At 67.3% G+C, this 43797-nt stretch carries 34 protein-coding genes and 1 riboswitch; of the genes, 11 read left to right on the top strand and 23 right to left on the bottom strand.

Going from position 1 to position 43797, the window contains the following annotated elements:
• Positions 1-179: 179 nt before the first annotated feature.
• Positions 180-527 carry a zinc ribbon domain-containing protein YjdM gene (locus J5837_RS07260; RefSeq protein WP_210536002.1) on the bottom strand — a complete coding sequence of 116 codons (348 nt, stop codon included), beginning with the start codon at positions 525-527 and terminating at the stop codon, positions 180-182.
• Between the two features lie 178 nt (positions 528-705).
• Here J5837_RS07260 and J5837_RS07255 point away from each other — a divergent pair, with 178 nt between their 5' ends.
• Both J5837_RS07255 and J5837_RS07250 read left to right on the top strand, forming a co-directional pair.
• A complete protein-coding gene (locus J5837_RS07255; RefSeq protein ID WP_210536001.1) occupies positions 706-1203 on the top strand; it encodes a cupin domain-containing protein in 498 nt (165 codons plus the stop codon).
• Positions 1204-1344: 141 nt separating this feature from the next.
• Positions 1345-1794 carry a hypothetical protein gene (locus J5837_RS07250; protein ID WP_210536000.1) on the top strand — a complete coding sequence of 150 codons (450 nt, stop codon included), beginning with the start codon at positions 1345-1347 and terminating at the stop codon, positions 1792-1794.
• 151 nt (positions 1795-1945) lie between these two features.
• Here J5837_RS07250 and hslU read toward each other — a convergent pair whose 3' ends face one another.
• From hslU to J5837_RS07170, 16 genes are all read right to left on the bottom strand, one after another.
• Positions 1946-3310, bottom strand: a complete 1365-nt coding sequence (hslU, locus tag J5837_RS07245; RefSeq protein ID WP_484573293.1) for an ATP-dependent protease ATPase subunit HslU — start codon at positions 3308-3310, stop codon at positions 1946-1948.
• A gap of 157 nt (positions 3311-3467) precedes the next feature.
• Positions 3468-4019 (bottom strand): ATP-dependent protease subunit HslV, encoded by a 552-nt coding sequence (gene hslV, locus J5837_RS07240; protein WP_210535998.1) that lies wholly within the window; start codon positions 4017-4019, stop codon positions 3468-3470.
• 148 nt (positions 4020-4167) lie between these two features.
• Positions 4168-5085 (bottom strand): tyrosine recombinase XerC, encoded by a 918-nt coding sequence (gene xerC / locus J5837_RS07235; protein WP_210535997.1) that lies wholly within the window; start codon positions 5083-5085, stop codon positions 4168-4170.
• A gap of 93 nt (positions 5086-5178) precedes the next feature.
• Positions 5179-5850, bottom strand: a complete 672-nt coding sequence (locus tag J5837_RS07230) for a DUF484 family protein (RefSeq protein ID WP_210535996.1) — start codon at positions 5848-5850, stop codon at positions 5179-5181.
• A 12-nt stretch (positions 5851-5862) separates the two neighbouring features.
• A complete protein-coding gene (gene dapF / locus J5837_RS07225) occupies positions 5863-6714 on the bottom strand; it encodes a diaminopimelate epimerase (RefSeq protein WP_244755696.1) in 852 nt (283 codons plus the stop codon).
• Positions 6701-6949 (bottom strand): LPS translocon maturation chaperone LptM, encoded by a 249-nt coding sequence (lptM, locus tag J5837_RS07220; RefSeq protein WP_210535995.1) that lies wholly within the window; start codon positions 6947-6949, stop codon positions 6701-6703. The genes dapF and lptM overlap by 14 nt, the downstream gene beginning before the upstream one ends.
• A 37-nt stretch (positions 6950-6986) precedes the next feature.
• The gene (locus J5837_RS07215; RefSeq protein ID WP_210535994.1) at positions 6987-7349 is read right to left on the bottom strand and encodes a YbaN family protein; all 363 of its coding nucleotides are present in this window, start codon (positions 7347-7349) and stop codon (positions 6987-6989) included.
• A gap of 31 nt (positions 7350-7380) precedes the next feature.
• Positions 7381-9552: a S9 family peptidase gene (locus J5837_RS07210; RefSeq protein ID WP_210535993.1), complete on the bottom strand. Its 2172-nt coding sequence runs from the start codon at positions 9550-9552 to the stop codon at positions 7381-7383.
• Between the two features lie 90 nt (positions 9553-9642).
• Positions 9643-11748, bottom strand: a complete 2106-nt coding sequence (locus J5837_RS07205; RefSeq protein ID WP_210535992.1) for a prolyl oligopeptidase family serine peptidase — start codon at positions 11746-11748, stop codon at positions 9643-9645.
• A 67-nt stretch (positions 11749-11815) separates the two neighbouring features.
• A complete protein-coding gene (locus J5837_RS07200; protein WP_210535991.1) occupies positions 11816-12115 on the bottom strand; it encodes a hypothetical protein in 300 nt (99 codons plus the stop codon).
• Between the two features lie 632 nt (positions 12116-12747).
• Positions 12748-13716 (bottom strand): helix-turn-helix transcriptional regulator, encoded by a 969-nt coding sequence (locus tag J5837_RS07195; protein WP_210535990.1) that lies wholly within the window; start codon positions 13714-13716, stop codon positions 12748-12750.
• Positions 13717-13812: 96 nt separating this feature from the next.
• A complete protein-coding gene (gene hemC / locus J5837_RS07190; protein ID WP_210535989.1) occupies positions 13813-14727 on the bottom strand; it encodes a hydroxymethylbilane synthase in 915 nt (304 codons plus the stop codon).
• Positions 14728-14808: 81 nt separating this feature from the next.
• Positions 14809-15141, bottom strand: coding sequence for a putative signal transducing protein (locus tag J5837_RS07185; protein ID WP_210535988.1), 333 nt, complete (start codon positions 15139-15141; stop codon positions 14809-14811).
• Between the two features lie 28 nt (positions 15142-15169).
• A complete protein-coding gene (locus J5837_RS07180; RefSeq protein ID WP_210535987.1) occupies positions 15170-15895 on the bottom strand; it encodes a LytR/AlgR family response regulator transcription factor in 726 nt (241 codons plus the stop codon).
• Between the two features lie 11 nt (positions 15896-15906).
• Positions 15907-16956 (bottom strand): sensor histidine kinase, encoded by a 1050-nt coding sequence (locus J5837_RS07175; RefSeq protein ID WP_425504822.1) that lies wholly within the window; start codon positions 16954-16956, stop codon positions 15907-15909.
• Positions 16956-17642 carry an alpha/beta hydrolase gene (locus J5837_RS07170; RefSeq protein WP_342345513.1) on the bottom strand — a complete coding sequence of 229 codons (687 nt, stop codon included), beginning with the start codon at positions 17640-17642 and terminating at the stop codon, positions 16956-16958. The genes J5837_RS07175 and J5837_RS07170 overlap by 1 nt, the downstream gene beginning before the upstream one ends.
• 361 nt (positions 17643-18003) lie before the next feature.
• Here J5837_RS07170 and J5837_RS07165 point away from each other — a divergent pair, with 361 nt between their 5' ends.
• Entirely contained in the window at positions 18004-19347 is a 1344-nt protein-coding gene (locus J5837_RS07165; RefSeq protein WP_210535984.1) for a DEAD/DEAH box helicase, read from the top strand.
• Between the two features lie 40 nt (positions 19348-19387).
• The gene (queD, locus tag J5837_RS07160) at positions 19388-19744 is read left to right on the top strand and encodes a 6-carboxytetrahydropterin synthase QueD (protein ID WP_210536184.1); all 357 of its coding nucleotides are present in this window, start codon (positions 19388-19390) and stop codon (positions 19742-19744) included.
• 16 nt (positions 19745-19760) lie between these two features.
• Here queD and J5837_RS07155 read toward each other — a convergent pair whose 3' ends face one another.
• Positions 19761-20669, bottom strand: a complete 909-nt coding sequence (locus J5837_RS07155; RefSeq protein ID WP_210535983.1) for a LysR family transcriptional regulator — start codon at positions 20667-20669, stop codon at positions 19761-19763.
• A 137-nt stretch (positions 20670-20806) separates the two neighbouring features.
• Between J5837_RS07155 and J5837_RS07150 the strand changes: the two genes are divergently transcribed.
• From J5837_RS07150 to J5837_RS07140, 3 genes are all read left to right on the top strand, one after another.
• Positions 20807-21742, top strand: a complete 936-nt coding sequence (locus J5837_RS07150) for an MBL fold metallo-hydrolase (protein WP_210535982.1) — start codon at positions 20807-20809, stop codon at positions 21740-21742.
• Complete coding sequence (locus J5837_RS07145) at positions 21739-22464, top strand: DsbA family protein (RefSeq protein ID WP_210535981.1); 726 nt, start codon at positions 21739-21741, stop codon at positions 22462-22464. The genes J5837_RS07150 and J5837_RS07145 overlap by 4 nt, the downstream gene beginning before the upstream one ends.
• A gap of 169 nt (positions 22465-22633) precedes the next feature.
• Entirely contained in the window at positions 22634-23023 is a 390-nt protein-coding gene (locus J5837_RS07140) for a phasin family protein (protein WP_210535980.1), read from the top strand.
• 92 nt (positions 23024-23115) lie between these two features.
• On the opposite strand, the gene bioD is transcribed toward J5837_RS07140, so the two are convergent.
• Positions 23116-23778 (bottom strand): dethiobiotin synthase, encoded by a 663-nt coding sequence (gene bioD, locus J5837_RS07135; RefSeq protein WP_210535979.1) that lies wholly within the window; start codon positions 23776-23778, stop codon positions 23116-23118.
• A gap of 87 nt (positions 23779-23865) precedes the next feature.
• Here bioD and J5837_RS07130 point away from each other — a divergent pair, with 87 nt between their 5' ends.
• From J5837_RS07130 to btuB, 3 genes are all read left to right on the top strand, one after another.
• Positions 23866-24351: a GAF domain-containing protein gene (locus J5837_RS07130; protein ID WP_210535978.1), complete on the top strand. Its 486-nt coding sequence runs from the start codon at positions 23866-23868 to the stop codon at positions 24349-24351.
• A complete protein-coding gene (locus J5837_RS07125) occupies positions 24348-24719 on the top strand; it encodes a TfoX/Sxy family protein (protein ID WP_210535977.1) in 372 nt (123 codons plus the stop codon). Before J5837_RS07130 ends, J5837_RS07125 begins: the two co-directional genes overlap by 4 nt.
• Before the next feature lie 14 nt (positions 24720-24733).
• A riboswitch (cobalamin riboswitch) is annotated at positions 24734-24954 on the top strand.
• 145 nt (positions 24955-25099) lie between these two features.
• Positions 25100-26977 (top strand): TonB-dependent vitamin B12 receptor, encoded by a 1878-nt coding sequence (gene btuB / locus J5837_RS07120; RefSeq protein WP_210535976.1) that lies wholly within the window; start codon positions 25100-25102, stop codon positions 26975-26977.
• 143 nt (positions 26978-27120) lie between these two features.
• Here the strand turns inward: btuB and dinB are convergent, their stop codons facing one another.
• The 4 genes from dinB to J5837_RS07100 all read right to left on the bottom strand — a co-directional run bounded on the left by dinB (position 27121) and on the right by J5837_RS07100 (position 42953).
• Positions 27121-28188 carry a DNA polymerase IV gene (gene dinB, locus J5837_RS07115; protein WP_210535975.1) on the bottom strand — a complete coding sequence of 356 codons (1068 nt, stop codon included), beginning with the start codon at positions 28186-28188 and terminating at the stop codon, positions 27121-27123.
• A gap of 62 nt (positions 28189-28250) precedes the next feature.
• Positions 28251-31955, bottom strand: coding sequence for an OmpA family protein (locus tag J5837_RS07110; RefSeq protein ID WP_210535974.1), 3705 nt, complete (start codon positions 31953-31955; stop codon positions 28251-28253).
• Between the two features lie 12 nt (positions 31956-31967).
• Entirely contained in the window at positions 31968-40931 is an 8964-nt protein-coding gene (locus tag J5837_RS07105) for a Calx-beta domain-containing protein (protein WP_210535973.1), read from the bottom strand.
• Positions 40932-41117: 186 nt separating this feature from the next.
• Positions 41118-42953, bottom strand: a complete 1836-nt coding sequence (locus J5837_RS07100; protein WP_210535972.1) for a DUF11 domain-containing protein — start codon at positions 42951-42953, stop codon at positions 41118-41120.
• Positions 42954-43303: 350 nt separating this feature from the next.
• Between J5837_RS07100 and J5837_RS07095 the strand changes: the two genes are divergently transcribed.
• The gene (locus tag J5837_RS07095; protein WP_210535971.1) at positions 43304-43660 is read left to right on the top strand and encodes a helix-turn-helix domain-containing protein; all 357 of its coding nucleotides are present in this window, start codon (positions 43304-43306) and stop codon (positions 43658-43660) included.
• The last annotated feature ends 137 nt before the right edge of the window (positions 43661-43797 follow it).

Genomic DNA, 43797 nt, shown 5'->3' with positions numbered 1-43797 from the left:
GAACGTCCGCTCCTGGCCGAAAGCCGACGGTCAGAGTGAAAATCCATAGAGGAATTGGCGCGCTCAACGCCTTTCGCCGACATTCACAGTTGGGTCTAGCGCGTCATGGGGCAGCCCGCCTCTGGATAGATTGTCCACGATGGGTTGTTGCGGCCAGACGCACTGAGTCCAACTCGCACTCACGCCTTCCGCACAAACTCCGACTTCAACCCCATCGCCCCGATGCCATCGATCTTGCAATCGATGTCATGGTCACCATCGACCAGGCGGATATTGCGAACCTTGGTGCCGACCTTGACCACCAGCGACGAGCCCTTGATCTTCAGGTCCTTGATCACGGTGACGCTGTCGCCGTCCTGCAGCACGTTGCCGTTGGCGTCCTTGATGATGCGTACGCCATCATCGGCGGCCGCGGCGGCCGGCGCTTCGGCCGACCATTCGTGGCCGCACTCCGGGCAGACCAGCTGCGCGCCGTCCTCGTAGGTGTACTCGGAATTGCATTGCGGGCAAGGCGGCAGCGTGGTCATCGGCGTGGAATGGGATGCAGGAGGGCCGACAATTATAGTCGGCGCACAGATGCGGCCTGGATGCGTCGGTAACGATGGCGAATGGCCGTCGATCGGCGCGTGCCGCGTTGCCATCGTTGCGGCACCCGTGCCGCCGGCCCGCCGCCCCGGGCGGGCACCTTCAACGGAGATTCCGCCGATGAAATCGTACCTGGTGCTCCTGCTCGCGCTGTCCGGCAGCGCGTTCGCCACCGATCCCGGCAAGCCCGATGCCGGCATGGCCATGTCGCACAACGTGACCCATGCCGCCGCGACCACCTGGGGGCCTGCGCCACCCGCGTTGCCGCCCGGCGCGCAGGCCGCGGTGCTGGTCGGCAATCCCGGCCAGCCGGGCGTATTCACACTGCGCCTGAAAATGCCGGCCGGCTACCGCGTGCCGCGCCACTGGCACCCGACCGACGAAGCCGTGACCCTGGTCGAAGGCGACCTGACCTTGTCGATGGGCGCCGCCGACATGGCGCACGACGAAGCCCTGTCGCCGGGCGACTTCGTCAACCTGCCCGCGAAGATGCACCACATGGCCAGCTCGAAAGGCGGCGCCATCGTGCAGATACAGAGCACCGGTCCGTTCGAGATCAACTACATCGACCCGAAGGACGATCCGCGTAATGTCGCCAAGGCCGCCGGATCGAATTGAGGCGCAATAAGGACGGCCGGGCGATCACCCGGCCATCGGCCTGGCTGGACGCAGCGCGGCGCCCTTCGTAATCCCCGCCGCGTTTCCCCGTATCAGGTGGCGGGCGCGGCATGCCGCCGCGCCGCCACGCCAGGAGGCGCCATGCACATCCGTATTCCTGCCGCACTTGCGGCCTTGCTTTTCATCGCCACCACCGCCCACGCCGGTTCCTGGGCTCTCTCAGGAAGGGTGTCGGGAACGAACACGGCCAACGAAGGAAGAATGTTCCTCAGCGTCATGGACGAGAACGGGCTGCCAGTGACAGGACTTACCGCTGCCAGCTTCAAGCTGAGCAACATCCTCTGCGATGGCAATGGCCGCAACTGCGGCACCTACGAGGGCACGATCGATGCCGTTTCGGAGCAAAGCGGCGCCGGAGGTGCTGGCGTATACATCGTCAGCTACAAGGGCGGGCAGCGGCCCGGCGTGGTGACGTCAGGCATGGGAATGTCCGTGGTTCGCGTGGGGTCGATGCAGGTGGCATCTGCGACGCCAACGGGCGTTCGCCGAAAATTCGTCCAACGCGTGCAACAACTCTTCGTCAGCCCATGACGAAGTGAGCCCCCGAAGCGGGTCGCGCATCGGGCGCGGCAGGGGAGCGCATTTTTTCCGATTTCCAGGGTCGGGGCCGAGTCGACCCAATCGACTCGGCACCGCGATCCGAACGCCCGCAGGATATCCAGGCGATCGTCCGGCCATCGAGTTACAGGATGTAACGACTCAGATCGGGATCCTGCACCAGCTCGCCCAGGTGCGCGTCGACGTAGGCGCGATCGATGGCCAGCGACTGGCCGTCGCGATCCGGCGCTTCGAAGCTCAAGGTGTCGAGCAGGCGTTCCAGCACCGTATGCAGGCGGCGCGCGCCGATGTTTTCCTGGCGCTCGTTGACCTGCGCGGCGATCTCGGCGAGGCGGTCCACCGCGTCGGCGCTGAAATCCAGGCCCACGCCTTCGGTCTTCAGCAGCTCGACGTACTGCTTGGTCAGCGCCGCCTTCGGTTCGGTCAGGATGCGCACGAAGTCCTGCTTCGACAGCGCCGACAATTCCACGCGGATCGGGAAACGGCCCTGCAGCTCCGGAATCAGGTCGCTGGGCTTGGCCAGGTGGAACGCGCCGCTGGCGATGAACAGGATGTGGTCGGTCTTGACCGTGCCGTACTTGGTGCTGACGTTGCTGCCTTCGACCAGCGGCAGCAGGTCGCGCTGCACGCCTTCGCGGGAAACATCGCCGCCGCCGACGTTGTCGCCACGCTTGGCGACCTTGTCGATCTCGTCGATGAACACGATGCCGTGCTGCTCGCAGGCCTCGATCGCCGCGGCGCGCACGTCGTCCTCGTTGACCAGCTTCGCCGCCTCTTCGTCCAGCAGCAGCGGGCGCGCGGCCTTGATCGCCAGCTTGCGCGTCTGCGACTTGGCGTTGCCCAGGTTGGAGAACATCTGCCGCAGCTGTTGGCCCATTTCCTCCATGCCCGGCGGAGTCATGATGTCGACGCCGACGTTGACCGCGAACTCCATTTCGATCTCGCGCTCTTCCAGCTCGCCGGCGCGCAGCATCTTGCGGAACTTGGCCCGGGTATCGTCGTCGACGGCCACGCTCTGCGCGACCGGATCGCCGCCGAAGCCGAAACCGCCCGGATTGCGCTTGGGCAGCAGCGCATCGAGGATGCGGTCTTCGGTGCGTTCCTCGGCCTGCGTGCGCACGCGCACCTTGGCCTGTTCGCGGTACATCTTCACCGCGGTGTCGGCCAGATCGCGGACGATCTGCTCGACGTCCTTGCCGACGTAACCGACCTCGGTGAAGCGCGTGGCCTCGACCTTGACGAACGGCGCGTTGGCCAGCGTGGCCAGGCGACGGGCGATTTCGGTCTTGCCGACGCCGGTCGGGCCGATCATCAGGATGTTCTTCGGCATCACCTCGTTGCGCAGCTCCTGAGGCAGCTGCATGCGCCGCCAGCGGTTGCGCAGCGCGATGGCGACCGCGCGCTTGGCCGCGTGCTGGCCGACGATGTGGCGGTCGAGCTCCTGCACGATTTCGCGCGGGGTCATGGTGGAGGATTCGTGATTGGTCATTTGTGCTTGGCGATTCGTTGGTGCGGCGGGATTCGAAAGGTTCTTCCGTTCTTGCTTCGCCCCTTTTCCAAGGGGGCTACGGGGGATTTGCTCTTGGCAGCCTTGGCGCGAAAAGCAGATTCCCCTCGATCCCCCTTCTGCGAAGGGGGAAGGCGGATCAGAGCTCTTCGACCACCACGTTGCGATTGGTGTAGATGCAGATGTCGCCGGCGATGTTCAGCGCCTCGACCGCGATGGACTTCGCGTCCAGCTGCGTGTGCGCGAGCAGCGCGCGCGCCGCCGACAGCGCGTAGCTGCCGCCGGAGCCGATGGCGATGATGCCGTCCTCCGGCTCGATCACGTCGCCGGTGCCGCTGATGATCAGGGAGGTGTCCTTGTCGGCCACCGCCAGCAGCGCCTCCAGCTTGCCGAGGCGGCGCTCGGTGCGCCAATCCTTGGCCAGCTCGACCGCGGCGCGTTGCAACTGGCCGTGCTTTTCCAGCTTGGCTTCGAACAGTTCGAACAGGGTGAAGGCATCGGCCGCGGCGCCGGCGAAACCGGCCAGCACCTGGCCGTCGCGGCCGAGCCGGCGCACCTTGCGCGCGTTGCCCTTCATCACCGTGTGGCCGAGGGTGACCTGGCCGTCGCCGGCGACGGCGACATGGCCGTCGCGGCGCACCGCGATGATGGTGGTGGCGTGGAACACGTTGGGATTCTGGCTGGGATCCATTGGGGTCTCCGGGGTACCCACTTGTAGGTGGGGGCAGGCCGGAGGGGTTCAAGCCTTTCTGTAGGAGCGCACCTGGGCGCGACCATGGAAATTGCGCCACGCGGAGAATTCCGCTCCGGATAATTTCCGGTCGCGCCCAGGTGCGCTCCTACGGTTTGCGCTTGGCCCTGGGATGTGCCGCGTCGTAGACCTTGGCCAGGTGCTGGAAATCCAGGTGCGTGTAGATCTGAGTGGTCGAGATGTCGGCGTGGCCCAGCAGTTCCTGCACGCCGCGCAGGTCGCCCGACGACTCGAGGATGTGGCTGGCGAAGCTGTGCCGCAGCATGTGCGGGTGCACGTGCTTGAACAGGCCCTGCCGATGGGCCAGCTGCTTGATCCGGATCTGCACCGCGCGTTGCGAGATCGGCGCACCGCCGCGGCCGGGGAACACGCAGGCGTCGACCGGCGCCTTCTGCTCGTCGCCCCAGGCCTGCAGCGCGGCGCGGGCATGCGAGCCGACCGGCACGATCCGTTGCTTGTTGCCCTTGCCGGTGACCTGGACGAAACCGCCGGTCAGGTCCAGCGCGTTCCAGCGCAACGCGCACAGTTCGCTCAGGCGCAGGCCGGAGGAATAGAACAGTTCCAGCAACGCGCGGTCGCGCAGGCCCAATGGCGCATCGGTCGGCACTTCGACCAGTTGCACGGCTTCATCGGCATCGAGCACCTGCGGCAACTTGCGCGGCGCCTTCGGCGCGCGGATGCCGGCGGCGGGATTGGCGGCGACGCGGCCGTGCTTCAGCAACCACGCGAATAGGCTGCGGCAGGCCGACAGGCGGCGCTGCAGGCTCTTCGGCGACAGGCCGCGACGGTGTTCGGCGGCGATGAAGGCGCGCAGTTGTGCGGTGTCGAGCTGCGTGGGATCGGCCGTGCCCTGCTCCGTCGCCCAGGCCTGCAACGCGTCGAGATCGCGACGATAGGCGTCGAGCGTGTTCGCCGACATGCGGCGCTCGACTTGCAAGTGGGAAAGAAAATCGACGATCGACGAACCAGCATTTCGTTCGTCATCCCGGCGCACGCCGGGATCCATTTTGACTTTGAGGTTGCCTTTTCCGCTCACGATCGGGAGCAGACGCAAAATGGATTCCAGCTTTCGCTGGAATGACGGCAAGAAGCGTTTCGGTTACCCATCGAATCGCCTGAGCGCCGTCGCCAGCGCCTCGCCCATCATGCGCAGGAACAAGGTGCCCATGCCGGGATAGAAACGGTTGCCGTCGCGGCTGCCGACCGCGACCAGGCCGATGCCGGGCAGCGGCAACAGCGCGGACGAGGCGACTTCGCCGGCGCGCGCGCCGTACAGCAGCGCGTTCTTTTCCGGTTGCAGGCGGCCGCACAGCGGCTCGCCGTCGGCGAGGCAGTCGCGGAACGGCGCCAGCGATGCGCTGCCGGGTTCGACGACCTGCAGCCACGCGGCCTCCTCCAGCCCCGGGACCGGTTTGAACGACACGATCCGCACCAGGTCGCCGTTGAAATCCTCTTCCAGCGACGCGGCGGTCGCGCGCAAGGTGTCGGCGGCGCTGTTCTGCTTCAGCAGCGCCAGGGTCAGCTGGTGCGTGCGCACGACCAGGCGTTCGTTTTCCTGCGCGTTGGCGAACAGCTCGTTCAGGCGCTTGGACAGTTCGCGGTTCTTGTCGCGCAGCACGTCCAGCTGGTAGCTGGCCAGCGACGCGGTCGGGCCTTCGTCGCGCGGCACCACCAGGCTCAAGGCCAGATCGGGGAACTGGCGCAGGAAGGTCGGATGCCGGCGCAGCCAAGCCGCGACTTCGTGCGCACCCAGTTTCTCGATATCGCTCACGGTGTCCTGCTCCTAGACAAGCCATTCCCCTTCGAATACGAATGCCGCCGGTCCCGACATGATGACCTGCGCGCTGCCGTCCGGCCAGCGGATGCGCAAGTCGCCGCCGGGCAGCGCCACGGTCACGTCGCGGTCGACGCGGCCGCGCCGCATCAGCACCGCCGCCGCCGCACAGGCGCCGCTGCCGCAGGCGAGGGTTTCGCCGACGCCGCGCTCGTACACGCGCAGGCGGATGCGGTCGCGCGAGACGATTTCGGCGAAGCCGATGTTGGCCGATTGCGGGAAGGCGGCGCTGCGCTGCAACTGCGGGCCTAGCGCGGCGACCGGCGCCGCATCGACATCGGTCACTTCGATCAGCGCGTGCGGATTGCCCATCGACACCGCGCCGAAGCGCACCGCGTGGCCCTCCAGATCGGTCTCGTAGATGTCCTGCGCCGTGGCGAAGCCGGCCAGCGGAATTCGCGCCGGCTCGAAATCCGGCACGCCCAGTGCGACCGCGTAATCGCCGTTCGGCAGGGCCTCGACCACGTGGGTCGCCACCGGGCTGTCGATGCTGAACTCCCGGCCCTGCGCCGCGCCATCGCGTACCAGCCACGCGGCGACGCAACGCGCGCCGTTGCCGCATTGCTGCGAGTTGGAGCCGTCGGCGTTCCAAATGCGATAGGACGCGACCGAACCCGGCGCGCGCGGCGCCTCGATGGTCAGGATCTGGTCGCAACCGACGCCGAAGTGGCGGTCCGCGAGCTTCGCGGCGAGCGCGGCATCGGGCGGCGGCGTGCCATCGCGCAGGTCGAGCACGACGAAGTCGTTGCCCGCGCCGTGCATCTTGCTGAAGCGCAGCACGGGCGTGTCAGCGGCGCGCATCCGGCGTGGACGGTGGGGTCACGGGCGCGGATTCGGGGGTCGTCGGTTCGGTCGCCGGCTGCTCGGCCGGCGCGGCTTCCGTCGGGGTCGTTTCCGTCGCCGGGGTTTCGGCGGGGGCTGCCGGCGTTTCGGCCGGGGCGTCCTTGGTCGGCAGGAACAGCGGGCCCTTGGCGCCGCAGGCGGCGAGCAGGGCCAGCGCGACGGCGGCAAAGGCGAGGCGAAGCGAGGTCTTCATCGGCCGAGTATAGCCACTCGGCCATGAACCGGTCGGGTCAGCGGCGTGGCTCGGGCCGCCGCCACAACCACACGGCGACGCAAGCCATGGTCGCGCTGCCGATCGCGGCCATCCACCATTTCGGTGCAGTGAGGAACATGACCGCCGCGCTCAGCGCCATCATCCCGGTGGCCAGCACTTTGGCGCGCCGCGATACCGCGCCTTCGCGTTCCCAATCGCGGATCGCCGGGCCGAACCGCTCGTGCGCCAGCAACCAGTCATGCAGGCGCCGCGAGCCGCGCGCGGCGGCGAATGCGGCCAGCAACACGAACGGCACCGTCGGCAGGCCCGGCACCACGATGCCGACGATGCCCAGGCCGAGGCTGGCGTAGGCCAGCAGCGCCCACGCCCAACGACTCATGCCGCCACCCCGCACCGCGGGCGCGCCCGGCTCATCGGCCGGATTCGACGCCCAGCTGGTCGAGCATGAACGAATACATCTCCGCCTGCTCGCGGTACTTGCGGAAACGCCCCGACTTGCCGCCATGGCCGGCTTCCATGTTGATGCGGAACACCACCGGCGCCCGCGACGTATCCAGGTCGCGCAGGCGGGCGACGTACTTGGCCGGCTCCCAGTACTGCACCTGCGAATCCCACAGGCCGGTGCCGACGAACATCGCCGGATAAGCCTTCTTCTCCAGGTTGTCGTACGGCGAGTAGGTGACCATGTAGTCGTAGTACGTCTTCTTCTCCGGGTTGCCCCACTCGTCGTACTCGTTGGTGGTCAGCGGAATGCTCGGGTCGAGCATCGTGGTGACCACGTCGACGAACGGCACCTGGGACAGGATCACCCGGTAGCGGTCCGGCGCCATGTTCGAGATCGCACCCATCAGCAGGCCGCCGGCGCTGCCGCCGTACGCGGCGACGCGGTCGGGCGCGGCGTAACCCTGCTTCACCAGGTAATCGGTGACGTCGATGAAGTCGGTGAAGGTGTTCTTCTTGTGCAGCAGCTTGCCGTCCTCGTACCACTTGCGGCCCATCTCCTGGCCGCCGCGGATGTGGGCGATGGCGTAGACCATGCCGCGGTCGAGCAGGCTGACCGTGGTGACGGAAAAGCCCGGGTCGGTCGAATGGCCGTAGCTGCCGTAGGCGTACTGCAGCATCGCCGCCTTGCCGTTCTTCTCGAAACCCTTCTTGTAGACCAGCGACACGGGGATCTTCACGCCATCCCGCGCCGGCGCCCAGACGCGCTCGGTGACGTATTGCGACGGATCGTAGCCGGGTACCGGCTGCTGCTTCAGCAGGCGGCGTTCGCCGGTCTTCACGTTCAATTCGTAGGTCGTGGCCGGCGTGGTCATCGAGGTGTAACCGTAACGCAACCAGTCGCTGCCGGCTTCGGCATTGGTCGACAGGCCCATCGAATACACCGGCTCGTCGGCCTTGACGTATTCCTCGCCGCCGTCGTTGCGCAGGATGCGTACGCGCTCTAGCGCATCGGAGCGTTCCTCGATCGCGGCGAAGCCGTCGAACAGCTCGAAGCCTTCGATGAACACGTCGTCGCGGTGCGCGATCCAGTCCTTCCAGTCCTTGCGCGAAGTCGAGCCGTCCGCCGCGGTGACGATCTTGAAGTTGGTCGCCTTGTCGGCGTTGGTGTGGATCACCCAGCGCCCGCCGTGGTGGTCGGCGTCGTATTCGACATCGCGTTCGCGCGGCGCCAGCACCTTGAATTCGCGCGGGTCGGCGGCAGGCGCGTAACGCACCTCGCCGAACACGGTACTGCCGGAATGGATCATGATGTAGCGATCGTCGCGGCTGCGCATCACGCTGAGGTAGCAGCTGTCGTCCGGCTCTTCGTACAGCACGCGGTCGGAAGCCACCGGCGTGCCCAGCACGTGGGCCTTGACCCGCACGCCGAGCAGGGTCACCGGATCGTTCTCCAGGTACAGCAGGGTGCGGTTGTCGTCGGCCCAGACCAGGTCGCCGGAAACGCCCTTGATCTCTTCGGAATAAGTGGCGTTGCCGGCAAGGTCGCGGAAGCGGACCGTGTACTGGCGGCGGCCGTTGGTGTCGTCGGCATAGGCCAGGATCGCGTTGTCCTGGCTCACCTCGTAATTGGCCACGCTGTAGTAGTCGTGGCCGGTGGCCAGCGCATTGATGTCGAGCAGCACCTGCTCGCCGGCGAAATCGTTCGCTTCGTTGGCCTTCTGGATCGCCAGCGCGTCGACGCCGGGACCGTCCTTGCGCCGCGCGTGCACCGGGTAGTCCTTGCCCTTCTCGAAGCGCGAGTAGTACCACCAGCCCCGCTCGCGGTACGGCACCGAGCTGTCGTCCTGCTTGATCCGGGCGACGACCTCGTCGTACAGCTTGTCCTGCACCGGCTTCAGCGGCGCCAGCAGCGCGTCGGCATAGGCGTTCTCGGCCTTCAGGTAGGCCAGCATGTCCGGGTTTTCGCGCTTGTCGTCGCGCAGCCAGTAGTACTCGTCGTTGCGTTCCGCGCCGAACGGGGCCTTCACCACATGGGGTTTCTTCGCCACGTCGGGCGGGGTGGCATCGGCGGCGAGGGCGGAAATCGGGTGCGTGGTCATCAGCAGGGCGGTGGCGATCAGGAGGGTGGTCGGCTTCATTCTATGTGGCCCCTATTGCATCCAATACAAGGCGACGGCAGTGGCTGCCGTCGCGGGGTGACTGGCAAGAGTCCTGGACGAACGAACGGTTCATTTGCCTAACTGCTGCCACAGGAAGGTGTAGGCCAGCGCGTTCATGCGCGCCTGCTGCGCATTGTTGGCCGCGCCGCCGTGGCCGCCTTCGATGTTCTCGTAATAGCGCACGTCCTTGCCGGCGTCGATCATCTGTGCGGCCATCTTGCGCGCATGGCCCGGATGCACGCGGTCGTCGCGGGTCGAGGTCATGAAGATGGTCGGCGGGTAGGTTTTCGATGCGTCGAACAGCTGGTACGGCGAGAAGGTCTTGATGAATTCCCAGTCGGCGGTGTCCGGGTCGCCGTACTCGGCCATCCACGACGCGCCGGCCAGCAGGTGGCTGTAGCGTTTCATGTCCAGCAGCGGTACCTGGCACACCACCGCGCCGAACAGCTGCGGGTACTGGGTCAGCATGTTGCCCATCAGCAGGCCGCCGTTGCTGCCGCCCTGGATGCCCAGGCGCTTGGGCGAGGTGATCTTCTTCGCGACCAGGTCTTCGGCGACCGCGGCGAAGTCCTCGTAGGCCTTGTGGCGGTTGGCCTTCAGCGCGGCCTGGTGCCAGCGCGGGCCGTATTCGCCGCCGCCGCGGATGTTGGCCAGCACGTACACGCCGCCCTTCTCCAGCCAACCCTTGCCGATACCGCCGGAATAGCTGGGCGTCAGCGAAACCTCGAAGCCGCCGTAGCCGTACAACAGGGTCGGATTGTCGCCGTCGAACTTCAGGTTCTTCGGACGGACCAGGAAATACGGGACCTTGGTGCCGTCCTTCGAAGTGGCGAAGTGCTGTTCGATCTCGTCCTTCGAGGCGTCGAAGAACACCGGGTTCGATTTCAGCTTTTCCGGCTGCTTGCCGATCTCGGCCAGCGACAGCGTGGTCGGGGTCAGGAAATCGGTGGAAGTCAGCCACACCGCATCGGATTCGTCATCGTCGACCGCGCTGACGCCGAGGGTGCCGAAACTCGGCGCGCCGACGAAGTCGCTCTTTTTCCATTCGCCGTGGGCGGGCGTCAGCACGCTGAGCCGGCTTTTCACGTCGTCCAGCACATTGAGCACCAAGTGGTTCTTCGTCCAGCTGAAGCTTGACAGTGAAGTCTTGTCGGTAGGCTCGAACAGCACAGTGAACTCGCGCTTGCCGGCGACGAAGTCGTCGAATTTCGCGGCCAGCAGCGAGCCCGCCTTGTATTCCTTGCCGCCGACCGACCATGGCTCGCGCAGCTCCAGGGTCAGCCATTCGCGATGCGCGCCCTTGTTGGCCGAATTCGGCGCGTCGATCTTGATGAGCTTGTCGTCCTTCCCGCGCAGGTACAGCTCGTCGTTGTAGAAGGCCAGCGTGCGGCTGACGAAATCGCGCTCGAAACCCGGCGTGTCGTCGTGCATCGCCGCGATGTACATGTCGTCCGGCTTGCCTTCGTAGACCACGCTCGCCGCCGACAGCGGCGTGCCGCGCTTCCATTCCTTGGCGATGCGCGGATAGCCGGAGCTGGTCATGCTGCCCGGGCCGAAGTCGGTGTAGACGTAGACGGTGTCGGCGTCCTTCCAGCCCAGCCCGCCCTTGGCTTCCGGACGGAAGAAGCCGTCCTTCACCCAGTCCTTGGTGGTCAGGTCGAACTCGCGGGTCACGTCGGCGTCGGAACCGCCGCGCGACAGGGCGATCAGGCAGCGCTTGTAATCGGGGCGCAGGCAGTCCGCGCCATGCCAGACCCAGTTGGTGCCTTCGGCCTTGTTCAGGGCATCGAGGTCCAGCACGGTTTCCCATTGCGGTTGCGGCTTGCGGTATTCGTCCAGCGTGGTGCGCCGCCACAGGCCGCGCTCGTGCTGCTTGTCCTTCCAGAAGTTGTAGTAGTAGTCGCCGATCTTCTCGACGCCGGGGATCTTCGCATCGGAATCGAGGATCGCGAGGATGTCCGCCTCGAGCTGCTTGAACGCCGGCGTGGCGGCGATTTCGGCCTCGGTCCTGGCGTTCTGGGCCTTGACCCAGTCCAGCGGCTTCTGGCCTTCGACGTCTTCCAGCCAGGCGTAGGGATCGTTGGCCACGGGCTTCTCCTGTGCATGGGCTTGCTGCATGGAGACCGCGCCAGCGGCAAGACCTGCGGCCAGGCAGGCCAGGACGAATCGGGACATCGGCGACTCCTGATTGAACGAGCCGCCGACGCTAGCACAGGTCCCCGTGCCGCTCCCCTGCCGGAGGTCAGGCGGCGCGGAGGAAGCGCTTTGCGCTCAATGGGTTGCGCCGCCGGGCCTGGCCACCGGTACGCCGGCGACGGCGCGCGGCAACAGCGACCGGCATCGGCAGGCGGAAGCGATGCAGCGCCCACCACGCGCTCAGCGGCATGCCCAGCAGCCACAGCGACGTCAGCCCGAACCATTCGCTGCGCAGCGGCAGCAACAGGCTCAGGACCAAACCGGCAGCCACCGCCATGCGCAACCCGCGCTCCAGACGCGGATCGACGAGGGGACGGGAGTGGCGGGAAGCGACGAATTGCGGCATGACGGCGGCTCCGGATTGGGTGGAGCCAGCTTGGGGAAGCGCCATCTCAGGGGTTGCGACGTGAGGTGGATGTTTGCCTTGCAGTTGCTTTTGCCCTTCCGGGTCCCGTCCGCAGCGGCGGAGCCGGTGGGTAAACCCCGCAGGGGCGGCGCACAGGGATGTGCGCCGTTTTCGGAAGGGGCAGAGCCTGCCCCGTACTTGATACGGGGATGCCCCGTCCGAAAATTCCCACCGGCTCCGCGGACCCTTCGCGCAGCGAAGGGCGCGAGGAGGGGTGTGCTTTCTTTTGGTTACTTTTCTTTGCACAAGCAAAGAAAAGTAAGTCGCCGAAAGGCGAAATGCTTTTTGTAGAAACTCACGCAGTGGGCGACGGATTGCTCCTGCGTTGAGGGATTGTCCAGGCGATCGCGGTCCTACGGTCGCGCCCAGGTGCGCTCCTACAGGAGCAAAGCAAAATGGATCCCAGCGTTCGCTGGGATGACGGGCAACAGCAAGAGCAGCCGAGCATGCTCGGCTCTACAAAGCCACAAGCCGCATTCGAGGCGAAAATCGCGACGGAAGCTTCGTCAGGACCGGATGCCGCCATCCGCCTTCGGCACCTTTTCCCGCACGCGGGGAAAGGGTCGCTCGACTCAGCGCTCGTAATTCGCCAACGCCAACGCCAGCAGCGACTTCGCCTGCTCGCGCAACACCGTCGGCTCCACGATCTCCGCATCCGCCCCGTAATGCAGCACGTCCATCAGCAGTTCGCGCGACGCGCTGTACGGCACCTTCAATTCGTAGCGCCCGTCGGACAGGAAACGGCCCTGCTGCTTCGAATGCCACTGCTCGTCGGCGACCCAACGCGCCGCCTTGGCGCTGAACACGATCGTCGCCCAGCCCTTCGGCTCGCCGGAGAAGATCCCGTAGCTCGACGCCAGGTGCTGGTTCAGCTCTTCGCTGCCGATATCCCGCGCCGCCTCGTCCAGCAGGCGCGCAGCCGAGATGCGATCGACCGAAAAACTGCGCAGTCCGCCCTTGTCCTCGTCCCACGCGTCGAGATACCAGTTGTCGCGATAGTGGGTGAGGCGTTGCGGCGATACGGTACGCCGGGTCTTTTCGTCGGTGGAACGCGCGCGGTATTCGAAACCGAGCTGGCGCCGTTCCAGTACTGCCGCGGCGACCGTGCGGAAACCGGTTTCGTCCAGCTTGCGGCCGCGGTGCGGGATCACCCGCACGCGGTCCATCGGCCACTGGTCGATGCCGGCATGGTCGGCCAGCAGCCCTTCGATGCGCTTCTGCAGCGGCGCCAGCGCGGTCGACAGCACGCCGCCACCGGTGCGCGCGAGCAACTGCTGCGACGCCAGCAACGCGTACAGTTCTTCCGAACTCAGCCACAGGCCGGGCAGTTCGAAGCGCTCGCCTTCGGCCGCGTTGTAGCGGAAGCCGGCCTCGCCATCGCCCTCGATCGGCGCCATCAGCGCGTCGCGCAGGTAGGCCAGGTCGCGATAGGCGGTGGCGCGCGAGCAACCCAGTTCCTCCTGCAGCCGCTTCACCGTGACCGGATAACGGGACGCCTTGAGGATGCGATGCAGTGCGGTGATGCGCTCGATCTTGTCCATGGCCGAGGGTGCCGACAGGGGGAACGGATTATGGCCGAGTCCGCGCATCGCTGCCGCGAACCCGTTGGCAGCGGGAGCGACGATCCGGTCGCCGATTCAGCCGCCGGTTTCGGCGAGGATCCGGTCCGCGCCCAGGGCCAGCAATTGCGCCGCGACTTCGCGGCCCAGGGCTTCCGCATCGTCGCCTTCGTCTTGCGCACGCACGCAACGACCGTCGCCGGCGGAACCGACCAGGCCGTGCAGCAGCAGGCGTTCGCCCTGCAATTGCGCGAACGCCGCCACCGGTACGTGGCAGCTGCCGTGCAGGGCACGATTCATCGCCCGCTCGGCTTCGACGCGGCGCCGGGTCGGCGCATCGTCCAGCGCGGCGAGCAGCGCGTGCAGCTCCGGCGCGTCGTCGCGGCACTCGACCGCGATGGCGCCCTGCGCGGGCGCGGGCAACCATGCCGGCGCATCGAGCCGTGCGCGGATGCGCGAGTCGAAGCCGAGCCGCTGCAGGCCGGCGCAGGCCAGCACGATGGCGTCGTACTCGCCCGCGTCCAGTTTCGCCAGGCGCGTGTTGACGTTGCCGCGCAGGTCGAGCAATTGCAGGTCCGGGCGCAGCGCGCGCAATTGCGCCTGCCGGCGCAGCGACGACGTGCCGACGCGCGCGCCTTGCGACAGGTCGGCCACCGCAGCGAACCGGTTGCTGACGAAGGCGTCGGCCGGATCGGCGCGCGACAGGATCGCCGGCAGGGCGAACCCGGGCTCCAGCTCCATCGGCACGTCCTTCAGCGAATGCACCGCGCAGTCGGCCTCGCCGCGCTGCATCGCCAGCTCCAGTTCCTTCAGGAACAGGCCCTTGCCGCCGATCGCGGCCAGCGAACGGTCCAGCACCTCGTCGCCGCGCGTGCTCATCGGCACCAGTTCCACGCGCACCTCCGGATGCGCCGCACGCAGGCGTTCGGCGACATGCTCGCTCTGCCACAGGGCGAGCGGGCTCTTGCGGGTGGCGATGCGGATTAGGGTCACGTGTCTATTATGAAGGCGACCGCAAGTGGCGGATAGCCGAAGAGCTATTCACGCAGGCATCAAGACCGCGCGAACGCGGCGTCAGTGCTGGCCGCCCAGCAAGCCTGCGACTACGATCGCCACGACCAGGCCGAGGCCAATCCAGACCCATTGCGGCCAGGCACCGCGCGCCTGCCCCGTCGTCGCTTCCGCGCGGCCGATCGAAGGATCCAGGTGCTTCATCACCGCGACCGCACGATCCCAGTCTTCCTCGTCGAGCACGTAGATCCGCGCGGCCGTCCCGGTCATCGGGCCGGCGATGCTGGACAGGTTGCTGTCGGCATCGGAACAGAAGGTATCTATCCCCTCGCCATCCAGGGCGATGCGCAGCGAATGGACGAAGGTCAGGCTGGACGACGAGCAGAGCAGCCTCATGCAACCTCCTTGCGGTCGGCCGCCGGCCTCAGAAATGCCGCACGCTGTCGCGCAGCGCCGGCACGCAGCGCCGGCTGACTTCCAGCGGTTCCTTGCCGTGGCGCAGGTGCGCGTGGACCCGCCCGTCGCCGCCGCGGCGCAGCTCGACCAGTTCGTGGCGCGCGACCAGGCAGTTGCGGTGGATGCGCACGAAGCGCTCGCCGAATTCGTCTTCCAGCGACTTCAGCGATTCCTCGATCAGGTCCTCGCCGTGCGCGTGGTGGACCACGACGTATTTTTCCTCGGCCTGCAGGTAGTGCACTTCCTCGATCGGAATCAGGCGCAGGCTGCCGCGCAGGCGCGCACACAGATGGGCGCGCGGCGCGGCGCGACCCTCCGGCGCCGGTCCGCGCGCGGCGGAGAACAGGCGCACGCGCTCCAGCGCCGCGGCGAGGCGCTCGGGGCGGATCGGCTTCATCAGGTAGTCGAGCGCCGCGACCTCGAACGCCGACAGGGCATGCACGTCGTAGGCGGTGCAGAACACCACCGCCGGGCGCGGCTCGAACGCGGCCAGGTGGCGCGCGGTCTCGAGGCCGTCGACGCCCGGCATGGCGATGTCCAGCAGCACCACATCGGGGTGGTGCTGCGAACAGGCTTGCAGGGCTTCGAGGCCGTTCTCCGCCTCGGCCACCACTTCGGCATCGGCATGTTCGGCCAGCAGCGAACGCAGGCGCTCGCGGGCCAGCGGTTCGTCGTCGGCGATGACAAGCTTCACACGCCACCCCCTCACGGCAACGGCAGATCGACCTCGCAGACATAGTAGCCCTCGCGCCACGCGGACGTCATCCGCGTGGACGGGCCGAATTCGTAGCCCAGCCGATGCAGGGTGCTGCGCTGGGCGTGGCCGGCGCCATGCTTGACCGGTATGGCCGCGGCATCGGGCGAAGGCGCGGGATTGCGAATGCGGATGTGCAGGCGTCGGCCGTCCACCAGCAGTTCGATCTCGACCTCGCCGCCCTGCGGCATGCGCGACACGCCGTGCAGCACCGCATTCTCGACCAGCGGCTGCAACACCAGCCGCGGCATCGGCAGGTCCCACGGCAGCGGTTCGTGCTTGCGCCAGACCACCTGCATGCGCTCGCCCAGGCGCAGCGATTCGATGGCGAGGTAGCGTTCGGCCAGTTCCACTTCGTCGCGCAGGGTGGAAGGGCTTTCGCCGGCGACCAGCGAGGCGCGGAACAGATCGGACAGGTCCAGCACCGCCTGTTCGGCCACCCGCGGGTCGCGGCGCAGCAGGCTGGCGATCAGGTTCATGCTGTTGAACAGGAAGTGCGGGCGGATCCGCGCCTGCAGCGCGTCGGCCTGCGCGCGCGCGTTGGCCTGCAGCTGCGCCTGCCAGCGGTCGCTGACGTGGAAGTAGCGCAGCGCCAGGCCGGTGATCAGGGTAAGGATCGCCGAACTGCCCAGGCTGAAGTGCCAGAAGCCGATGCGGCCGCTCCAGTTGACCGGATCGAGGCTGTCGTACAGCACGTACACCACGGCCGAACCCAGCCACGCGGCCAGCGCCGCCAGCAACATCGCGCCGACCGCGCCCACCGCCATCGGCCCGCGCGACAGCAGCGGCCGCGACACGCACAGCAGCACCGACACCGCCAGCGCGAGCCACAGGGCGAAGCCGCTGGCGAGCACGAAATCCATCAATCGCCAGCCGCGCACCGCATCCGGCGCCACCGCGACGACGACCACCACCAGTTCGGCGATGCCGAGCATCGTCGCCAGGCGCGGCAGCCGGCACAGGTCCGGCAACCAGGGTTCGGGGCGCTTGGCGGCCGGCATCATTCCGCCGCGGCGAAGCGCTGGCCCATCCATGTGCGCAGGTCGGCGATTTCCTCGGCGCAGACCTGGTGCGCCATCGGGTAGCGATGCCATTGCACGTCGTAACCGGCGTCGCGCAACGCGCGGGCGCTGTTTTCGGAATGCACGATGGGAATCACCGGGTCGCCGCTGCCGTGGGCCATGAACACCGGCTGCCGCTTCGATGCCTCGGTGGCGAAGCCGGCCAGGCGTTCCGCACCCGGCAGGTAGGTCGACAGGCCGATCAGTCCGGCCAGCGGCCGTTCGCGGCGCAGGCCTGCGGCCAGGGTGATCGCGCCGCCCTGCGAGAAGCCGGCCAGCAGCACGCGTTCGGCAGGAATGCCGCGTTCGGCTTCGCGCGCGATCAAGGCTTCGACCTGGGCGATGGACTCGACGATGCCCGCACTGTCGGCGCGGGTGGCGAAATCCATGCCGGCGATGTCGTACCACGCGCGCATGCGCATGCCGTTGTTGATCGTCACCGGCCGCACCGGCGCGTGCGGGAACACGAAGCGGATCGCCGGCCATTCGCGCGCCACGAGTTCAGGCACGATCGGGGCGAAGTCGTGGCCGTCCGCGCCCAGCCCGTGCAGCCACAGAACGCACCATTGCGGCGAGGCGCCGGTTTCGTGTTCGACCGTTTCCAGGTACTGCAGGGTTCGTTCCACCGTTCCGCCTGGTGTTTCCAAGGAATGTGGCGATTCTAGCCGTGGCCGCAGGCGCCCACTCGCGCCACCCGCCCCTCCCCCGGCGCGCAAGGGCGGCCCCGATCGGGTATGATGCGCGCCGCTTGCAGGCGGCCGTCCGTTTCCCTCCGGGCCCGCGGCGGGTCGAATCCCGACCTCCGCGCCCATCCGACGCCATCCTGTCCTGCAGCCCGGCCCGTCGTCCGACATGGCCGCCCCTTCCTCGCAGCGCGGTTCACGGGAACGCTTCGGGCCACCATGTGATCGTCCCCGATCGAGAGCCCGCACATCCCGTGCGGACTTCCCGATGCTCGTGGGTCGAACACGCAACCGGAGTTCCACCATGAGTTTTGAAACCCTTGGGCTTTCGCCCGCCCTGCTGCGCGCGCTGTCCGAACAGGGCTACGACACGCCCACCCCGATCCAGGCCCAGGCCATCCCGCTGGCGCTGGCCGGCCACGACTTGCTCGCCGGCGCCCAGACCGGCACCGGCAAGACCGCCGCGTTCGGCCTGCCGCTGCTGCAGAAGCTGTCGGGCGAGCCCAACCGCACGCGCAAGCCGCGCGCGCTGGTCCTGACCCCCACCCGGGAGCTGGCCGTGCAGGTGCATGAAAGCCTGCGCGATTACGGCAAGTACCTGCGCGTGCCGTCGACCACCATCTACGGCGGCGTCGGCATGGGCAACCAGTTGCAGGCGCTGCAGCGCGGCGTCGACCTGGTGATCGCCTGCCCGGGCCGTTTGCTCGACCACATCGACCGCCGCAGCGTCGACCTGAGCGGCATCGAAGTGCTGATCCTGGACGAAGCCGACCGCATGCTCGACATGGGCTTCCTGCCCTCGATCAAGCGCATCCTGGCCAAGCTGCCGCGGCAGAACCGCCAGACCCTGCTGTTCTCGGCGACCTTCGCCGAGCCGATCAAGCAGCTGGCGCTGGAATTCATGCGCAATCCGCAGGAAGTGATGGTCACGCCGCAGAACACCGTCGCCGAAACCATCGCCCACCGCGTGCATCCGGTCGACGGCGGGCGCAAGCGCGAACTGCTGTTGCACCTGCTCAGCGCAGACGCGCGCGCGCAGACCCTGGTGTTCGCCCGCACCAAGCACGGCAGCGACAAGCTGGCCGTGTTCCTGGAGAAGTCCGGGATCAAGGCCGCGGCGATCCATGGCAACAAGAGCCAGGGCCAGCGCCAGCGCGCGCTCAACGACTTCAAGGCCGGCAGGGTGCCGGTGCTGGTCGCCACCGACATCGCCGCGCGCGGCATCGACATCGACCAGCTGCCGAAGGTGATCAACTTCGACCTGCCGATGGTCGCCGAGGACTACGTGCATCGCATCGGCCGCACCGGCCGCAACGGTTCGCAGGGCGAAGCGATCTCGCTGGTCGCGCAGGACGAGGCCAAGTACCTGCGCGCGATCGTGCGCCTGCTTAAGCAGGACATGGATATCCGCGACGTGCCGGGTTTCGAGCCGCAGACGCCGATCCGCTGGGGCAACAGCGCACCGGGCAAGGCCGAGCAACCGGGCGGCCACCGCGCGCCGCGCAAGCCGCACGGCAAGCCCGCGCACGCGCGCCGTCCGCACGGCGATGCGCCGCGCCACGCCCACGCCGGCCCGAAGAAGCATGGCGAGCGCAAGCCGCAGGCGCCGCAGCGCGGCCCGCGCCGCGACGCGAACCGCAACGGCTGACGTTGCGATCTGATCCACCCAGGTCGAGAATCCACCCGTGATGGACATCTTCAAGGTCTTCCACATCGAAGCCGCGCACCGACTGCCGAACGTGCCGCCGGGGCACAAGTGCGCGCGCCTGCACGGGCACTCGTTCCGCATCGAGGTGCACGTGTCCGGCGAGATCGGCGCGCGGACCGGCTGGGTGATCGACTACGCCGAGATCAAGGCGGCATTCGCGCCCCTGTTCGAGCAGTTGGACCATCACTACCTCAACGAGGTCGAAGGCCTCGACAACCCGACCAGCGAACGGCTGGCCGTATGGGTGTGGGAACGATTGAAGCCGGCCCTGCCCGGCCTGAGTGAAGTCGCGGTGCACGAAACCTGCACCGCCGGATGCCGCTACCGCGGGCCCTGACGCCGCGTAGCCACGCTCAGCGCAACGGCCGGTCCCATTCCGGCTCCTCGCCGAAACGCGCGGCGAGGAAATCGAGGAAGCTGCGCACGATCAGCGGCATCTGCCGCCGCGACGTGTACACGCCGTGGATGCCCATCGCCGCGGGCTCGTGGCCCGGCAGCACGACGGCGAGTTCGCCGCCGATGATCAGCGGCGCCACCAGGTAGGTCGGCAGCATGGCGATGCCGGCGTCAGCGCGCACCGCCTGCAGCAGCACGGTGGCTTCGTTCGCGCTGATGTTGCCGCTGACCGCGACCGAATCCGTGCCGCCCTCGCGCACCAAGTGCCACAGGCTCCGTCCGACGTGGTGGTGGGTCAGGCAATTGTGCGTGGCGAGGTCCGCCGGGCGTTGCGGCACGCCGTGGGCCTTCAGGTACGCGGGCGTCGCGCACAGCACCGAGCGGCATACCGACAGCCTGCGCGCGATCAGTCCTGGATCGAGCGCGCCGGTGATGCGGATCGCCAGGTCGATGCGTTCTTCGACGAGATTCACCGCGCGATCGATCAGCAGCATGTCCACCGCCGTGCCGGGATAACGCGCGACGTAGTCGGCGACCGCCGCCGCCATCTGGCTGAGGCCGAACGAGGTGCTGCAGGTGATGCGGATCTGGCCATGCGGCGCATCGCCGGGATCGGCCAGTGCGGCGCGCATATCCTCGCCCAGCTCGAGGATACCGCGGCAGCGCGCCAATGCGGCTTCGCCCGCCGGGGTCAGGCTGATGCGGCGGGTGGTACGGTGGAACACGCGTGCGCCCAGCCACTGTTCCAGTTCGGCCAGGTAGCGCGAGGCCATCGCCCGCGACATCGACAGGGCCTCCGCGGCTGCGGTCAGGCTGCCGCGATCGGCGACTTCGACGAAGACTTGGATGGCGGTGATCCGGTCCATTTGGCCGATCCATGCAACAGTTATTCACCTTATACGCGGTTTTTCGCACCGTTTCACTCGACTATCGTGCCCTCCGTCGGCAGGCCCCTATGCCGCCGAATCCCTCCCGCGCCATCAGCGCACGCCAGGACACGACCATGAAAACCTCCCCGCTGCATGCCGCCGTCACCGCCGTCCTCGCCATCGGCGTGACCGCCTGCTCGCCGAACGCCCCCACCGCACCTACCGGCAATCCGGCCGCTACGGCCGCCCCGGTCCCGACCGCCGCGCCGCTGAAGACCGAGGTCTACAACCCCGGCGAACAAGGCATCTTCCAGGTGTCGTCGACGCTGGTCACCGGCACGCGCGACGCAGTGCTGGTCGATGCGCAGTTCTCCACCGTCGATGGCGCCAGGCTGGTCGACAGGATCAAGGCCTCGGGCAAGCGCCTGACCACGATCTACATCAGCCACGGCGATCCGGATTTCTATTTCGGGCTGGAGCCGCTCGTCGCCGCGTTCCCGGACGCGAAGGTACTGGCGACGCCGCAGACCGTCGCGCATATCCAGGAAACCTCGGCCGGCAAGCTGCAGTTCTGGGGTCCGAAGCTGGGTGCGGGCGCACCGACGCGCATCATCGTGCCCGAGCCGCTGCAGGGCGACCGCGTCGAGCTGGAAGGCGACGCGCTGGAAATCGTCGGCCTCGACGGCCCGACGCCCGACCGCAGCTTCGTCTGGATCCCGTCGGCCAAGGCCGTGGCCGGCGGCATCCCGGTGTTCGCCGGCGAACACGTGTGGATGGCCGACACGCAGACCCCGCAGTCGCATGCCAACTGGATCGCCACGCTGGACCGCATCGCCGCGCTGAAGCCGGAAACCGTCGTGCCGGGCCATTTCGCCCCGGGCGCGCCGCAGGACCTGCGCGCGGTGCGCTTCACCGCCGACTACATCCGCGCCTTCGACGAGGAAACCGCGAAGGCGAAGGATTCCGCCGCGCTGGTCGCGGCGATGCAGAAGCGCTATCCCGGGCTCGGCGGCACGGCATCGCTGGAACTGAGCGCGAAAGTCGCCAAGGGGGAAATGAAATGGCCATGAGCAACGCCGCCGCGCCGACCCTGCATTACATCTACGACCCGCTGTGCGGCTGGTGCTACGCCGCCGCGTCGCTGGTCGAGGCGGCGCGCTCGGTGCCCGGCCTGGTGATCGCGATGCACGCGGGCGGCATGCTGAGCGGCGCCAACGCGCGCCGCATCGACGCGCGCTGGCGCGATTACGTGATGCCGCACGACCGCCGCATCGCCCAGGTCAGCGGACAACCCTTCGGCGACGCCTATTTCGACGGCCTGTTGCGCGACACCACCGCAGTGATGGATTCGACGCCGCCGATCGCCGCGGTGCTGGCGGCGCAGCAGTCGTCGGGTCGCGGACTCGACCTGCTGCATCGCCTGCAGCGCGCGCATTACGTCGAAGGCCGGCGCATCGCCGACGCGGACACGCTGCAGGCATTGGCGGCCGAAATCGGATTGGACGGCGATGCCTTCGCCGCGACGATGCGGCAGCTCGAAGGCGAACCCGTTGCGCGCCACATCGAGGAAAGCCGCAGGCTGCTGTCCGCGGTCGGCGGTCACGGCTTCCCGACCTTCGCCCTGGAACGGCCGGGACAGGGATGGACCGTGCTCGACATCGGGCCCTACCTGGGCCGGCCCGCCGCATGGCGCGACCACCTGGCCAGCCTGCTGGCCTCCGCGCCGGCACCATCGACAGGTTCCGCGACCTCCGCGGCGTGCGGGCCGGACGGCTGCGCAGTCGACCCGTGATTTGCGAGGGTTTTGCCCGGGATCGGTCCATCAGACCAATTCAAGCAAGCGATTGATTTTAAACGGGCGATAACCGTTCGTCGGAAACCATACGGCTGTTATTGCACTGCAACAAAGACCTGCGTATGCTGCAACGCATCAATCGGCACAACCCTTTCAGGAGCACGCCATGTCCGCCCAGTTCAACAACCAGTTCAGCGCCTATACGCAGCAGTTCGCCGCCGTCGCCTCGCGCGCCAACCGCCTGGCCCTGGAAAACGCCGAGACCGTGTTCGGCGTGCAGCTCAAGGCTTTCGAGAAGAACATCGACGCCACCACCGCCTTCTTCGGCGAGCTGGCCGAAGTGCGCGACCTCGACGCCTACAAGACCCTGCTGCCGAAGGGCCTGCAGGTCGCCAAGGACAACGCCGAGCGTTTCGTGGCCGCTGGCCAGGAAGTCTTCGGCCTGAACCTCAAGACCGGCGAAGCGCTGGGCCAGCTGGCCAAGGCGCAGTTCGAAAGCGCCACCGAGAGCGTGCAGGCGACCGTGGCCAAGGCCACCAAGACCGCCCGCCGCTGAGCGAACGGTTCCATAGCGTTACACGCAGTTCCTCTCTCTCCTGCGTAACCCGGCCCGGCAACCCCACGTTGCCGGGCTTTTTTATTGCCTTCCTACGACGGCACGGACAGGTATCGCGCCAGCTCGTCCATCTTGGGCGCATGCGGGAGACGACCCCAGCATGGGGCCGGAATGCGCGCCTTCAGCAATTCGAAGTTCTCGTCGCGGCGCTCCATGCCAGGGTCGATGTCGTTGGCGATCCAGCCGGCCAGTTCGCAGCCATCGGCCGCGATCGCGCGCGCGGTCAGGCGTGCGTGGTTCTGGCAACCCAGGCGCATGCCCACCACCATCACCACCGGCAGGCGCAGCGCGCGCACCAGGTCGGCCTGGTCCAGGCGACCGGACAACGGCGCGGCCCAGCCGCCGACGCCTTCCACCACGACCGCGTCGGCCGGTTCCCTCAGGCGCGCGAACGCGGCCCCGATGACGTCCAGGTCGATCTGCACGCCGGCCTCGCGCGCGGCGATTTCCGGCGCCAGCGGCAGCGGCAGCGCATACGGGTTGACGTCGGCGTAGGCCGGGGCCGGCTCGCTGGCCGCGAGCAGCGCCAGCGCATCCTCGTTGCGCCACCCGTCGGCCGTGCGCTCGCAACCGCTGGCGACCGGCTTCATCCCGACCGCGCGCAGGCCGTGCGCTCGGAACGCGTGCAGCAGCGCGCACGACACCAGCGTCTTGCCGATGCCGGTGTCGGTGCCGGTCACGAACAGTGGGGTCATGGGCCTGCGTCCGCTTTCGCCGTCTTTCCGCGTCATAGTAACGGTCCGTGTCACGGACGCGGGGAGCCTGGGGAGTAGAATCGCAACATGTCGTTCACGTCGCAGGCTCTTGCCGGCAGCAAGCCGGAGCAATACGCACAACTGGCCGGGCAGGCGCGCGCGCTGCTGCACGGCGAGCGCGACCGCGTCGCCAACGCGGCCAATCTTTCCGCGCTGGTCTACCACGCGCTGCCGCAGCTCAACTGGGTCGGCTTCTATTTCTTCGACGGCACCGAGCTGGTGGTCGGCCCGTTCCAGGGCCAACCCGCCTGCGTGCGCATCGCGCTGGACAAGGGCGTGTGCGGCGCGGCGGCGAGCACGCGGCAGACCCAGCGCATCGCCGACGTCGACGCCTTCCCGGGACACATCGCCTGCGACTCGGCCTCGCGTTCGGAACTGGTGGTGCCGCTGCAGCGCGGCGGCGAGCTGATCGGCGTGTTCGACCTGGACAGTCCGGTACTCGACCGATTCGACGCCGACGACCAGGCCGGCCTGGAAACCATCGCGCGCATCTTCGAGGAGTCGCTGGCATGAATGCACCGAAGATGCGCAACATCGGGCCGAAATCCGCCGCGTGGCTGCGCCAGGTCGGCCTGCGCAGTTTCGAGGACCTGCAACGGGTCGGCTCGGTCGAAGCCTTCGCCAAGATCAAGCGCGCCGGCTTCAAGCCCAGCCTGAACCTGCTGTACGCGCTGGAAGGCGCCCTGCTCGACTGCCACTGGCAGCAACTGCCCGAGGAACGCCGCGGAGAACTGCTGCTGGCCTGGGACGTCGCCGCGGCCGCGTTGCCGCCGCCGCGCGGGCGCCCGGTCGCCGCGCCGGTGACCACCACGCAGATGCAGGAAGAGGCCGCGCCGGTGTTCAACCTGTTCGACGAACCGGGCGGCCACGACGCCGAATAACCGGGCGATCGGTTAAACTGCGCACACTTCGAGGTGATCCATCGACCATCCGGTCGATGGATTGAAACGGGAAGCCGGTGAGTCCGCAGACGATTCCGGCGCTGCCCCCGCAACGGTAAGCGAGCCGAACTTCCGCATCCGCCACTGTGCATTCGCATGGGAAGGCGCGGAATCCGAGATGCCCCAGGCATTTCAGCTTGCAAGCCCGGAGACCGGCCGCGAAGCAGGGTTTGCTGACCCACTCACTGGTTGCGATGCGGCGGGCATTGCGGCGGCGACCGCGTCCTCGCACACCGCGACTTCGCGCGTTCCTCGTCGGATCCCTTCGCTCGCGACTCCTTCCAACCGGCGTACGGGTCGTGCGCCACGGAGAGTCCGACATGTTCTTGCGTTCCCCCCTGTTTCCCACCGCGCTGGCCGCGGCGATCGTCCTTGCCCTGCCCGTCCATGCCTTCGCGCAAAGCGCCGGCGATGCCACCGATCTCGACGATGTCGTCGTGACCGGCACGCGCACCGCCGTATCGGTCGAGGACAGCCTGGTCCCGGCGCAGGTCATCGACCGCGCCGAGATCGAGCGCAGCCAGGCCACTTCGCTGGTGCAACTGTTGAACGGCCGCGCCGGCATCACCCTGTCCAACCAGGGCGGCCTGGGCAAGATCAGCGGGCTCAACCTGCGCGGCGCCGAAGCCGACCACGTGCTGGTGCTGATCGATGGCGTACGCATCGGTTCGGCCACCGCCGGCCTGCCCGCGTTGCAGGACCTGCCGGTGGAACAGATCGAGCGCATCGAAATCGTGCGCGGCCCGCGTTCCAGCCTGTACGGCTCGGAAGCGATCGGCGGCGTGGTGCAGATCTTCACCCGCCGCGGCGGCAAGGGCCTGAGCCGCCACTTCAAGCTCGGCGGCGGCAGCCACGACCTGCGCGAAGTCGCCGGCGGTTTCGCCTGGCACGGCGAGCGCGGCTGGCTCGGCGCGGATGGCGCGTACCAGAGCACCGACGGCATCAATGCCTGCCGCGGTCGCGGTCCCGATCCGTCGATTCCGTTCGACTTCGGCGCGGGCTGCTTCACCGACGAACCCGATCGCGACGGCTACCGCAACGTATCCCTCAACGTCCGCGGCGGCTACCGCTTCACCGACGCGCTGAGCGCGGAAGCGAACTTCCTCGACGCGCAGGGCGACAACGAATTCGACGGCAGCTGGACCAACCGCTCGAAGGTGCGCCAGCAGGTGTTCGGCGGCAAGCTCGCGTTCGCGCCTTCGGACAAGTTCAACCTGGCCCTGACCGTCGGCCGCAACCGCGATGACTCCGACGATTACCACGACCAGGCCCACGCGAGCTTCTTCGGCACGCGCCGCGACCAGGCCGCGTTGCAGGGGGACTACGCATTCGCTGAAGGCCAACTGCTCAGCGTCGGCGCCGACTGGCAGCGCGACGAGATCGACAGCGACACCGACTTCGACCAGACCCGCCGCGACAACAAGGCCGCCTTCGTCGAATACCAGGGCAGCTTCGGCGCGCATCGCGTGCAGGCCAGCCTGCGCCGCGACGACAACGACCAGTTCGGCGAACACACCACCGGCAGCGCAGGCTACGGTTATTCATTCGCGAACGGCCTGAAGCTGACCGCCAGCTACGCCACCGGCTTCAAGGCGCCGAGCTTCAACGACCTGTACTACCCGTTCTTCGGCAACCCCGACCTGAAGCCGGAAGCCTCGAAGAGCCTGAACCTGGGCGTCGCCCAATACCGCGACGGCTGGAACTGGACCTTCAACGTCTACGAAACCCGCGTCGAAGACCTGATCGCCTACGACTCGCTGATCTTCCTGCCCAACAACATCGACAAGGCGCGCATCCGCGGTGCGGAACTGACCGTGGCGACGACGCTGTGGGGCTGGGACGTGTCGACCCAGCTGAGCCGCACCGATCCGCGCAACGACGGCGACGGCTTCAACCACGACAACCTGCTGCCGCGCCGTCCGCAGAACAGCGCGCGCATCGACCTGGACCGCGCTTTCGGCAAGTTCCGCATCGGCGCCACCGGCTTCGGCGCCAGCCACCGCTACGACGAAGTGGCGAACCTGACCCGCCTGGCCGGTTACGGCACGCTGGACCTGCGCGCGGAATTCGCGATCAACGACGAGTGGTCCGTGCAGGCACAGGCGCGCAACGTGTTCGACCGCGAATACGAAACCGTCGCCTGGTACAACCAGCCGGGTCGTGAGTACGGACTGACGTTGCGGTACAGCGCGAAGTGAGCTTGTGCGCCCCCCTGCGACGGCAGGGGAGCTCGAAGCCGCGCCCTGGCGGCCGAGGGGAAGCGGTTGCGTGATTTCGCGAAAATTTTTCGCACCTGCTTCACCCCTCCCGACCCCCCCCTGCCTCGCAGGGGAGAGGCGGGTCACCCGCTGTTGAACAGCCCGCCCTGCTCCACCACTTCATCGCGCTCGCTGAAGTTGCCCAAGCCCACGCCGACCAAGCGATAGCGCGTGTGTTCCGGCAGATCGACGCGGCCGCGCAACGCCAATGCGATCTCGACGAATTCCTGCAATGATGCCGGCGGCGTGTCCGGCGTGTGGCTGCGGGTGATGATGCGGAACTGCGCGGTCTTCAGCTTCAGCACCACGGTGCGGCCGACGCGCTCGGTCTTCTTGGTGGACGACCAGGTTTTCTCGGCGAGGCTGCGGATCGCATCGTCGAATTCGCCCAGCAACAGGTCGCGCTCGAAGGTGTCCTCCGCGGAAATTTGCTGCACCGGCTGGTCCGGCTGCACCGGGCGTTCATCGATGCCGCGCGCGCGGCGATAGAGCGACGCGCCGAAACTGCCGAAGCGCGATTGCAGTTCCTCCAGCGCGAAGCCGCGCAGGTCGGCGACGGTGGCGACGCCGAGCTGCTCCAGCTTGCCCTGCATCACCTTGCCGACGCCGGGGATCTTGCCGACCGGCAATGGCGCGAGGAACGCATCGACCTGTGCCGGCTTGACCACGAACAGGCCATCGGGCTTGTTCCAGTCCGAGGCGATCTTGGCGATGAACTTGTTCGGCGCCACGCCTGCCGACGCGGTCAGCCGGGTCTCGTCGCGGATCTGCGCGCGGATGGTCTCGGCGATCGCCGTCGCACTGGGCAGGCCGCTCTTCGGTTCGGTGACGTCGAGGTAGGCCTCGTCCAGCGATAGCGGCTCGACCAGGTCGGTGTGGCGCAGGAAGATCTCGCGGACCTGCCGCGATACCGCCTTGTAGCGGACGAAATCCGGCGGCACGAACACCGCGTCCGGACACAGCCGTTCCGCGCGCACCGCCGGCATCGCCGAGCGTACGCCGAACTTGCGCGCCTCGTAGCTGGCCGCGCACACCACCGATCGCGCGCCACGCCACGCCACCACGACCGGCCGGCCGCGCAGCGTCGGATCGTCGCGCTGTTCGACCGACGCATAGAACGCGTCCATGTCGACGTGGATGATCTTGCGCATGCGCGCATTATCGCCGCAGCGCGCGGTCCCGCGCCGGGGTTCCCTCGTACTGCCGACGCGCCTCAGTAATACCCGGTCATGTTGAGGAACCAGCCCCTGTAGCGATAGTCGAGCTGGGTCAGGTCGGCGCTGAAGTCGGTGAAGTTGTAGCCCACGCCGATCTTGAAGTTCTCGCGGATCTGCCGGTCCAGCCCGACCAGCCAGCCATTGCGGCGGCCGCCGTCGCGGACCTTGAGCCAGCGGTATTCGGCCAGTCCATCCCAGCGCCCGATCAGGTGGTAGCGCACCTGCAGCGAAGCGAAGTCGGCACGGCTGTCCAGCCACGGGCCGTCGCCGCGACCCATCCGGTATTCGCCCCAGCGGCTGGCCAGCTTGCCGGCCAGTTGCCAGTTGTCGTCGAGCTGGGCGATGCCTTCGAACGACAGCACCTGCGAACGCTGGTCGTGCTGGTCGGCATCCGCCTGCCCCGGCGAAGCGCGGTCGTACAGGTAGGTGTACTTGCCGAACGCAGCCCAGCGGGTGTTGTCGTGCGGGCGCCAGGCGAAGCCGAGGTTGGTTTCGGCCAGGCGCGCGCCGGCGGCGGGATTCAGGTCGTCCTGGGTGTCGGCGTAGTTGGCCCGCAGCGCGACCCGCCAGTCTTCGTTGACGCGATAGAACAGGCGATTGGCGGTGACCCATTGCTCGCGCTGCTCGGCGCCGCGATCGCGACGGTATTCCAGCTTGCTCGACCAGTCCATGCGCGCGTCGGTGCGGCCGCCGCTGACGCTGTAGGCGCGACGATCGACGCGGCCATCGCTGGCGTCGAGCTCGCCGTCCATCACGGTGAAGCCGAGGTTCCAGCCCGGTGCCGGGCGGAAATCCAGGCCGAAGGTGTGGACGATGCCGGCGCTGTCGCGCTGGTCGTCCTTCAGGTACTGGCTTTCGTTGTACACGTTGACCTGGTTGTTCAGGCGCCAGCGCTGCCCCAGCGTCCAGCCCGATTGCAGCGCGCTGTCGAACAGGCCGTCGCGCTCGGTGCGATCGGTGCTGTAGTTGTAGGCGCCGTACAGCGTGTGGTCCGGGCTGAGCCGGTATTCGCCATCGATCTTGCCGCCATGCCCGCGGCTGCCGCTGCTGATTTCCGCGCCGACGCTGGAGCGGTCGCCGAACAGGTACTTGCCGCCGAAGGTCAGCAGGTTGTTGCGTGCATAGCGGCCGCCGTCGTCGTCCAATGTGTACTGGCCCACGCCGTACAGCTCGAGCGATGCGTTCAGTCGCTGGCGATAGCTGAGCGCCAGCAGGGTCGCGTCGGCGTCGTAACCGGTGTCGTGCTCGTTGACGCGCCGGACCTCGCCGCCCAACCGGCCGTCCTTGGAAATCTGCCAGTCTGCGGTGAGCTGCTGCTGCTCCAGTTCCGCCGTGCCGCGTTCGGCATGGCTGTAGCGCCCGTACAGGCTGAAGTCGTCGCTCAGATAGCCGAGGAATTCGGCGCCGTATTCCTCGATCGGCTGGCCCGTGTCCTGGCGGCCGATCGAGAATCCGGCGTCGACATCGCGCCACCACGCGCCGAACGACCATTCGCGCTGGGTCCAGCCCAGTTCATGCAGGTTGGCGCGGGCTTCGACCATATGCGCTTCGCCGGAACGCGCGCCCACGGTGGGATTGCGCTGGATGAAACTCAGGCCGCCGTTGTCGGAATAGAAGATCGGCGCGACGGTCGACTCGCTGCGCGTGCCTTCCATCTTGAGATAGGTGCCGCGCCCGGCCTGCAGGGTCAGGTCGGCGCCTTTCAGCGAATAGTCGTCGCCGCTGCGGTTCTCGTCGACATAGGTGCCGCCGACGGCGACGTGGTCGCCCAGCCATTGCTTGCCGCGCAGGCCGACCGTCGCATCGTCGGCATCGAAGCCGGAAGGCACGTACTCGTAATCGACCAGCAGGATCTGCCGGTAACCGTCCAATGGCGTGTCGCGGGTCAGCGTGCGTACCGCTTCGCGGGTGATCTGCGCCAACGGCCGGGTCAGGATCAGGCGGCCCTGCAGGTCGTCCATTTCGTAGTCGACGCCCGACTGCAGGTCGACGCGCGATTCCACGCGTCCGGTCGTGGGATCGCGCACTTCCAGCACCACCTGTTCCGAACCGGGCAGCACATCGGTGTGGCGCAGGTAGTAGAGGCTGCCGCCGGTGCCGAGGAATTCGCTGTGCCCCGCCGCCGTCTGCGCTTCGGAACCGAACACCTTCAGCAGGCTGCGCGCATCGCCCAGTCCGGTGGACGCGCGCGAGCGCCAGCTCAGCGCCGCGCCGTACAGCGCGCGCTGGTACTGCGCGTACTCGGTGCCGGTGAAGCCGGTGCCGAAATTGCCCCATAAAGCCTGGTTCTGGTCCCAGTCGACGCGCAGGTACAACTTGCCCTGGCTGTCGACGTCGCGCCAGGTGCGCGAGTCGTCGCCATAAACGGGGTAATACAGGTCCGGATCGAGCCGGCGGAAGATGTCGTAGGGCTGCGCGTCGAGGAAGCCATCGAACAGGTTGCCCAGTTCGTTCTCCCAGGTGTCGGCCTGCGCGGTGACCAAGTATTTGCCGCGCCACTTGCCCTTGGCGTAGAAGGCCAGGCGGCCTTCGCGCAGGAAGCCGTCGTCCTCGCGCGCATCGCTGCCCAGCGCATCCAGGCTGCCGCTGGCGCTGTTGTGCGACAGGGTCAGGTCGGCAAGCGCCGCAACGAAGGCGTAGCGACCGGTGACTTCCATGTCCAGCGGCGTGTCCGCCACCATGCCCTCGGCCGACTTCACCTGTACCTGGTAGCGATGCGAACCGACCGGCTGCAGGAATTCGGCGACGAACTTGCGCTCCTGGTCGATGGGGAAGCTCTGGCCGTCGATCGCGATCTGCATGCCTTCGGCGATGTCGCGACCGAGGATGCGCACGCGCGAAGCGTATACCGGGATGTTGCGCAGGCGCAGATCGCTCTTGCCGTAGATGGACTCGACGATCTGCAGCGATTCCGCGCTCGCCGCGTCCAGGGTCTGCGCATGGCTGCGCTGGACCGTGTCGCGCAGCACCTGGACGCCGCGCGCATAGTCGCCCGGCGTGACCAGCTGGATGCGGTGCGGTTCGGTCTCGTCGAAACTGCCGTCGGACGCATATGCGCGCGCGACGTACTGCAGCTCGTCGCCGGCCTGCAGGCGCAGGCCCTCGGGCAGGGCGCCATCCCATTGCGCATCGGTGACCGCGCCCACCGGCACGGCGATCCTGGCCAACGGTTGTACGCGGTCCTGGTCGCTGCCTTTGTAGATCGTCACTTCGAGCCGCTGGTAGAACGCGGCGTAGTTGCTGTACGCGTGGAAGCGCAACGGCTCGGTGATGCGGCCGTCCTGGAACGGCGCCATCGATCCTGATTGCACGTTGAGGATCGGCTGTCCCAGGGTGGGATCTTCGGTCGCCCACAAGGTGCCGCCCTGCGGCAGGTCCACGGCGAAGCGCCCGGCGATGGTCGCCTGTCCGTCGGCCAGCACCTTGCTGTCGCCTTCATGGAACTGGGCGACCACGGTTTCCACGCGCCGGTTCTGCTGCAGCGAATCCGCGTCTTCGCCGGTCGCCTTCGGCTTGTCTTCGCCGAAGGCCCTGACTTGGAACAGCGGGCCGTTCTCGTTGCTGCAGCCTTGCCGGTCGCATTGCATCGGGGGTGCGGGCTTCGATGCGTCCGCTTCCGATTGCGCCAGGACGTCTGCCGCAGCGCCCAGTCCGCCGGACAGGGCCAGGGCAACGCCGATGGAGAGTTTCCGGATATCCATGTTCGTCTCCCCTCAGCGTCCGGCCGGGCAGGTGGCGGCCTGCTCGGGTGTTCGTGGTTCCATCCGCACGCAGGTTCGCGTCGCAGCCGGAAGCCGTGCGGAAATCTCCCTGGCCACCGCGTCGGCCCGCTGCTGGCTCAGGCGCAGGTTGTGCTCCGCGGTGCCACGCACGTCGGCGTATCCGGAGATGGCCACGACCGTGTTCGGCATCGCCTGCACGCGCTGGGCGATGGCGGCCAGCAACGGTTGGTACTGCGGCTTGATCGCGGCCTTGTCCGTGTCGAACAGCAGCTCGCCCAACTGGATGTCCTTGTCCAGCGTGACCAGGGCATCGAGGCCGTCGACCTGCGCACGCAGTTCGATGCGGGTGGCTTGGCGCAACTCCGGCGACAGGCGCTGGTCGAGCGCATCGCGCACCGCCTCGGCGCGATGGAACGCCAGCACCATGTCGTCGGCATTGGCGGTGATCGCCACGCTGCCGCCCTTCGCTTCGCGCAAGCGGTCGGCGATTCGGTCGATCACCGGCAGGTGCTCCGCCGGCACGGTCGCGCTGCGGCTTTCGAACAACACCTGGCCCAGGTCGATGTTCACCTCGGTCTTGCCGCCGCCCAGCGGCATGCCCGGCACCTGCACACCGAAGTCGAAGCGCACCGGCACGCCGGGGGTGATGCGCAGCACGCGCGGGTTCTCGGTGGTGAAGCGGCTTCCCGGCGGCAGCGTGCTGGCGTCCACCTTGATCAGGAAGTTGCGCCCGCGTGCCCAGCGACCGCCATCGATGCCGACGAGATGGAAGCGGCCGTACTGGTCGGTTTCGATCAGCAGCCCTTCGACGGTGCCCAGGCGCACGCCCGGCAATCCGCGTTCGCCCGCATCCTGCCGGCCGTTGCCGTTGGCGTCGTTGAACACGCTGCCGATGATCAGGCTGTCGTCGAGCATGGGATCGCCGGCGACCTCCACGTCCGCGGTCGCCTCATTGCTGATCGCGGCGCCGAGGCCATCGCGAACGACCGCGCGGTTGGTATGGATGCCAGCGCCAACGCCCGCACCGACGCGCAGCACGTAGATCACGGTGGCGCTGCGCCCGACGGGGATGTCCAGGCCGCCGATCCGCAACGGACTGGCGTTGAGCAGCGTGCCATCCGTGTCGTCGTCGGCCACCTGCAGCGAGTTCGCCACCAGCGTGAAGCCTTCCGGCAGGCGGCCGGCCAGCTCGACCTGCACCGCGTCCGTTTCGCCGATGTTGTCGATGCGCAGGGTGTAGCGCACCAGGTCGCCGACCCGCACCGTGCGTTGCGCGGCGGTCATGGTCAGGCGCAGCGCGACCGGGTCGCCCTGCACGCTCACCGTGATGCTGGCGCTGGCGCAGTTGGTCGGGTTCAGGCGTTCGCAGATCTGGTAGGTCGCGGTGTAGTTGCCGGTCGGCGTGTCCGGCGCGACATCCACGCTGCCATCAGGGTTGATCGTCAGCGGGCCGCTGCTGCCCGGCGTGAACACCACCATGACGAGGTCGACCGGCGTGCCGCCAAGCGTGTCGTTGGCCAGCACATTGGCCACGTTGGTGCCGCCGCTCGAACCGGTGATCGGACCTGCGGCGTCGTTGTTCGCCGCGATCACGGCCGCCGAGACGGCGATGGTCGCGACTGCCGTGTCGCAGTTGGCGGGGTTGAGCTGCTCGCAGATGCGATACGTCAGCGTGTACGTGCCCGCCGGCGTACCCGCGGCGACCCGTACCGCCCCCGTGGCCGCATCGAGCGTGACGTTGGCGTGGGTCGAGGAGACGAAGTCCAGCGTCACGTTGCCCACGGTCGCTGCCGCGCCACCCAGCCTGTCGTTCGCCAGCACCGAAGCGAGCGCGGTTCCGCCCACGCTGCCGTTCACCGGCGTTGCGGTGGCGTTGTCGTCGACCGCATCGATGACCGCGGCGGCGACCGTAATGGTCACGGTGGCGCTGTCGCAGTTGGACGGGTTCAGGCGTTCGCAGATCTGGTAGCTGGCGCTATAGGTGCCCGCCGGCGTATTCGGCGCCACGTCCACGCTGCCGTCGGGATTGATCGTCAGCGGCCCGTTGCCGGTCGGCGTGACCACCACGTCGGCCGGGTTGATCGAAGCGCCGCCGAGCGTGTCGTTGGCCAGCACGTTGGCGACGTTGCTGCCGCCGCTGGAACCCGGTATCGGTCCGATGTTGTCGTCGTTGGCGACGATCGCCGCGGCCGCCACGGTGATGGATACCGTCGCGGTATCGCAATTGGAGGGGTTCAGCGCTTCGCAGATCTGGTACGTCACCGTGTAGGTGCCGGCCGGCGTTCCGGGCGCGACGAGGATCGCGCCAGTGGCGGTGTCCAGCGTCACGTTCGCATGGCTGCTGGACTGCTGGCTCAGCAGCACCTGCGACGTCGTTGCCGTGGCGCCGCCGACGGTATCGTTGCCGAGCACGTTGGCCACCGCGGTGCCGCCGGCGGCGCCGGAGGCGAGGCTCCCGGTGTCGTCGTTGGCGACGACCGCGGCTGCAACCACGGTGATGGATACAGTCGCGGAATCGCAGTTGGCCGGATTCGCGGCTTCGCAGATCTGGTAGGTCGCCGTGTAGGTGCCGGCCGGCGTGTTCGGCGCGACATCGACGCTGCCATCGGCGTTGATCGTCAGCGGCCCGTTGCCGGTCGGCGTGACCACCACATCGGCCGGATTGATCGGCGCGCCGTCGAGCGTGTCGTTGGCCAGCACGTTGATGACATTCGTGCCGCCCGTACCCGGCACGGAGCTCGCGGCGTCCGCTACCGCATCGATTACGCGGATGTCGTCATCGACGATCGTACCGAGGCCGCTGTTGTCCGCGATAGTGGCTGCAACCGCGTTGGAGAGACCCAAGGTGTAGGTTTCGTCCGGCTCGTCCGTGGCGTCGTCGTTGATCACGACGCTGATCGTCTGGGTCGTGACACCGGGTGCGAAGGTCAGCGTGCCGCTGCCCGCGGCGTAATCGCTGCCCGCGGCCGCCGTGCCATTCGCGGTGACATAATCCACCGTGACCGGCGTGGCGCTGGCTCCGCTCAGGGTCACCGTGAACGTCGCCGTGCCCGCCGACTCGCTTGCGCTGACGTCATTGATCGACAGTGTCGGCGCGACATCGTCTTCGGCGATCGTCGCGGTGCCCGTGGCGGTGCCAAGCGTGGCGCCCACCGGACTGCTTAGCGTCGCGGTGAAGTTCTCGTTGCCTTCGAAGATCGCGTCTTCGATGGTCGGCACGTTGACCGTCGCACTCGTGGTTCCGGCCAGGATCGTTACCGTCAGACCGCTTTGCGCGGTGTAGTCGCCCGGGGCAACCGCCGTGCCATTGGCCGTGTTCAGCGTGACCGTCACGTCCGTGGCGCTCGGGTTCGACAGGCTGACCGTGAATACCATCGGCTCGCCTTCGGCTGCGCTCGGGCTATCGATGGACACCACCGGTTGCGCGTCATCATCAGTGATCGTCACCACCGCATCGGCATCGCCCAGCGTGGCGCTGGTCGGGCTGCTCAAGGTCACCGAGAACGTTTCGTTGCCTTCGAACAACGTATCGGCCGTGGTCGGAATCGGGACCGTCGCGCTGGTCTGGCCGGCCGGGATCGTGACCACCACGCCTGTTTGTGCGGTGTAATCGCCGGGTGCGACCGCCGTGCCGTTGGTGGTGTTCAACACCACGGTCACGTCCGCCGCGCTGGGTGCCGACAAGCTGACCACCACCTGCGCCGGGCTGCCTTCGGTTGCCGATACATCGGCCACACTGAGCACTGGCGGGACCTCGTCATCGGTGATCGTTGCCGTACCGCTGGCGGCGCCCAGGGTGGCGCCCACCGGATTGCTGAGCGTCGCGGTAAAGGCCTCGCTACCCTCGAACAGCGCGTCCTCGATGGTCGGCACGCTGACGGTCGTGCTCGTGATGCCCGCCGGGATGGTGACCGCAAGGCCGACCTGTGCGGTGTAGTCGCCCGGAGCAACCGCCGTGCCGTTGGCCGTGTTCAGCGTGACCGATACCGGGTTGGCGCTCGGCGCCGACAGGCTGACCGTGAACACCATCGGATCGCCTTCGGCGGCGCTCGGACTGTCGATGGAGATGGTCGGCTGGCTTTCGTCGTCGGTGATCGTGCCCAGGCCACTGGCGTCGGCAATCGTCGCCCCGCTCGAGCCGGACAAGCCAACGGTGAAGTTCTCGCTGCCTTCGAAGACCGCGTCATTGATGACGGGCACTGCGAGGGTTTGCGTCGTCGTGCCCGGCGCGAAGGTCAGCGTGCCGCTGCTTGCGGCGTAGTCGTTGCCTGCGGTCGCCGTGCCGTCCGCGGTTGCATAGTTCACCGTGACCGGCGTGGCGCTTGCCCCGCTGAGGCTCACCGTGAAGGTCGCGCTCCCGGCGGCTTCGCCGACGCTGACGTCGTTGATCGACAATGTCGGCGCGGCTTCGTCGTCGGTGATCGTCACCGTCGCATCGGCATCGCCCAACGTGGCGCCCGTCGGACCGCTCAACGTCACCGTGAAATTCTCGTCGCCTTCGAACAGCGCATCGGCCACGGTCGGGATCGGCACGGTAACGCTGGTCTGGCCAGCCGGGATCGTGACCACCAGGTTGGTCTGGCCGGTGTAGTCGGCCGGCGATGTCGCCGTGCCGTCGCCGGTGTTCAACACCACCGTCACGTCCGTCGCACTCGGCGCCGACAGGCTGACCTGCACCTGCGCCGGACTGCCCTCGGTCGTCGATACATCGGCCACGCTGAGCACCGGCGTGGTTTCATCATCCGTGATCGTTGCCGTTCCGGCGGCGGTTCCCAAAGCGGCTCCGACCGGATTGCTGAGCGTTGCGGTGAAGGTCTCGTTGCCTTCGAAGATCGCATCTTCGATGGTCGGCACGCTGACCGTCGTACTCGTGCTGCCGGCGGGGATCGTCAGCGTCAGGCCCGTTTGCGCGGTGTAGTCGCCCGGGGCGACTGCAGTGGCGTCGGTGGTATTCAATGTCACCGTGACCGGTGTGGCGCTCGGCGCCGACAGGCTGATGGTGAACACCATCGGGTCGCCTTCGGCGGTGCTTGGACTGTCGATGGATATCGTCGGCGTGCCCTCGTCGTCGACGATGGTGCCCAGCCCGCTGGCGTCGACGATCGCCGATCCGCTTGCATTGCTCAACGCGACGGTGAAGGTCTCGTCCGGCTCATCGACGTTGTCGTTGGTGATCGCGACCGCGATGGTCTGGCTGGTGATGCCGGGTGCGAAGGTCAGCGTGCCGCTGGTCGCGGTGTAGTCGCTGCCGGCGGTCGCCGTGCCGTTCGCGGTGGCGTAGTCCACGGTGACCGGCGTGGCGCTCGCCCCGCTCAGGCTCACGGTGAAAGTCGCCGTGCCCGCCGATTCGCCGACATTGACATCGTTGATCGACAGCGTCGGGGCGGCTTCGTCGTCGGTGATCGTGCCGGTGCCGGTGGCAGTACCCAGCGCGGCACCCACCGGATTGCTGATCGTCGCGGTGAAGTTCTCGTTGCCTTCGAAAAGCGCATCCTCGACAGTCGGCACGTTAACCGTGGCGCTGGTGCTGCCGGCCGCGATCGTGACCGTCAGGCCGGTTTGCGCGATGTAATCTGCCGGCGCATTGGCCGTGCCGTTGGTCGTGTTCAACGTGACCGTGACGTCCGTGGCGCTCGGGTTCGACAAGCTGACCGTGAAGCCCACCGGATCGCCTTCGGCCGCGCTCGGGCTGTCGATGGAAACCGTGGGTTGTGCGTCGTCATCCGTGATCGTTGCCGTCCCGGTAGCGGTGCCCAAGGCAGCACCGACCGGGTTGCTGATCGTCGCGGCGAAGTTCTCGTTGCCTTCGAAGATCGTGTCTTCGATGGTCGGCACGTTGACTGTCGTGCTGGTATTGCCTGCCAGGATGGTCACGACCACCCCGGTTTGCGCCGTGTAATCGCCGGGGGCCACCGCCGTGCCATTGGCCGTGTTCAGCGTGACCGTGACATCGGTGGCGCTCGGGCTCGACAGGCTGACGGTGAACACCATCGGATCGCCTTCGGCAGCGCTCGGGCTGTCGATGGAAACCGTGGGCTGTGCCTCGTCATCCGTGATCGTTGCCGTGCCGGTCGCAGTGCCCAAGGTGGCGCCCACCGGACTGCTGATCGTCGCGGTGAAGTTCTCGTTGCCTTCGAAGATTGCGTCTTCGATGGTCGGCACGTTGACCGTCGCACTCGTGGTTCCGGCCAGGATCGTGACCGTCAGTCCGCTTTGCGCGGTGTAGTCGCCGGGCGCCGCCGCCGTGCCATTGGCCGTGTTCAACGTGACCGTGACGTCCGTGGTACTCGGATTCGACAGACTGACCGTGAACACCATCGGGTCGCCTTCCGTGGTGCTCGGGCTGTCGATGGAAACCGTGGGCTGCGCATCATCATCCGTGATCGTCGCGGTGCCCGTGGCGGTGCCAAGCGTGGCGCCCACCGGACTGCTGAGCGTCGCGGTGAAGTTCTCGTTGCCTTCGAAGATTGCGTCTTCGATGGTCGGCACGTTGACCGTCGTGCTGGTGCTACCGGCCAGGATGGTCACGACCACACCGGTTTGCGCCGTGTAATCGCCGGGGGCCACCGCCGTGCCATTGGCCGTGTTCAGCGTGACCGTGACGTCCGTGGCGCTCGGGTTCGACAGGCTGACGGTGAACACCATCGGGTCGCCTTCGGCGGCACTCGGGCTGTCGATGGACACTACCGGTTGCGTATCGTCGTCAGTGATCGTCACCACCGCATCGGCATCGCCCAGCGTGGCGCCGGTGGGACTGCTCAAGGTCACCGAGAACGTTTCGTTGCCTTCGAACAAGGTGTCGGCCGCAGTCGGGATCGGGACCGTCGCGCTGGTCTGGCCGGCCGGGATCGTGACCACTAAGCCTGTTTGTGCGGTGTAATCGCCGGGTGCGACCGCCGTGCCGTTCGTGGTGTTCAACACCACGGTCACGTCCGTTGCACTCGGCGCCGACAGGCTGACCACCACCTGCGCCGGACTGCCTTCGGTCGCCGATACATCGGCCACACTGAGCACCGGCGGGGCCTCGTCGTCGAGAATCGTGCCCAGGCCGCTGGCATCGACGATCGTGGTCCCGACCGCGTTGGACAGGTTGACGGAATAGACTTCGTCCGGCTCGTCCGTGGCGTCGTTGATGATTGCGATACTGATTGTCTGGGTGGTGACGCCGGGCGCAAAGGTCAGCGTGCCGCTGGTTGCGGTGTAGTCGCTGCCGGCGGTCGCCGTCCCATTCGCGGTGGCGTAATCCACCGTGACCGGCGTGGCGCTCGCCCCGCTCAGCGTCACCGTGAACGTTGCCGTGCCAGCCGACTCGTTGACGCTGACATCATCGATCGACAATGTCGGGGCGGCTTCGTCGTCGGTGATCGTGCCGGTGCCGGAAGCCGTCCCGATCGTCGCGCCGGTCGGGTTGCTGATCGTTGCGGTGAAGGCCTCGTTGCCTTCGAAGATCGCGTCCTCGATGGTCGGTACGCTGACCGTCGTACTCGTGCTGCCGGCCAGGATGGTGACCGTCAGCCCCGTTTGCGCGGTGTAATCGCCCGGTTCGATCGCGGTGCCGTTGGCGGTGTTCAACGTCACCGTGACATCCGTGGTGCTCGGATTCGACAGGCTGACCGCAAACACCATCGGGTCGCCTTCTGCCGTGCTCGGGCTGTCGATGGAGACCGTTGGCTGGGGATCATCGTCGGTGATCGTGCCGGTACCCGTCGCCGTTCCGATCGTGGCATTGGCCGGATTGCTGATCGTGGCGGTGAAGGTCTCGTTGCCCTCGAAGATCGCGTCCTCGGCGGTCGGCACGCTGGCGCTCGCGCTTGTGCTGCCGGCTGGAATAGTGATGGTCACGCCGGTCTGCGCGGTGTAGTCGCCGGGCGCAGTAGCGGTACCGTTCGCCGTGTTCAACGTGACGGTCACGTCGGAGGCGGACGGACCGGACAGGCTCACGGTGAAGACGACAGCATCGCCCTCCGCCGCGCTCGCACTGTTTATCGAAACCGTCGGCGTGACCGGGACCGGGTTTTCGGTATCGGTGTTGTCGCCGGGATCCGGATCCGTGGTTCCGCCTGGCGGTGTCACCGTAGCCGTATTCGCGCCGATGGTGCCGGACGCCGGTGCGGTGGCGGTAACCGTGATGGTGACCGTATTGGCGGCACCTGCGCCCACGTTCGCAGTGAGATTGACGTTGCCGGTACCGCTGGCCACGCCGCACGACGAAGTCCCCGCCGCCACGCAAGTCCAGCTGACGCCGGTCAGTTCCGCGGGAACCGTGTCGACGATCGTGGCGCCGATGGCATCCGATGGCCCGGCGTTGCTGACCACGATCTGGTAAGTAACCGCCGAACCTGCCGGTGCCGGCGAAGCGCTGGTCAGCGTCTTCACCAGCGACAGATCGGAAACGGCGCTGACCGGGACCGACGGCGTGGTGCTGGTGTCGTCCGATGGATCCGGATCCGTCGTGCCGCCTGGCGGCGCGACCGTCGCGGTGTTCGCATCGATGGTTCCGGATGCCGGGGCGGTGCCGCTGACCGTCAACGTGATCGTATTGGCGGGCCCGACGGCGATGTCCGCCGTCAGGCTGATGCTGTTGCCCGTGCCGCTGGTCGTGCCGCACGAAGAGGTGCCCGCGGCAACGCAGGTCCAATTGACGTTGGTCAACTGCGGCGGGACCGTATCGGTGATCGTGGCGCCGGCGACGTTCGAAGGCCCGGCATTGCTGACGACGATCTGGTAGGTGACGGTCGAACCCGCAGGGGCAGTCGATGCGCTCGTCAGCGTCTTGACGATGGACAGATCCGAGGACAACGCCAGGGCATTGCTGTCCGTTGCGGTGTTGTTGCCGGGCGCGGGATCGGTGGTGTTGGAGGGAACTGCAATCCGCGCGGTGTTGACCAGCGGATTCGGGAAGTTCTGCGCCATCGCGGCGCCGGCCGCCAGCCAAAGCGCGAGAACCGCCAGCATTCGAATTGCCCGCAGCGCGCCCGCCAATCGCGGCGCGCCTCCCAGCCGGAGGTCTCTTTGCTTGTTGAGGCTGGGTTTCACGGTATCCATATCGAGGCCCTGCGAATTCGCGATGAAGGGCACTGCCATGACGCGTGGGAAGACGTTTCGGTTTCGGCGTCGCCCATGTCGCGCCAACGGCAAGCGCTAGTACGCCGCCGGATTGGCGCTGAAGGTCACGGGTACGTTGATCGTCGCCTGTCCCCCGGCATCGAGGTTGACGGTCAAATTGACGGATTGATCGCCCGCACTCCCCCCGGTGGCGAGGCTGCAGGCGCCGGTGCCCTGCGTCACCGCGCAGGTCCATGGCCCCGACAGCGTCACGCCGTTGGGCAGCGTGTCGCTGACGGCGGCGCCCGTGACCGCGGCTGGCCCGGCGTTCGAAACGGTGATCGCATAAGTCGCGGTGCCGCCTGGCGCATAGGTGCCAGAGCCGTCCGACTTGGCGATGACCAGGTCGGCGGTGCACGCGACGCCAATGCCTTCGACGGTGACCACGGCCTGGCCGATTCCGATCCCCAGCATGTCCAGCAACGGATCAAGGACGCCGCCGAGCACCGCGTTCAGCGCGGGCTGGATGATCGTGGTCGTCTGCGCCTGCAGCGCGCCTTCGATGGCGCCGATCATCGGGTTCACGAAATTGTTGACGATGTTCGTGAGTACCGCGCCCGACACCGGCACGCCCAGCACGGTTGCCGTGATGGTGCCGGCGCGGACATCCAGATTGAGGTTGTTGACCAGGCTGGTAACCAGGTTGCCGACGCAAAGCGTGCCGCAGGTGATCGTCTGGGTTTCCGCATAGGGGCCGTTGAAGGACAACGTCTGTACTGCCGGATCGCCTTCGGCGATGGCGAGCGCGGAGACGGTCAGCGGCACCTGCACGCTGACGTCGCCCACCAAGGGGATGTTCACGTTGAAGCTGAGGTTCAACGAAGAGATGTCCTGCCGCACGAAGTCGGCAGCATCGATGCTGTCGGAGCGATTGAAGAACACCGCATCGTCGTCCGCGGGGCCGGCTATGCCGGGATCGCCGATGTAGAGGTCGACGATGCCGGGCTCCGCCTGCACGGTAACGGTCTGTGCGAGCGCATTGACCTGGCTGATGGTGCCCTGCGCCCTGGCGACCTCGGCATACACATCGAGTTCCAGCAAGCCCTGGGTCAGCGACAGGTTGCTCACTCCCAACAGGCCGAGGCTGTTGATCGCAGTCACTACGGGCGCCAGGTTGAAGCCGTTGAGGATTTCGAAATTGCTTTTCGCGCGGATCGCTGCCGTGTGGAACTGCGTTCCTACCGGCCCGCAGACATAGACCGGCGGCTCCACGACCTGCAGCCATTGCTGCACATTGGCGACTCCGGTCAATCCCAGCGCAGCGGTATTGACCGTTACCGGCGTCGGCGTGGTGAGCACGTTCTCGAAGTTGTACAGCTGTACCGATCCGGTGAGCAGGTCGAGAACGTCCAGGTCGATGTCCGCGAGCGATCCGGGGGGCAGGGAAACTTGCAGGAAGTCCCCCAAGTTGATGGTTCCCGCCACGCCTGCCAGAGTGGGCGCGAGCAGGTTCAACGCATTGACCGCAGCCGTATTTCCGTCCGCCTGCAGCACCTGGGCCATCGCAAGGCGCAACTGATCCAGGGTGATATCGGCAGCCAGGACCTGGCTTGGATCGCTCAAGCTCAGGTTGGTGCCGAGCTGGGCGAGCAATGCATTCAGATTGATATCCGCGCCCGCCAGCCCATTCCAATCCAGGACGGTCAGGTTGACGGACGTGCCCGGCAACAGCGCCTGGAACAACAGGTTGAGCACCGGACTCTGTGTGGAATCCACCGAGGCCAGCCGGGGACCCGCCGTCACGCAAGCATTGCTCGTGCATCCGACCTGCGCATGCACGCGCGACGGGAAAAGGGCAAAGGCGGTTGTCGCCAAGAACAGCAACCCCATCAGGCAGCGCGCACCGCGCGGCATGTTGCGTCTCGCACTCATCGACGGCCCCCTTTCCACGTCAGCCCCCTGCGTCCTTTCTTCCCGACGTTTGCCGTCGTACCTGACGGCAGCCACAACCGTATTTGTGCGCCCTTGCACGAAAGAGTACGGCTGTTGTTGCGATCACTAAGTAATGTGATATCTAGCGTTAGGCAAACGCTCTACTGCTGGGGAGCAGTAAGAAGTTCTGGCAGTGTCGCTTTTTGGAGTGGCGCAAATGCTTGATCTGTCTGCAAACGAAAGTGGAAGCACGCAACTTTCGAACAGTTTTGCTATGCGGGAAGAATCGCTGTCATCCGCGCGCGATCGGGACTTGTTGGATAAGACTCAACTAGGGGTAAGAATCATTCATGGCTTCCATGGCTCTACGCATACGGCGATGTCGTACCCTAGCGAGACTGTCCCAAGGTGAGCTGGCCAGCCGCGTTGGCGTCCACCGCAGCGCGGTGACGCAATGGGAACGCGATGGGGGCACGCACCCCAGCATCGAGCACCTGGCTGCCATTTCCGTCACGACCAACGTGCCATTCGAATGGCTCGCCACCGGCCGTGGCCATCCCGCCCAGGGTCCGGAAACGGAGGTTCCCGCTGTCGCCATGGACTACGCCGTCGACGAGATGGAAGCCAGGCTGCTCGAGGTGGTTCGCCGCTTGCCGAAGAGCAAGCGGCATGCGATTTGCGCGCTGATCGAGTCGATCGTGAGCTGACCCGATCGGGGTCGGCGCCTTAGCCCTCCACTGAACGAATGTACGTCCCGCGCCGGCCTGCGCCGGCGTGGCTACATGCGTTTTCGCGAAGGCAAAAGAAAACCCCCGTCCGAACGGACGGGGGTTTGGATAAAGAC

Origin of the sequence: Pseudoxanthomonas helianthi, from assembly GCF_017939625.1 — a bacterium.
Lineage (GTDB): Bacteria > Pseudomonadota > Gammaproteobacteria > Xanthomonadales > Xanthomonadaceae > Pseudoxanthomonas_A > Pseudoxanthomonas_A helianthi.
Note: the sequence above shows the minus strand (reverse complement) of the source record. Positions and strands in the feature narration are given on the sequence as shown.

Bases quoted from the DNA above. Each gene is read 5' to 3' on its own strand.
- J5837_RS07105 (WP_210535973.1), bottom strand. From the start codon at position 40,931: ATGCTGGCGGTTCTCGCGCTTTGGCTGGCGGCCGGCGCCGCGATGGCG.
- dinB (WP_210535975.1), bottom strand. From the start codon at position 28,188: ATGCGCAAGATCATCCACGTCGACATGGACGCGTTCTATGCGTCGGTC.
- xerC (WP_210535997.1), bottom strand. From the start codon at position 5,085: ATGGATCCCGGCGTGCGCCGGGATGACGAACGAAATGCTGGTTCGTCG.
- J5837_RS07150 (WP_210535982.1), top strand. From the start codon at position 20,807: ATGAAAACCTCCCCGCTGCATGCCGCCGTCACCGCCGTCCTCGCCATC.
- J5837_RS07210 (WP_210535993.1), bottom strand. From the start codon at position 9,552: ATGAAGCCGACCACCCTCCTGATCGCCACCGCCCTGCTGATGACCACG.
- J5837_RS07130 (WP_210535978.1), top strand. From the start codon at position 23,866: ATGTCGTTCACGTCGCAGGCTCTTGCCGGCAGCAAGCCGGAGCAATAC.
- hslU (WP_484573293.1), bottom strand. From the start codon at position 3,310: ATGACCAATCACGAATCCTCCACCATGACCCCGCGCGAAATCGTGCAG.
- J5837_RS07215 (WP_210535994.1), bottom strand. From the start codon at position 7,349: ATGAGTCGTTGGGCGTGGGCGCTGCTGGCCTACGCCAGCCTCGGCCTG.
- J5837_RS07250 (WP_210536000.1), top strand. From the start codon at position 1,345: ATGCACATCCGTATTCCTGCCGCACTTGCGGCCTTGCTTTTCATCGCC.
- J5837_RS07165 (WP_210535984.1), top strand. From the start codon at position 18,004: ATGAGTTTTGAAACCCTTGGGCTTTCGCCCGCCCTGCTGCGCGCGCTG.
- J5837_RS07200 (WP_210535991.1), bottom strand. From the start codon at position 12,115: ATGCCGCAATTCGTCGCTTCCCGCCACTCCCGTCCCCTCGTCGATCCG.
- J5837_RS07125 (WP_210535977.1), top strand. From the start codon at position 24,348: ATGAATGCACCGAAGATGCGCAACATCGGGCCGAAATCCGCCGCGTGG.
- J5837_RS07100 (WP_210535972.1), bottom strand. From the start codon at position 42,953: ATGAGTGCGAGACGCAACATGCCGCGCGGTGCGCGCTGCCTGATGGGG.
- J5837_RS07145 (WP_210535981.1), top strand. From the start codon at position 21,739: ATGAGCAACGCCGCCGCGCCGACCCTGCATTACATCTACGACCCGCTG.
- J5837_RS07095 (WP_210535971.1), top strand. From the start codon at position 43,304: ATGGCTTCCATGGCTCTACGCATACGGCGATGTCGTACCCTAGCGAGA.
- J5837_RS07260 (WP_210536002.1), bottom strand. From the start codon at position 527: ATGACCACGCTGCCGCCTTGCCCGCAATGCAATTCCGAGTACACCTAC.
- btuB (WP_210535976.1), top strand. From the start codon at position 25,100: ATGTTCTTGCGTTCCCCCCTGTTTCCCACCGCGCTGGCCGCGGCGATC.
- J5837_RS07185 (WP_210535988.1), bottom strand. From the start codon at position 15,141: ATGAGGCTGCTCTGCTCGTCGTCCAGCCTGACCTTCGTCCATTCGCTG.
- J5837_RS07195 (WP_210535990.1), bottom strand. From the start codon at position 13,716: ATGGACAAGATCGAGCGCATCACCGCACTGCATCGCATCCTCAAGGCG.
- hslV (WP_210535998.1), bottom strand. From the start codon at position 4,019: ATGGATCCCAGCCAGAATCCCAACGTGTTCCACGCCACCACCATCATC.
- J5837_RS07110 (WP_210535974.1), bottom strand. From the start codon at position 31,955: ATGGATATCCGGAAACTCTCCATCGGCGTTGCCCTGGCCCTGTCCGGC.
- J5837_RS07155 (WP_210535983.1), bottom strand. From the start codon at position 20,669: ATGGACCGGATCACCGCCATCCAAGTCTTCGTCGAAGTCGCCGATCGC.
- J5837_RS07175 (WP_425504822.1), bottom strand. From the start codon at position 16,956: ATGCCGGCCGCCAAGCGCCCCGAACCCTGGTTGCCGGACCTGTGCCGG.
- queD (WP_210536184.1), top strand. From the start codon at position 19,388: ATGGACATCTTCAAGGTCTTCCACATCGAAGCCGCGCACCGACTGCCG.
- bioD (WP_210535979.1), bottom strand. From the start codon at position 23,778: ATGACCCCACTGTTCGTGACCGGCACCGACACCGGCATCGGCAAGACG.
- dapF (WP_244755696.1), bottom strand. From the start codon at position 6,714: ATGCGCGCCGCTGACACGCCCGTGCTGCGCTTCAGCAAGATGCACGGC.
- lptM (WP_210535995.1), bottom strand. From the start codon at position 6,949: ATGAAGACCTCGCTTCGCCTCGCCTTTGCCGCCGTCGCGCTGGCCCTG.
- J5837_RS07205 (WP_210535992.1), bottom strand. From the start codon at position 11,748: ATGTCCCGATTCGTCCTGGCCTGCCTGGCCGCAGGTCTTGCCGCTGGC.
- J5837_RS07255 (WP_210536001.1), top strand. From the start codon at position 706: ATGAAATCGTACCTGGTGCTCCTGCTCGCGCTGTCCGGCAGCGCGTTC.
- J5837_RS07140 (WP_210535980.1), top strand. From the start codon at position 22,634: ATGTCCGCCCAGTTCAACAACCAGTTCAGCGCCTATACGCAGCAGTTC.